General features: G+C 70.0%; 54 protein-coding genes and 4 pseudogenes. 24 read left to right on the top strand and 34 right to left on the bottom strand.

The genetic code is table 11. The annotated features are described in order from the left end of the window. Positions 1–243: 243 nt before the first annotated feature. The 3 genes from AB0H84_RS31230 to AB0H84_RS31220 all read right to left on the bottom strand — a co-directional run bounded on the left by AB0H84_RS31230 (position 244) and on the right by AB0H84_RS31220 (position 3,027). A complete protein-coding gene (locus AB0H84_RS31230) occupies positions 244–942 on the bottom strand; it encodes a hypothetical protein (protein ID WP_357611935.1) in 699 nt (232 codons plus the stop codon). Continuing rightward, positions 939–1,679: an ATP-binding protein gene (locus AB0H84_RS31225; protein ID WP_357611932.1), complete on the bottom strand. Its 741-nt coding sequence runs from the start codon at positions 1,677–1,679 to the stop codon at positions 939–941. The genes AB0H84_RS31230 and AB0H84_RS31225 overlap by 4 nt, the downstream gene beginning before the upstream one ends. Positions 1,680–2,091: 412 nt before the next feature. Then, on the bottom strand, positions 2,092–3,027 hold the full coding sequence (locus tag AB0H84_RS31220) for a LysR family transcriptional regulator (protein ID WP_357611930.1): 936 nt from the start codon (positions 3,025–3,027) through the stop codon (positions 2,092–2,094). 132 nt (positions 3,028–3,159) lie between these two features. Between AB0H84_RS31220 and AB0H84_RS31215 the strand changes: the two genes are divergently transcribed. Beyond that, the gene (locus tag AB0H84_RS31215; RefSeq protein WP_357611927.1) at positions 3,160–4,416 is read left to right on the top strand and encodes an MFS transporter; all 1,257 of its coding nucleotides are present in this window, start codon (positions 3,160–3,162) and stop codon (positions 4,414–4,416) included. Beyond that, positions 4,413–5,009: a cysteine hydrolase gene (locus AB0H84_RS31210; protein WP_357611924.1), complete on the top strand. Its 597-nt coding sequence runs from the start codon at positions 4,413–4,415 to the stop codon at positions 5,007–5,009. Before AB0H84_RS31215 ends, AB0H84_RS31210 begins: the two co-directional genes overlap by 4 nt. Here AB0H84_RS31210 and AB0H84_RS31205 read toward each other — a convergent pair. Further along, positions 4,953–6,185, bottom strand: coding sequence for an MFS transporter (locus AB0H84_RS31205; protein WP_357611921.1), 1,233 nt, complete (start codon positions 6,183–6,185; stop codon positions 4,953–4,955). The two genes, AB0H84_RS31210 and AB0H84_RS31205, sit on opposite strands and share 57 nt — an antisense overlap. An 84-nt stretch (positions 6,186–6,269) precedes the next feature. Here AB0H84_RS31205 and AB0H84_RS31200 point away from each other — a divergent pair, with 84 nt between their 5' ends. Together AB0H84_RS31200 and AB0H84_RS31195 are read left to right on the top strand one after the other, a co-directional pair. Next, positions 6,270–6,728, top strand: coding sequence for a helix-turn-helix domain-containing protein (locus tag AB0H84_RS31200; RefSeq protein ID WP_357611918.1), 459 nt, complete (start codon positions 6,270–6,272; stop codon positions 6,726–6,728). Positions 6,729–6,783: 55 nt separating this feature from the next. Further along, positions 6,784–7,530 (top strand): class I SAM-dependent methyltransferase, encoded by a 747-nt coding sequence (locus AB0H84_RS31195; RefSeq protein ID WP_357611915.1) that lies wholly within the window; start codon positions 6,784–6,786, stop codon positions 7,528–7,530. A gap of 60 nt (positions 7,531–7,590) precedes the next feature. Here the strand turns inward: AB0H84_RS31195 and AB0H84_RS31190 are convergent, their stop codons facing one another. The 7 genes from AB0H84_RS31190 to AB0H84_RS31160 form a co-directional block, all read right to left on the bottom strand. Further along, a complete protein-coding gene (locus tag AB0H84_RS31190) occupies positions 7,591–8,220 on the bottom strand; it encodes a DinB family protein (RefSeq protein ID WP_357611913.1) in 630 nt (209 codons plus the stop codon). A 233-nt stretch (positions 8,221–8,453) separates the two neighbouring features. After that, the gene (locus AB0H84_RS31185) at positions 8,454–9,197 is read right to left on the bottom strand and encodes a VOC family protein (protein WP_357612392.1); all 744 of its coding nucleotides are present in this window, start codon (positions 9,195–9,197) and stop codon (positions 8,454–8,456) included. 285 nt (positions 9,198–9,482) lie between these two features. Beyond that, on the bottom strand, positions 9,483–11,048 hold the full coding sequence (locus AB0H84_RS31180) for a hypothetical protein (protein ID WP_357611910.1): 1,566 nt from the start codon (positions 11,046–11,048) through the stop codon (positions 9,483–9,485). Next, the gene (locus tag AB0H84_RS31175) at positions 11,045–12,865 is read right to left on the bottom strand and encodes an NAD(P)/FAD-dependent oxidoreductase (protein ID WP_357611907.1); all 1,821 of its coding nucleotides are present in this window, start codon (positions 12,863–12,865) and stop codon (positions 11,045–11,047) included. Before AB0H84_RS31175 ends, AB0H84_RS31180 begins: the two co-directional genes overlap by 4 nt. Positions 12,866–13,448: 583 nt before the next feature. Continuing rightward, entirely contained in the window at positions 13,449–13,997 is a 549-nt protein-coding gene (locus AB0H84_RS31170) for an RICIN domain-containing protein (RefSeq protein WP_357611904.1), read from the bottom strand. A 116-nt stretch (positions 13,998–14,113) separates the two neighbouring features. After that, entirely contained in the window at positions 14,114–14,293 is a 180-nt protein-coding gene (locus tag AB0H84_RS31165) for a hypothetical protein (RefSeq protein ID WP_357611901.1), read from the bottom strand. 165 nt (positions 14,294–14,458) lie between these two features. Next, positions 14,459–15,238 carry an enoyl-CoA hydratase/isomerase family protein gene (locus AB0H84_RS31160; RefSeq protein ID WP_357611898.1) on the bottom strand — a complete coding sequence of 260 codons (780 nt, stop codon included), beginning with the start codon at positions 15,236–15,238 and terminating at the stop codon, positions 14,459–14,461. A gap of 259 nt (positions 15,239–15,497) precedes the next feature. Between AB0H84_RS31160 and AB0H84_RS31155 the strand changes: the two genes are divergently transcribed. Next, on the top strand, positions 15,498–16,274 hold the full coding sequence (locus AB0H84_RS31155) for a maleylpyruvate isomerase family mycothiol-dependent enzyme (protein WP_357611895.1): 777 nt from the start codon (positions 15,498–15,500) through the stop codon (positions 16,272–16,274). A gap of 158 nt (positions 16,275–16,432) precedes the next feature. Here the strand turns inward: AB0H84_RS31155 and AB0H84_RS31150 are convergent, their stop codons facing one another. Continuing rightward, positions 16,433–17,056 carry a LysE family translocator gene (locus AB0H84_RS31150; RefSeq protein WP_357611893.1) on the bottom strand — a complete coding sequence of 208 codons (624 nt, stop codon included), beginning with the start codon at positions 17,054–17,056 and terminating at the stop codon, positions 16,433–16,435. A 116-nt stretch (positions 17,057–17,172) separates the two neighbouring features. Between AB0H84_RS31150 and AB0H84_RS31145 the strand changes: the two genes are divergently transcribed. Further along, on the top strand, positions 17,173–18,147 hold the full coding sequence (locus AB0H84_RS31145; protein WP_357611890.1) for a LysR family transcriptional regulator: 975 nt from the start codon (positions 17,173–17,175) through the stop codon (positions 18,145–18,147). 194 nt (positions 18,148–18,341) lie between these two features. On the opposite strand, the gene AB0H84_RS31140 is transcribed toward AB0H84_RS31145, so the two are convergent. From AB0H84_RS31140 to AB0H84_RS31130, 3 genes are all read right to left on the bottom strand, one after another. After that, positions 18,342–19,652, bottom strand: coding sequence for an FAD-binding protein (locus AB0H84_RS31140; protein ID WP_357611887.1), 1,311 nt, complete (start codon positions 19,650–19,652; stop codon positions 18,342–18,344). A 194-nt stretch (positions 19,653–19,846) separates the two neighbouring features. After that, a complete protein-coding gene (locus AB0H84_RS31135) occupies positions 19,847–20,521 on the bottom strand; it encodes an SDR family NAD(P)-dependent oxidoreductase (RefSeq protein WP_357611884.1) in 675 nt (224 codons plus the stop codon). Between the two features lie 62 nt (positions 20,522–20,583). Beyond that, complete coding sequence (locus AB0H84_RS31130; RefSeq protein ID WP_357611881.1) at positions 20,584–21,057, bottom strand: cupin domain-containing protein; 474 nt, start codon at positions 21,055–21,057, stop codon at positions 20,584–20,586. Positions 21,058–21,123: 66 nt separating this feature from the next. Between AB0H84_RS31130 and AB0H84_RS31125 the strand changes: the two genes are divergently transcribed. After that, the gene (locus AB0H84_RS31125; protein ID WP_357611878.1) at positions 21,124–22,086 is read left to right on the top strand and encodes a DUF5937 family protein; all 963 of its coding nucleotides are present in this window, start codon (positions 21,124–21,126) and stop codon (positions 22,084–22,086) included. A 158-nt stretch (positions 22,087–22,244) separates the two neighbouring features. Here AB0H84_RS31125 and AB0H84_RS31120 read toward each other — a convergent pair whose 3' ends face one another. Beyond that, complete coding sequence (locus tag AB0H84_RS31120) at positions 22,245–23,783, bottom strand: amidase (protein ID WP_357611875.1); 1,539 nt, start codon at positions 23,781–23,783, stop codon at positions 22,245–22,247. Then, positions 23,780–23,920, bottom strand: a complete 141-nt coding sequence (locus tag AB0H84_RS31115; protein ID WP_357611872.1) for a hypothetical protein — start codon at positions 23,918–23,920, stop codon at positions 23,780–23,782. Before AB0H84_RS31115 ends, AB0H84_RS31120 begins: the two co-directional genes overlap by 4 nt. Before the next feature lie 131 nt (positions 23,921–24,051). Here AB0H84_RS31115 and AB0H84_RS31110 point away from each other — a divergent pair, with 131 nt between their 5' ends. Together AB0H84_RS31110 and AB0H84_RS31105 are read left to right on the top strand one after the other, a co-directional pair. Then, positions 24,052–24,384, top strand: a complete 333-nt coding sequence (locus AB0H84_RS31110) for a hypothetical protein (protein ID WP_357611869.1) — start codon at positions 24,052–24,054, stop codon at positions 24,382–24,384. Between the two features lie 7 nt (positions 24,385–24,391). Further along, positions 24,392–24,559 (top strand): hypothetical protein, encoded by a 168-nt coding sequence (locus AB0H84_RS31105; RefSeq protein WP_357611866.1) that lies wholly within the window; start codon positions 24,392–24,394, stop codon positions 24,557–24,559. A 124-nt stretch (positions 24,560–24,683) separates the two neighbouring features. On the opposite strand, the gene AB0H84_RS31100 is transcribed toward AB0H84_RS31105, so the two are convergent. From AB0H84_RS31100 to AB0H84_RS31090, 3 genes are all read right to left on the bottom strand, one after another. Further along, positions 24,684–25,238 (bottom strand): DinB family protein, encoded by a 555-nt coding sequence (locus AB0H84_RS31100; protein ID WP_357611863.1) that lies wholly within the window; start codon positions 25,236–25,238, stop codon positions 24,684–24,686. A 356-nt stretch (positions 25,239–25,594) separates the two neighbouring features. Beyond that, a complete protein-coding gene (locus tag AB0H84_RS31095) occupies positions 25,595–26,071 on the bottom strand; it encodes a hypothetical protein (protein ID WP_357611861.1) in 477 nt (158 codons plus the stop codon). Between the two features lie 545 nt (positions 26,072–26,616). After that, positions 26,617–26,760 (bottom strand): hypothetical protein, encoded by a 144-nt coding sequence (locus AB0H84_RS31090; protein ID WP_357611858.1) that lies wholly within the window; start codon positions 26,758–26,760, stop codon positions 26,617–26,619. Between the two features lie 36 nt (positions 26,761–26,796). On the opposite strand from AB0H84_RS31090, the gene AB0H84_RS31085 reads away from it, so the two are divergent. The 3 genes from AB0H84_RS31085 (at position 26,797) to AB0H84_RS31075 (ending at position 33,217) form a co-directional block, all read left to right on the top strand. Beyond that, positions 26,797–27,030: a hypothetical protein gene (locus tag AB0H84_RS31085; protein WP_357611856.1), complete on the top strand. Its 234-nt coding sequence runs from the start codon at positions 26,797–26,799 to the stop codon at positions 27,028–27,030. Positions 27,031–27,410: 380 nt separating this feature from the next. Further along, positions 27,411–29,855 carry a pentapeptide repeat-containing protein gene (locus AB0H84_RS31080; protein WP_357611853.1) on the top strand — a complete coding sequence of 815 codons (2,445 nt, stop codon included), beginning with the start codon at positions 27,411–27,413 and terminating at the stop codon, positions 29,853–29,855. 212 nt (positions 29,856–30,067) lie between these two features. After that, positions 30,068–33,217 (top strand): BTAD domain-containing putative transcriptional regulator, encoded by a 3,150-nt coding sequence (locus AB0H84_RS31075; RefSeq protein WP_357611850.1) that lies wholly within the window; start codon positions 30,068–30,070, stop codon positions 33,215–33,217. Positions 33,218–33,548: 331 nt separating this feature from the next. On the opposite strand, the gene AB0H84_RS31070 is transcribed toward AB0H84_RS31075, so the two are convergent. After that, positions 33,549–33,839 carry a hypothetical protein gene (locus AB0H84_RS31070; RefSeq protein WP_357612404.1) on the bottom strand — a complete coding sequence of 97 codons (291 nt, stop codon included), beginning with the start codon at positions 33,837–33,839 and terminating at the stop codon, positions 33,549–33,551. On the opposite strand from AB0H84_RS31070, the pseudogene AB0H84_RS31065 reads away from it, so the two are divergent. Then, a pseudogene (locus AB0H84_RS31065) lies at positions 33,808–33,936 on the top strand (IS3 family transposase); the annotation flags it as partial. The gene AB0H84_RS31070 and the pseudogene AB0H84_RS31065 sit on opposite strands and share 32 nt — an antisense overlap. On the opposite strand, the gene AB0H84_RS31060 reads toward AB0H84_RS31065, so the two are convergent. After that, positions 33,881–34,153 (bottom strand): hypothetical protein, encoded by a 273-nt coding sequence (locus AB0H84_RS31060; protein WP_357612401.1) that lies wholly within the window; start codon positions 34,151–34,153, stop codon positions 33,881–33,883. The pseudogene AB0H84_RS31065 and the gene AB0H84_RS31060 overlap by 56 nt on opposite strands. 236 nt (positions 34,154–34,389) lie before the next feature. Between AB0H84_RS31060 and AB0H84_RS31055 the strand changes: the two genes are divergently transcribed. The 3 genes from AB0H84_RS31055 (at position 34,390) to AB0H84_RS31045 (ending at position 36,655) form a co-directional block, all read left to right on the top strand. Beyond that, on the top strand, positions 34,390–34,584 hold the full coding sequence (locus AB0H84_RS31055) for a hypothetical protein (RefSeq protein ID WP_357611847.1): 195 nt from the start codon (positions 34,390–34,392) through the stop codon (positions 34,582–34,584). Continuing rightward, positions 34,584–34,931 (top strand): metalloregulator ArsR/SmtB family transcription factor, encoded by a 348-nt coding sequence (locus AB0H84_RS31050; RefSeq protein WP_357612389.1) that lies wholly within the window; start codon positions 34,584–34,586, stop codon positions 34,929–34,931. The genes AB0H84_RS31055 and AB0H84_RS31050 overlap by 1 nt, the downstream gene beginning before the upstream one ends. 68 nt (positions 34,932–34,999) lie before the next feature. Then, positions 35,000–36,655, top strand: a complete 1,656-nt coding sequence (locus AB0H84_RS31045; protein WP_357612386.1) for a SulP family inorganic anion transporter — start codon at positions 35,000–35,002, stop codon at positions 36,653–36,655. A 451-nt stretch (positions 36,656–37,106) separates the two neighbouring features. On the opposite strand, the gene AB0H84_RS31040 is transcribed toward AB0H84_RS31045, so the two are convergent. Both AB0H84_RS31040 and AB0H84_RS31035 read right to left on the bottom strand, forming a co-directional pair. Continuing rightward, entirely contained in the window at positions 37,107–37,745 is a 639-nt protein-coding gene (locus AB0H84_RS31040; protein WP_357611845.1) for a hypothetical protein, read from the bottom strand. Beyond that, positions 37,730–37,900: a hypothetical protein gene (locus tag AB0H84_RS31035; RefSeq protein WP_357611842.1), complete on the bottom strand. Its 171-nt coding sequence runs from the start codon at positions 37,898–37,900 to the stop codon at positions 37,730–37,732. The genes AB0H84_RS31040 and AB0H84_RS31035 overlap by 16 nt, the downstream gene beginning before the upstream one ends. A gap of 416 nt (positions 37,901–38,316) precedes the next feature. On the opposite strand from AB0H84_RS31035, the gene AB0H84_RS31030 reads away from it, so the two are divergent. Both AB0H84_RS31030 and AB0H84_RS31025 read left to right on the top strand, forming a co-directional pair. Then, positions 38,317–38,538 (top strand): hypothetical protein, encoded by a 222-nt coding sequence (locus tag AB0H84_RS31030; RefSeq protein WP_357611839.1) that lies wholly within the window; start codon positions 38,317–38,319, stop codon positions 38,536–38,538. Between the two features lie 123 nt (positions 38,539–38,661). Next, on the top strand, positions 38,662–39,576 hold the full coding sequence (locus tag AB0H84_RS31025) for an amidase family protein (RefSeq protein WP_357611836.1): 915 nt from the start codon (positions 38,662–38,664) through the stop codon (positions 39,574–39,576). Positions 39,577–39,753: 177 nt separating this feature from the next. On the opposite strand, the gene AB0H84_RS31020 is transcribed toward AB0H84_RS31025, so the two are convergent. Continuing rightward, positions 39,754–41,583, bottom strand: coding sequence for an AbfB domain-containing protein (locus AB0H84_RS31020; RefSeq protein ID WP_357611833.1), 1,830 nt, complete (start codon positions 41,581–41,583; stop codon positions 39,754–39,756). A 115-nt stretch (positions 41,584–41,698) separates the two neighbouring features. After that, the gene (locus tag AB0H84_RS31015; protein WP_357611830.1) at positions 41,699–42,703 is read right to left on the bottom strand and encodes a site-specific integrase; all 1,005 of its coding nucleotides are present in this window, start codon (positions 42,701–42,703) and stop codon (positions 41,699–41,701) included. Positions 42,704–42,741: 38 nt separating this feature from the next. Between AB0H84_RS31015 and AB0H84_RS31010 the strand changes: the two genes are divergently transcribed. Further along, positions 42,742–42,936, top strand: a complete 195-nt coding sequence (locus AB0H84_RS31010; protein WP_357611827.1) for a LysR substrate-binding domain-containing protein — start codon at positions 42,742–42,744, stop codon at positions 42,934–42,936. Here the strand turns inward: AB0H84_RS31010 and AB0H84_RS31005 are convergent. After that, positions 42,933–43,376 (bottom strand): cupin domain-containing protein, encoded by a 444-nt coding sequence (locus AB0H84_RS31005; RefSeq protein ID WP_357611825.1) that lies wholly within the window; start codon positions 43,374–43,376, stop codon positions 42,933–42,935. The genes AB0H84_RS31010 and AB0H84_RS31005 overlap by 4 nt on opposite strands. A 226-nt stretch (positions 43,377–43,602) precedes the next feature. Between AB0H84_RS31005 and AB0H84_RS31000 the strand changes: the two genes are divergently transcribed. Beyond that, entirely contained in the window at positions 43,603–43,746 is a 144-nt protein-coding gene (locus AB0H84_RS31000) for a hypothetical protein (RefSeq protein ID WP_357611822.1), read from the top strand. A gap of 369 nt (positions 43,747–44,115) precedes the next feature. Here AB0H84_RS31000 and AB0H84_RS30995 read toward each other — a convergent pair. From AB0H84_RS30995 to AB0H84_RS30980, 4 genes and pseudogenes are all read right to left on the bottom strand, one after another. Further along, positions 44,116–44,481 (bottom strand): annotated as a pseudogene (locus AB0H84_RS30995) (response regulator transcription factor); the annotation flags it as partial. Further along, positions 44,441–44,866 (bottom strand): ATP-binding protein, encoded by a 426-nt coding sequence (locus tag AB0H84_RS30990; RefSeq protein WP_357611819.1) that lies wholly within the window; start codon positions 44,864–44,866, stop codon positions 44,441–44,443. The pseudogene AB0H84_RS30995 and the gene AB0H84_RS30990, both read right to left, overlap by 41 nt. 440 nt (positions 44,867–45,306) lie before the next feature. Beyond that, positions 45,307–46,116 carry a PHP domain-containing protein gene (locus tag AB0H84_RS30985; RefSeq protein ID WP_357612383.1) on the bottom strand — a complete coding sequence of 270 codons (810 nt, stop codon included), beginning with the start codon at positions 46,114–46,116 and terminating at the stop codon, positions 45,307–45,309. Positions 46,117–46,225: 109 nt separating this feature from the next. After that, positions 46,226–46,707, bottom strand: a pseudogene (locus AB0H84_RS30980) (transposase); the annotation flags it as partial. On the opposite strand from AB0H84_RS30980, the pseudogene AB0H84_RS30975 reads away from it, so the two are divergent. Further along, positions 46,703–46,819: pseudogene (locus tag AB0H84_RS30975) on the top strand (DNA-binding response regulator); the annotation flags it as partial. The pseudogenes AB0H84_RS30980 and AB0H84_RS30975 sit on opposite strands and share 5 nt — an antisense overlap. On the opposite strand, the gene AB0H84_RS30970 reads toward AB0H84_RS30975, so the two are convergent. Both AB0H84_RS30970 and AB0H84_RS30965 read right to left on the bottom strand, forming a co-directional pair. Further along, the gene (locus AB0H84_RS30970) at positions 46,804–47,196 is read right to left on the bottom strand and encodes a DUF4158 domain-containing protein (RefSeq protein WP_357612380.1); all 393 of its coding nucleotides are present in this window, start codon (positions 47,194–47,196) and stop codon (positions 46,804–46,806) included. The pseudogene AB0H84_RS30975 and the gene AB0H84_RS30970 overlap by 16 nt on opposite strands. A 229-nt stretch (positions 47,197–47,425) precedes the next feature. Then, complete coding sequence (locus tag AB0H84_RS30965; protein WP_357611816.1) at positions 47,426–50,128, bottom strand: AAA family ATPase; 2,703 nt, start codon at positions 50,126–50,128, stop codon at positions 47,426–47,428. 134 nt (positions 50,129–50,262) lie between these two features. Between AB0H84_RS30965 and AB0H84_RS30960 the strand changes: the two genes are divergently transcribed. Together AB0H84_RS30960 and AB0H84_RS30955 are read left to right on the top strand one after the other, a co-directional pair. Beyond that, positions 50,263–51,348, top strand: a complete 1,086-nt coding sequence (locus tag AB0H84_RS30960; RefSeq protein ID WP_357611813.1) for an alkene reductase — start codon at positions 50,263–50,265, stop codon at positions 51,346–51,348. Between the two features lie 125 nt (positions 51,349–51,473). Further along, positions 51,474–52,742: an MFS transporter gene (locus tag AB0H84_RS30955; protein WP_357611810.1), complete on the top strand. Its 1,269-nt coding sequence runs from the start codon at positions 51,474–51,476 to the stop codon at positions 52,740–52,742. Positions 52,743–53,058: 316 nt separating this feature from the next. On the opposite strand, the gene AB0H84_RS30950 is transcribed toward AB0H84_RS30955, so the two are convergent. Then, positions 53,059–53,841 carry a helix-turn-helix domain-containing protein gene (locus AB0H84_RS30950; RefSeq protein ID WP_357612377.1) on the bottom strand — a complete coding sequence of 261 codons (783 nt, stop codon included), beginning with the start codon at positions 53,839–53,841 and terminating at the stop codon, positions 53,059–53,061. A gap of 225 nt (positions 53,842–54,066) precedes the next feature. Between AB0H84_RS30950 and AB0H84_RS30945 the strand changes: the two genes are divergently transcribed. Further along, complete coding sequence (locus AB0H84_RS30945; RefSeq protein ID WP_357611807.1) at positions 54,067–55,266, top strand: Gfo/Idh/MocA family oxidoreductase; 1,200 nt, start codon at positions 54,067–54,069, stop codon at positions 55,264–55,266. Positions 55,267–55,414 lie beyond the last annotated feature (148 nt).

Raw genomic sequence — 55,414 nt, 5'->3', positions numbered from 1 at the left:
TTAGCCGCCAATTAGCTCTGCAGTAGATCGCGATTGCGGCTCTTGACCGTCACGCGGGAGGCGTACCGACAGGCAGCGATGGCTCAGAGGAGGTGCGATGCTTCCTGATCTCGGGAGCCGCTCGAATGGGTAAGCGCGCTGACGCGTCGCAAGTGGCAACCGGGAGATCTGATCTTGCGTGGACGCTCTTGAACGATGACTTGGAGCAGGTGTTTGGACAAGGCCAGCGCAACCCGGCTCAATTCAGCTGGCGTCACTTCGGAGGCTTAGGTCACGGCCGGCGGCGATCTCATCTGCGCTGAAAACACCGGTGGCGGGATCGAGCGCGGCCTGGCCATAGCGACGAATCGCAGTGATTTCACGGGCCATCTGGAGGTATGTCTCCCGGTAAGTCCGCCCCTCGGCCTGGCCGCGAGCGGATGAGGATGCCATAGTGCGGCTTGAGGTTGCTGCCCGGCGGAAACGCGCGGCCATTAATTGCAGCCAGGCGTCCTCGGTCAGGTTGGGTGGAGGGGCGCCTTCCAACATCTTGGCGGTGCCCCGGTAGATCATGGCACGCCCGGCGAGTTCATCGTCGATCAGTGAGCTTGGGTCGGGAAATGCGGGCTGCTGCGGCGATGTGCCCCAGAGTTGCGCAGCGCGAGCGCGCAGGATGAAGGCATATTCGTTGGCTGGCGGGAACGGGTCCGCGACCAGGACGGCGTCACGGTCGCCTTGCCGATAGGCGCGGCGCGCTGTGGGCGACAGGATGCGGTCGATGGTGGAGCGAGACATCCCGGTGATCGCATGTACTTCGGAGGGGTCAACCCCGGAGGCCAAAGCGCCCCGCACCAAGGGGTCGCGGCGATCATCGAGGTCGCGCTGAGCTTCGGCAAAGGCGTGGAGAATGATCTTGGCTTGATGTGGATCATCGAAGGCAAGGGCTGGTTCAATATCACTCATGTATCGCATGATACGTCAGACATGTATCGCGCGATAAACATTTCGCGGAACGAGACGAGCGTGACGTTGGCCTGGTAGGGGTGTGTGATTGTGATCAGCCATGTTGTTCGGTACGGGCCCGGGTCCGGGCGAGGCGGTAGGAGGGTGAGGACCTGAAAGAGGAGCTCAGGGCTGTGCCGGTCGAGCTCCATGTAGCCGAGTTCGTCGATGCAGAGCAGGTCAACGCGTCCGTAACGGGCAACGGTCTTGGCCAAGACCTTCTCGTCGGCGGCCTCGACCAGTTCGTTCACGAGTTTCGTTGCAAGGGTGTACCGGACTCGGTAGCCCTTCATCGCGGCTTCGGTGCCGAGGGCGATGAGGAGGTGGGACTTGCCGGTGCCGGAGTCGCCGATGAGGCAGAGCGGCTGGCCCTTCTTCACCCACTCGCAATTGGCGAGGGTATGAATGGTGGCGGAGTCGATGTTGGGATTGGCATCGAAGTCGAAGGCGCGCAGGGATTTGTCGCGGGGGAATTGGGCGGCCTTGATACGCCGTTCGGAGCGGCGGCGGGCGCGGTCATCGCACTCGGCCATCAGGAGTTCGGCCAGGAAGCCCAGGTAGGACATCTGATCGCGGGCAGCAGTTTCGGCCATATCGGGGAACTGAGCCCGGATGCTGGGCAGGCGCAGCATCCGGCAGGCCTGGTCGATGGACGCTTGGGCGGCTTGCTCAGTCATGCCGCGGTGGGGCGTGGTCATGGTGGTCCTCCTGGGGAGGACGCTCGCTGGTCGGCTGAGCGCGTTTGAGCAACTGGTCATAAACCGCCACCGAGGGCAGCGGCCTGGTGTCGCGGGGAAGCTGGGCCAGGCGCCGTTCGGTCAAGAACGCCATCGTCACGCTCCACGCCGACGCCAGGACGGCCGCCGAGACCGACTGAGTGCAGATCGTCGGCCGAAGCGCAGACCACTCCTCGATGCGGCGGTGGCGGTTGTCACTGTGGTGCCCGTACTCGAAATAAATCTACAATGTAAAGGCGCCTGGCTGGAAGGTTACAAAACTTCACACACAACGGAACGGGCTTCGCCCGTCCACTCCGACAAAGAGCGCGCCATTCCTGCCTGTAGCCGCCGTGCGTCGATGTTGCCGCGATGGTCGCGGACGCGGCGGTGTTCAGTGCGGAAGCACCCAGCTCGGTGTCCAGGTGCCGGCGGCGTCGTGGCCGGTCGTTGTGGCGGCGAGGTGGGCGCGGAGGGTGGCGAGCGCTGGGTGGGGGTTGTCGCGGTGCCATAGGAGCGAGTGCGGGTAGACGGGCGTCGGGTCGGTCACCGGGATGCGGCGCAGACCGTGGTCGGCGGGCCAGACCAGGCGGGTCTGTTCGCCCATGAAGGTGGCCAAGGCGGGGGTGTCGGCGACGGTGTCGAGGAGTGCGTCGGAGCCGAAGTTGGGGCCGGTCGCCTCGATGGTGAGGCCGAATTCGGCGACGAGGTCGTCGTAGTAGGCGGCCCACTCGGTGCCGGGGACGATGCCGGGCATCCAGATCCGGTGTCCGGTGAGCTGGGCGATGGTCACCGACCGGGCGCCGGCCAGCGCGTGGGCGGGGCCGGTGAGGAGTTGGAGCGCTTCGTCGAGTACCCGGACGGATGCGATGTCGTCGGGAAGGGGTCGGCCGGGCACGGCGACGGCGCGGAAGGAGACGTCGATCGCGCCGGACCGGATGGCGGCGATGGCTGTCTCGACGTCGAACAGCATCACCACGTCGAGTTCGATCTCGGGGTGTGCGCGGTGGAAGGCGCGCATGAGGCCTGAGGTCGCGCTGCGTGAGGCGATCACGTCGACGCGTAGGGGGCGGCTGCCGGGGAGGACGGACGCGATCGCGCGCTCGGCGACGCGCAGGAGCTCGCGCGCGTGGGGCAGGAAGGCTTGGCCGTCGATGGTGAGGCGGGCTCCGCGGGCGGTGCGGGTGAACAGTCGTACGGCGAGGTCTTTCTCCAGTCCGGCGATGCGCTTGGAGACGGCTTGTTGGGTGATCGACAGTTCTGCGGCGGCGTCCTGGAATTGGCCGGTGTCCACGACGGCGACGAAGGTGCGTACAGCATCGAGATCCACGCCAGCTGACCTTAGTGCACAACGGGGAGTTGTGTGGCTTTGGTGGGGTGGTTGTTTGACCGGCCTGCCGGGTGCGCGTTTTGATCTCTCGGGTCAACGGATGGTTGTTTCTCGGAGATGGTGGGGTGTGCGTTGGGGAGGTCGCTGGGGCGGCGGTTCGGGTGGTTCTGGGCCGCGTACGCGGTGAGTGCTTTCGGTACGTGGCTGGCGTTCGACGCGTTCGCTCTGGTCGCGATTCTGGCTCTGGATGCGGGGCCGGGTGAGGTGTCGGTGCTGGCTGCTGCGGGGCTTGCGGTTGGGGCGGTGGTGGCGGTGCCGTTGGGGCCGTGGGTGGAGTTTCGTCGCAAACGGCCGGTGATGATCGCGATGGATCTGATCCGGTTTGCGGCGTTGATGAGCGTTCCTGCGGCGTATGTGCTTGGTTGGCTGAGTTTCGTGCAGCTGCTGGTCGTGGCGGTGGTTGTCGGCGCGGCGGACATCGCTTTCACCGCTGCGAGCGGGGCGTGTCTGAAGGCGCTCGTACGGTCGGAGGATCTGCTCGTTGCGAACGGGCGGTTCGAGGCCACGGCGTGGACTGCCACCGCGCTCGGGCCGCCGCTCGGTACGGCCGCGATCGGGTTGGTGGGTCCGGTGGCGAGCGTGGCGGTCAATGCGGTCAGTTTTCTGCTTTCGGCTGTGGGGATCGGGGCCATCGGCGGGCGGGAATTGCGTCCGGTGCGGACCGTCACGTCGTCTCGGCCTGGGGTCGGTGACCTGCTGGAGGGGTGGCGGTACATTCTCGCCAGTCCGGTGCTGCGCCCGTTGTTCTTCAACACTGTCCTGGTCAGTGGTCTGATCATGGCGGTCTCGCCGTTGCTTGCCGTGCTGATGTTGGGGGACCTCGGGTTCGCGCCTTGGCAGTACGGTCTCGCTTTCGGGGTGCCCTGCGTCGGGGGCCTCATCGGGTCGCGGCTGGCTCGTCCGTTTATGGCGCGGTTCGGACGGCACAGGGTCATGTTCACCGCTGGGGTGCTGCGGGCGTGCTGGTCTCTCGGATTGGCCTTTGTCAGTCCTGGCCTCGCCGGGCTCTTGCTGGTCATCGTCGTGGAACTCGGGCTGATCACGTGTATGGGCGTGTTCAACCCGCTGTTCGCCACGTACCGGCTGGAACAGCTCCCGTCGGACCGGGTGGCCCGTACGTTGTCTGCCTGGTCGATCAGCAGTAAGGCCACCGTCGCGGCCATGACCGGGGTGTGGGGTCTGCTGGCCGATCTCATCGGTCCTCGCGCCGCGATCGCGATCGCGGGTCTTCTCCTGGTGGCGACCTCGCTTCTTCTTCCTCGACATGACCGTACGTCCCAGCTCAGGAACGCCGATGAGGCGCCGTCGGAAAGGCAATCACTCGCATGAGCACCGCTCCCGCGCTCGACCCCGCATGCACCGCCCTGCTCGTCATGGACTTTCAGCCTGCGCTGCTGGCGCTGCTTCCTGAAAGTGACAGTGAAGTCCTGCTGGGGCGTATGGAAAGGGTGATCGCCGACGTTCGTGCCAGCGGTGGCACGGTCGCCTATGTCCGGGTCGGCTTCACTGAGGCCGATTGGGCTGCGATCCCGCCTACCAACAGGTCTTTCGCGCCGATCGCTCAGTACCGTCTGATGCACCACGCGGGCCTTGACACCGCTGTTCATGAGCGTCTTGCTCCCAGGGACGGGGACATCGTGGTGCGGAAGATCCGTGTCGGGGGCCTGTCCACCACGGATCTGGATCGGCGGCTGCGCGAGCACGGCATCACCACTTTGGTCATTGCGGGTATCAGTACGAGTGGTGTCGTCCTGTCCACTGTCCTTGACGCGGCCGACCGGGACTATCAGCTCTACGTTCTGGCCGACGGTGTCGCCGATCCTGACCGTGAAGCGCATGAGGTCGTGCTGCATCGGGTTCTTCCTTCACGGGCTCACATTCTTGAGAGCGGCGAGTTGCGCGTCCTCCTGCGGGCCGGCTGACGCCGGCCGCGCCGGCCGGGCGGTGTGCTCCGCCGTTCGGGCGCTGAACGCCCAGGTGGCGAGGGCGCAGAGTGTGAGCGTGGCGCCGAGGGTGGTGGGGCCGATCCAGCCGGTGGCGTCGAACAGGGCCGTGGTCGCGGCTGCTCCGAGGGCGGAGCCGAGGGAGTAGAAGACCATGTAGGCGCCGATGGTGGTGCTGGTGCGGTCGGGGTAGGCGGTGGTGAGAGTGTGCTGGTTGCTCACGTGCACGGCTTGGACGGCGAAGTCGAGCAGGATCACGCCGAGGGTCAGCAGTGGTAGCGACCACGGGAGCTGGCCGATCGCGGCCCAGGAGGCGAGCAAGAGTGCGAGTGCGATGCCGGTGACCCGGCGCGCGTGTCCGCTGTCGCCCCAGCGTCCGGATCGGGCGGCGCCGAGGGCTCCGGCGAGCCCGGCGATGCCGAAGAGTCCGATCTGTGTTTCGCTGAGGTGCCAGGGTGTGCCGGCCAGCGGCAGGGCCATGCCGCTCCACAGGGTGCCGAACGAGGCGAACAGGAAGAATGCGAGGAGTCCGCGGCTGAGGAAGACCGGCTGGGCGAACAGGCCGGCGAAGGACCGGAGGATTTGGCCGTACCGTGCCGTGCCGGGGCGGACGTCTGCGGGCAGCAGGGTGAGGGTGAACAGTGCGAGGAGGGCGGCGAGGACGGTCAGGGTCAGGTAGATGCTGCGCCATCCCCACAGGTCTGCGAGGGCTCCCGCGATGACGCGGGCGCCGAGGATGCCGATCACGACGCCCGAGGTCACGATGCCGAGGTTGCGTCCGCGCTGGGCTGAGGGGGAGATCGATGCCGTGTACGCGACGGTGCTCTGCACGACGACCGCGAACGCGCCCGCCGTGGCCAGTCCGGAGAATGCCGCCCAGGCGGCCGGGGCGGCCGCGGTGATCGCCGTGCCTGTGGCGACCAGGGCGAGGTGTGCGGCGATCAGGCGCCTGCGGTCGAGCATGTCGCCCAGCGGCACCAGCAGTACCAGTCCTGCCAGATAGCCGAGCTGGCCGGCGGCCACGAACCAGCCGAGTGAGTCGTCCGGGACGCCCAGGTCGTGCCCCATGGGGGCCAGCACCGGCTGCCCGGCGTAGACGCCGGCCACGGCGACTCCGCATACCGCCGCCAGCAGCAGTCTCGTCCTCCAGTTCACGGACACTCCTCCGTTTGGTTTTGATTTGCAACTGTTTGGAGATTAGGCGAGAATGGTTTCATTACGCAACTCATTGGAGGGGTGATGGCCCGCGACGACACCGACAGACAGAGCCCCGCGTGGACGGACCCGAGTTGCCCGGTCGCCCGTACGGTCGATCTGGTCGGCGACCGGTGGAGCCTGCTGATCATTCGCGACGCGATGGACGGCGCCCGCTCGTTCACCGACTTCCAGCAGCGCACCGGCATCGCCCGCAACATCCTCACCGAACGGCTTCGCAAGCTCACCGCCCACGGCCTGCTCGTCCAGGTCGACGCCCCTTCGGGCAGACGCAGGCTGTACGCGCTCACCGAGGCGGGCAAAGACCTCTTCCCTGTGATCGTCACGCTGCGGCAGTGGGGCGAACGTCATGCCTTCGAGGCGGGGGAGACGCATTCGGTCCTGGTCGACGGCGATGGTGCCCGCGTACCGGACCTCCTGCCCGTGGCGGCGGACGGATCGCCGCTGACGAGCGACACGACGTCGGTGCGACGGCACACCTGATCCCCTCAATATGGTGAAATAGCGCTTGATGGTGGCAGCCAGGAAGGCAGTGTCGATGTCCAGCGTGCCGTTGTACGACACCATCGGAGCCACCTACACCGTGACCCGGCGCACCGAGCCGCGCATAGCCGCGCGGATCTGGGCTGCGCTCGGCGACGCCCGGACCGTGCTGAACGTCGGGGCGGGCACCGGGTCCTACGAGCCCCCCGACCGTTACGTGCTCGCGGTGGAACCGTCGGCGCTCATGCGCTCGCAGCGCCGTGCTGACGCGGCGCCGTGCCTGGTGGGATCCGCCGAGAACCTGCCGTTCGATGACCGGTCCTTCGACGCGGCGATGGCTGTCGCCTCCCTTCATCACTGGCAGGATCCGATCGCCGGTCTGCGCGAGATGCGGCGCGTTGCTCGCCGCGTGGTGGTGTTCACCCATGACACCAGTGACATCGGATGGCATCAGCGGTTCTGGCTTACTCGCGACTACCTGCCTGAGGTCGCCGGCTTCCTTGCCGGCCGGCCGTCGCTGACCGAGGCGGCCGGCGCGATAGGTGCCCGGATCGAACCGGTGCTCATCCCGTGGGACTGCGCTGACGGCTTCTTCGAGGCCTACTGGCGCCGGCCCGAGGCGTACCTGGACGAGAATGTGCGTCGCGGTATGTCGGTCTGGGCGAGAGTCGGGCCGGACGCCGAGCGGCGCGCGGTGCACAGCCTCCGTGATGACCTCGCATCCGGCCGGTGGGCCGAACGCAACCGCGACCTCGTCGATCTGGACGCGGCGGAGCTTGGCCTTCGCCTGCTGATCGCCTGAACCCGCCGCTGCTCAGCCGTGCCGGTCGCCCGGCAGGTGAACGGACGTCATCAGCTGTCGTCAGCGCGCTTCGAGGACCGCGAGGTCGCGCACCATGTAGCGGCGATGCTCGCACTCCTCCTCCATCACCACGCGCAGGCAGCTGCCCACCGAGCGCGGTTCCTCGGGATACCCGGGCGCCGGTGCGCGCGTGCACATCCGTGCGAGCTCGGTGTCGGTGAGGCCGTGGACGATGCCGCGCACCAGCGCCATCCGGCCGGCGCGCGCCTCCATCACTGCTGCGTACGACGGGCGCGCGTCGAGGTCGATGCCGAGAGCCGCCGCGTCCTTGGGCGGATAGCCGGTGTGTGTGAGACCGAGCCGGTGGAACGGCATCGGCTCCTCGAGGATGGTCCGGCTCGCCCAGGCGTCGGTGGCGAAGATCAGGTGGCGGAGCGTCTCGGCGAAGGACCACTCGCCGTCGACCCGTTCCTGGCGAGCCGATTCCGGCAGCCTCTCCGCGCGGGTGACCGTCTGCGACCAGAGCCGGTCGATGGTGTCCCACATCGCGCGGAAGTCATCGGCTGTCCGCATCGCTCGCAGCTGTACGCGCTCGGGATGGCGCCGGTCGAGCTCGGCCTCGACGAAGGGGGTGACGTCCACGTCGTTGACGAGGAAGTTGCGTACGTCTCCGGACACGCTGACGTCCACGAGCAAAAAGAGTCGACGATCTTGATCTGGCGCATGTCGCAGTCGCGGAACTTCGCGGCCGCGAAGGTGGTGCTCGTGAAGCTCGCTCCGCGGAACGTGCCGGTGTTGTCGTACTGCGTGGTCATCGCGCCATTGTGCCCGTACCTGCGGTTACAGTACAGCGTCGATGATCGGCGAGGTCGTCCGCGAGAAGCGGGTTACGTCGTACGGCCCGCAGGCGGGGAGGCTTCGCGTCAGCGCGGGGCGGCGAGGACGCAGAACTCGTTGCCCTCCGGGTCGGCGAGGACGATCCACGGGACGTCGCCCTGGCCCGCCTCGGCGGGCGTCGCGCCGAGGGCCTGCAGCCGGGCCACCTCCGTTGCTTGAACGTCACCGCGGTGCGGCAGCAGGTCGAGGTGGACGCGGTTCCATACGGTCTTCGGGCCGGGCGTCGTGCGGAGAAACTCGAGATACGGCCCGACACCCTGGGCGGAGCGGAGCCTCGCATGATCGTCGCTCACCTCGTGCACGGTCCAGCCCGTCGCCTCGCCCCAGAACCGGGCCATGGCCCGCGGATCCGCGCAGTCGACCACCACGGCGGCGATCGGCCCGGTATCGCGGTAGATCTCCCGAGGCTCCAGCACGCAGAACACATTGCCCTCGGGGTCGGCCAGAACCGTCCACGGGACGTCGCCCTGGCCCACATCGGCGGGTGTGGCACCGAGCTCTGTCAGGCGCGCGACCAGCTCTGCGTGACGAGCCGCAGAGGTGGTGGCGAGATCGAGGTGCACGCGGTACTTCACCGTTTCGGGGTCCGGAACGGTGACGACATCGACGCAGACGGCGACGGGGTCCGGCCAGACGAAGCCCAGGGGTTCAACGTTGGTCACACCAGGTCCCTCGCTGGAAACACCCCAGCCGAGCGCTTCCGCCCAGAACCGGCCGAGCGCCGAGTCGTCCCGAGCTTTGACATTCACCTGAACAAGTCGCAGCGCCATACCGGCCACCCTATGCCCCAACGGATCAACCGGCCTGTGCCCGTCGCGGGGGCGGCCTCAGTCGGTGGCTTATGCGCGTCCACGTTGGTGCGGAGAGTGATCGGCTTGAGCAGCGGCGCGGCGATCGTGGCGGGGATGCCGACGAGGAAGCACCAGCGCCGGCCCGGCCGCGAGGTGTCGACGACGGGGAGACCACGGTGCCGGCCGGTGTCGAGACGAGCAGGGGGAGGAGTGGTCCGCTGAGCGCTTCGAGGATCTGCCGGTGGGTTCTGCCGGGGGTGGAGGTCATGGTGCGGGTTCTTCGGGACGCAGGAGCAGGACGCTGCCGTCGCCGTTCGCGGCCATGATCAGGGAGCCGTCGGCGGTGGCCGCGATTCCGGCGAACGGCCGCGGTAGTCCGGGCAGGCCGGGCAGGGTGAACAGGCCGGGTTCCGGGCGGGCCGGGTCGAGCGCGGACGCGACCGGAAGCGAGTCGGCCTCGATCTCGACGTCGCCGGTGGCGAGATCGATGGCGAGCAGCCGGCGGTGGGTGGTCTCGACGACGTACGCGGTGCCGTCGTGGACGGTGATGCCCTGCGGGGTGCCGAGCCCGCCGGCGAGCAGTGCGGGTGCGCCGTGCTCGACGCGGTACACCGCTGACAGGTGCTCGTCGCTGACGTAGCAGCGCTGGTCGGCGTCGACGGCTACGCCGACCGGGCGGCCGAGGCCCTCGGCCAGCACGCTGACCTGGTCGTCGTGGTCGATGGCGACGACGCGGCCGGCGCCGGCTTCGGCGACCACCAGGGTGCCGTCGGCGCGCACGGCGATGCCCAGCGGACGCTTCAGGCCGTCGGCGCGGGTACGCACCGTGCCGGAGCGGCGGTCGTAGGTGCGTACGTGCCCGTACTGGGAGGTGACGTGGAGCAGGTCGCCGTCGGCGGCGACGCCGTGCACGAAGTTCAGCAGCTGGGTGGTGGTGACGTCTTCGTCCGGTTGGTCGGCGGGCTGGGTGAGGCGGTAGTGGTCGGCCACGTGGATGCCGCCGCCGAGGTCGATGGTCACTCCGAAGGGGCCGCCGAGGCCGCGGGGCACGATCTGGCGGGTACGTCCGTCGGCCGCGAGCTCGGCGACGCCGCCATGTGCGTAGCTGGAGACGTACATCCGGTTGTCGGCGTCGAAGGCGGCGTTGTCCAGGGCGTTGAGTTCGCTGACGATGGCGGACCGGTTGCCGGTGCCGGCCAGGTCGACGCGCGTGACGATCCCGGATTCGCCGCGGGACAGGACCAGCAGGGCGCCGGCGCGGTCGAAGCGCACGGCGACCGGATCAGGGACGTCGGCGGCCACCAGTTCCGGCTCGCCGCCGTCGAGCGGGATGCGGAACACCTCGCCGGTGAGCATGTGCGGGTAGTAGAGGTGCCCGTCAGGGCCGAGTTGCATGGCGTTGCCCATGGCGAGGCCCGCCGTGAGCACCGTGGGTTCGTCGCCGGCCGGGGAGAGCTCCAGCAGGCGTCCCCCCGGGATCATCTCGTTGGCGAACACGCGGGTGCCGACGCAGGCGATGCCGTTGGGTGCGGTGATCCGGTCGGTCACGAGCGCGAAGGTTCCGGCTGGGTCGCGTCGCCACACCCGGCCCGGGACCAGGTCGGTCACGTACATCGCGCCGCCGGTGTCGAAGGCGAGGTCGTCGGGGGCCTGCAGGGGACCGTCCGGTGGCACGATCACCTCGACGTCGCCGGTGGCCAGGTCGACGGCGCTGATCTGCCCGGCGAGGAACTGGGCCACGTACAGGCGTCCGTCGGGTCCGAAGGCCATGCCGTTCGATCCCCACAGCGGACGCGCCCGGATCAGCGGCTCGATTGTCCGGCGGTTCATCGGTTGCCCGCCAGCACCTCGTCCATGCCGCCCTCAGCCCGCCAGCGGCGCAGCAGGTCGTGGAAGGCGACCGGGCCGGGTCCGTACGTCATGCTGACCGGGCGGGGCTTGCCCTCGTTGTTGTAGTAGCCGGGCGTGCATTCGGCCTGGAAGCGGGTGTTGTCCGGCGCCAGCTCCCGGATGGTGGCGACCCACGCGTCCTCGGCGGCTCCGGTCGGCTCGACCGACGCGATGCCACGCCGGCGGGCCTCGGCGACCACGGCGCCGATGTGGGTGGCCTGCTCCTGCAGGATGTGCACGAAGTTGACCGCGGAGGCGTTCTGCAGCGGGCCCAGGTGGAACAGGTTCGGGAAGCCGTGGCTGTAGAAGCCGTGCAGCGTGCGGGGGCCCTGCCGCCAGGTGCCGAGCAGGGGCGCGCCGTCCCGGCCGTACACCGGCAGGGCGCCGGAGACGATGCCGGAGACGCCGACCTCGAAGCCGGTGGCGAAGATGACGCAGTCGACCTCGTACTCCTGCTCGCCGACCACGACCGCCGATTCGGTCATCGCGGTGATGCCGCCGTGGTCGGCGGTGTCGACCAGAGTGACGTTGGGCCGGTTGTACGTCTGCAGGTAGTGGTCGCTGAAGGTGGGCCGCTTGCACATGTAGCGGTACCAGGGCTTGAGGAGTTCCGCGGTGGCCGGGTCGTGGACGATCTCGTCGACGCGGGCGCGGATCTGGTTCATCTTCTGGAAGTCGGCGATCTCGTCGAGGTACTCGCGCTGCTCGGGCGACAGGGCGGTGTCGACGGTGCCGGCCAGCAGGTGGCGTTGCAGCCGTGCGGTGCTGGTCCAGCCGTCGTCGATCAGGTCCTGTTCGGCGCTTCCACCGGTAACGACGGTGAGGAAGTTCTCCATCCGTTCGCGCTGCCAGCCGGGCTTGAGCGAGGCGGCCCAGGCCGGGTCGGTGGGGCGGTTGTCGCGCACGTCGACCGACGAGGGGGTGCGCTGGAAGACGTACAGGTGCTGGGAGTCGCGTCCCAGGTGCGGGATGACCTGGATCCCGGTGGCGCCGGTGCCCACGACCGCGACCCGCTTGTCGGCGAGCTTGTGCAGGCCACCGTTCTGGTCGCCGCCGGTGTAGCCGTAGTCCCAGCGGCTGGTGTGGAAGGTGTGCCCGCGGAACGTCTCGATGCCCGGGATGCCGGGCAGCTTCGGCTGGGTCAGGGTGCCGGCGGACATGACGACGTAGCGGGCCCGGAAGTCGTCGCCGCGGTCGGTGCGTACCTGCCATTCGGCCGCGGCGTCGTCCCAGCGCAGCTCGGTGACGCGGGTGTGGAAGAGCGTGTCGCGGTACAGGTCGTAGAGTTTGGCGATTGCGACGGCGTGCTGGCGGATCTCCTCGCCGGGCGCGTACCGCATGGTGGGCAGGTAGCCGACCTCTTCGAGGAGCGGCAGGTAGACCGATGATTCGATGTCGCAGTGGATGCCCGGGTAGCGGTTCCAGTACCAGGTGCCGCCGAAGTCGCCGGCCTCGTCGAGCATGCGGATGTCGTCCACGCCGGCCTGGCGGAGCTTGGCGCCGGTGAGCAGCCCGCCGAAGCCGCCGCCCACCACCAGCGCCTCGACCCGGTCGCGGACCGGTTCCCGCTCGGCGCGTTCGGTGTACGGGTCGGCGGCGTAGTAGCCGAACTCGCCGCGGGCACCCTGGTACTGGGCGTTGCCGTCGGGCCGCAGGCGGCGGTCGCGTTCGTGGCGATATTTGGCGCGTAGCGCGTCCGGGTCGAAGCCCAGTTCCGCGACGGTGAGGTGGGCAGGCGGCGTCGGAGAGTGGTGCATGGATGGCCTTCCGCTTTGGGAGATCACGTGGGTGGGGGCTGATCAGGGTGTCGGACCGGTGCGCGGACGTGTCAGCGGGTCAGCGGCAGCGCTCCGTCACGGCTGGCCGGCCTGATCGGCGCGAGCGGGCAGCGTTCGCGGGGCTCGGTCGAAAGCGGTCAAACGTCCTCTCCTGTCTGGAACGCGCCTCATAACCGGACAACGTTGTCCGGTAGCAATATAGCCAGCTTTTCTGATCATTGTCGAATCCTGGACATTTCGGTGTCGAGGTTCTGGACACTGTTGTCCGGTTGGTGGCGTGAGAGTCGTGTCCGTGGCGCGTCCGCCGAACAAGAGTCGCCGCGTCGGCGTTCGCACGCGCACGACAGTGTTCGCGAACGTCGGCTACGGCGCGCCGCTCGGCCTGATGGCTCCCACCGCGGGGGAGACGGCCCTGACCTGCGAGGCCAGGGCCGGGATGCCATGCGGGTGCACGCCACGAGCTGACCCGACGTCGACCAGCCGCTACGCCCCCCCGAACCGGTCAGTGTGACCGGCGATCATCGCTGTAGCCGCACCGCGGCATAGGTCCGGAAGTGGGGGCTCAGCCGTAGTAGTCGCGGATTTCCCAGAAGCGGGAGGGGTGGCCGTCGCAGGTGTACTGGACGGCCTCGAGGTTGTTCTCGCTGCTGACTCCACCGGCGATGGTCAGGCACTTGCCGGTCTGGACGTTCCGGAATTCGATGTACTGGCCGACCCGATTGCCCAGCGCCCAGTAGCGCGAGGGGTGGGTGTCGCAGGTGTACTGGAGGGCGACGACGTTGTTCTCGGTGCTGACGCCACCGGCGATGGTGAGGCATTTGCCGGTCTGGCGGTTCTTGACCTGCAGGTACGTGCTGGAGTAGCCCCAGACGTCCCAGCGGCGGGAGGGGTGGCTGTCGCAGGTGTACTGGACGGCGTGGACGTTGTTCTCGGTGCTGACGCCGCCGGCGATGGTCAGGCATTTGCCGGTCTGCCAGTTCACGAGCTGGACGTTCGACGCGGCCCAGACGGCCGTGGACGAGGGCGCGGCGGATGCCGGGGTGGCGGTGGTCGCGCCGAGGGCGAGGAGGGCAGCGATGGCGGCTGCCGAGCGAAGGATGTGTGACTTCATGTGACCCAGCGTGCGCGCGTGGGGGCGGCATGGCTTGAGTACCTCGTACTCAAGGACGGAACGTCCCCCCGTCCTGCCGGGCAGGGGAACGCAGGGGGACAGTGGGCCGCCACGCCTCACACCGGGCGCTTGGCACCCGACTCGCCGTCGGCCAGCACCATGGTCGCCGGCGGTGATGGGTTCTGCGGCTTGCGGATCACGGTGTCCGCATGCGCAGGAGTGATGCCCAGCGCCAGCACGGCGGCCATGCCGACGGCCGAAGCGGCGGCACGGCGCGTCCAGGTACGGGTCTTCATACGGCTCTCCCAGTTCGGCCGATGATCACGACGCTACTGTCCATCAGCATCAGTGCTGCATCCCCTCCCGTCCACCCCGGAATGGCCGAGTGGCCACAAACGGACAGGCCCTCGCACCCGCAGACGTTCCACGGGGTGCGGGACAGCCCGCACCCCCAAGCGTGGTCACTCCCCGCGGAACACCGGGCAACGCCGCTCAAGGTTCGCCGCGATGCCCTCGGCGCAGTCCGCGGTCTCCCACAGCCGCGCCTGCTCGGCCAGTTCGTGCTCCAGAGCCTCGGCGACGCGGCCCGCCAGGCCGGCGCGCAGCGTCGAGCGGATCGACCGCACCGCCAGCGGCGCCGCCGACGCCAGCTCGCGGGCCCAGGCCAGAGCGTGCTCGCGCTGCCGGCCGGGCTCGGCCAGCCGGTCGGCCAGACCGATGCGATGTGCCTCCTGGCCACGTACCGGACGGGCGCTCAGCAGCATGTCGGCCGCCGCCTGCCGGCCGACGATCTCCGGCAGCGTCACGCTCAGCCCGAACCCCTGGTGAAAGCCCAGCATCGCGAAGTTCGCGACGAAGCGGGTGTTCTCATCGGCGACCCGGAAATCGGCCGCGCAGGCCAGCCCCAGCCCTCCACCCACGGCCGCGCCCTGGACCGCGGCGATGATCGGCGTCCGGATCTCGAACAGCTGCGCCGCCCGCCGGTACAAACGCTCCACCACGGCCACCCGGTCACCGGCGAAACCACCGCCCGCCCCGAAGTCGGCGCCGGCGCAGAAGTGCTTACCCTCCGAGGCCAGGACGAGGACCCGGCAGCCGGGGTCGTCGTCCAACGCGCGGGCGGCGTCCACGATCCCGCCGATGAGGTGCTCGTCGAAGTAGTTGGCGGGCGGCCGGCGCATCTCCAGGAGCCCGACCCCGTTCTCCACCGTGACCGACAGATCTTCGCTGTCTGCTTGCACGAACGGCCTCCACAACGTCGGGGATGAGTTCGCCTTCCACCCTGCCCCACGCCGGTCATTGTCCCCCGCCGAGGTCTCCGCTCAGTGGACGTCCGCCGACTTCCTCACCTCGCCATCGCATGGTCCACTGACGCAAGGAGGGGGCCGCTCGTTTCTGGCGCATTCCGTCCGGACCCACGGCAGCCCTGTTTTCCGGCATAGTGCCACACATCAGTCCCGCGAACTTCGGGAAGACCGCAAAGCACTTGGAGGCCCGGCGATGGACACATCCGCGTATTTGAAGGCCGTTGTCGAGCAGACGAGCACGTTTGCCGATTGGGTGCACGGCAGGGATGCGGCGGCCCCGGTGCCGACATGTCCGAAGTGGACGCTGGCCGATCTCGTCGACCATGTCGGCGGGACACAGCGCATGGTGGCGATGCTCGTGGGCGAGCAGATGACCGAGCCAGGCAGGGCGTTCGCCGGCTACGTCCCCGGTCCGACCGATTCGGGCCAGTGGCGCGCCTGGCTGAACGACGGCGCGGCCGAGGCGAGACGGGCGTTCGCATCCGTCGCCGAGGACACGCCGGTGTGGGAGCCGGCGGGCGGCGCCGCAGGTGTGCCGTTCTGGTCACGTCGGCTGTTCAGCGAGGCTTGCGTGCATCGCGCGGACGCGGCTGCGGCGCTCGGCATGCGGTACGAGCTGGCGCCGCAGCTTGCCGTCCCGGCCATCGAGGACTGGCTGACCACGCTGACTTCCCGCGGCTATTGGAAGAACCGGCCGGACTTCGCCGATGCGATGCGCGGGGACGGTCAGGCTCTGCACTTCCACGCAACCGACGCGCCGGGGGAGTGGGTGGCACGCCGGGAACCGGACATGGTCGTGCTGGAGCGCACGCACACCAAGGCGGACGTCGTGGTACGCGGCCCAGCCGTCGAGCTCCTGCTCGTGATCAGCAGGCGTCGCCCACTGGATGCGGCTCCCGCGCTGGAGGTGCAGGGGGATCGGGCGCTGCTCGACCACTGGATCGAACACATGGACTGGGTCGCCGGCTGACCCCTGCCTGCAAGCAACCTCGCGCCCTGAGCGGGCGGCGAAGCCGGGCGATCGTTTCGCTGCGCTTCGTCGCCACCAGTCCTACAAGGCCACCTCATGGCTGCCGGTACACATGGCGGCAGATGCCTCGGGCGGTGGAACAGAAGCCGGCCCGCCCCTCAGACGCCTGCCGCCACCGCGGCGCCCAGCCCCAGCAGGACGACGCCGGTGGTCACGCTGAGTCCCCGCAGGACGGCCGGCCGCGATATCAGGGCCCGCCCTCGGCTGACGGCCCAGGTGAGCAACATGTACCAGGAGGCGCTGACGAGCGCCCACAGGGCTCCCAGCGCGACGGTTGACAGGAACACCGGGCCTTCCGCGGTCACGAACTGGGGCAGCACCGAGACGGCGAACACACCCGCCTTGGGGTTGCCGAGGTTGGTGATCAGTCCGGTGAGATATCCGCCCGCGAAGCCGGTGCGGCGCCCGCCCTCGTGGGCCGTGCGGGTGGAGACGGTGGTGAGCGCGGTCCGCAGCGTGTTCACCCCGAGGATCATCAGCACGATGCCGCCTGCGATCCGGAGCACCGCGTACGCGGTGGGGCTGGCCAGCAGGACGGCGGACAGCCCGGCCGCGGCGGCCGTGGACCACAGCAGGAAGCCGGTGGCGTTGCCCGCGAGCGTGCCTCGGAGCGTGCGTTGCCCGCCTTCCAGGACCTGCCGGATCATCAGGGCTTGACTCGCGCCGGGCAGCATCGCCAGCAGCAAGGTGGTGGCGATGAAAACGGGCACATGCGTGGGCATGGGGAAAGAACCCCTTCCGGGGATTGCGGCCGATGGGTGTCGTGTCCCGCCAGTCTTCCTCTCCCCGTACAAGTAAGAGAAGTTAAAAGAGAAGGGTGCAGCGTTAGGATTAGTGAATGGTGGTGGATCCGGGACAGCTGCGGCTTCTCGCGCTGATCGAGCGGCACGGCTCACTGACGGCGGCGGCTCACGCACTCCACCTCACGCCCGCGGCGGTCACCCAGCAGGTGGCCAAGGCCGAGCGCGACTGGCAGGTGCCCCTGGTCATCCGTGGTCCCCGCGGAGCAACGCTCACCGCGGCCGGTGCGCTGCTCGCCTCCCACGGCCGGACCGTGGAGGAGGCATCGGACAAGGCCGCGGCGCAACTGGCCGCACTGCTCGGCCACCTCTCGCTCCGTCTGCGGATCGGCACGTTCCAGGCGGCCGCCCTGCACCTGCTGCCACCCGCCCTGACAGCCCTGCGGCACCGCCATCCGGACGCCGACGTCTCGGTCGTGGACGTGGTGTCCGGACGCGGAGCGGACGAGATCAGCGCGGGGCGCCTGGACCTCGCCATCGTCGCGTCCTGGGGCACACCGCTCGCGCCGCCCCCACACCTGCGGGCCCACCCGCTCCTGCTGGACCCGATGGTCGTGGTGCTCCCCGATGACCACCCACTGGCCACCGGCCGGCCCCCGGACACCGAACTTCACCTGGAACAACTGCGCGACGAATCGTGGGTCTCCATCCTGGCCGGCCATGCCGCCCGCGAACAGTTCCACGACGCTGCCCGCGAGGCCGGCTTCACTCCCACCGTGCGGTTCGAGACGGAGTCCTACGACGTCGCCCAGGCCCTCGTCGGCACGGGCATCGCGGTGGCCCTGGTCTCGCGCCTGGCCCTGACGCATGCGCCTGGCACCACCCATCGCGAACTGGCCCACCCCAGGCCCTACCGCCAGCTCTACGCCGTGACCAGAACCGACTCCGGCCTCACACCACTCGCAGACCTGCTCATCGACCTCCTCCGTGATGTCGCCCGCGACATCACCGCCACCTGGGAAGCTTCCCTGCAAGAAGAAGAACGCTCGTCGAACTCACCGCACGGAGCCTGAAAGCCCCGGTTCTGAATCGACACCGCCTGGTCCGGAGCGGCCGGCCCCGGCGGTCCGCGTCGGTCGGTGAGCTTGTCCGCCCGCTTCGGGTCCACCAGGACCTGCCGCATCCGCAAGGTGTTGGCTGGAGCAGGTGCAGCGCGAGCATGCCGACCTCCCGGTGGGGCGGCGGGCCGTGTCCTGCCGGCACCGTTCTATCCGAGCACCGGGTAGTTCGCGCGGAACACGTTGTGCGGGTCACGGGCCCGCTTGATCTCGCGCAGCCGCGCGAGCGCGCTGCCGGAGAAGGACTTCGCCGCCGTGTCGCCGGGGGACAGCACGGTGTAAGGCTTGCGGCCGCTGATGTAGGCCTCGAGGTCGGCCACGACCTCGGCCTGCTTGGCGCGCGTCGCATCGGCCGCGTGCGGCAGGCCGAGACCCAGCAGGCCGAGCAGGTACGGCTCAGCCACCGCGCCGCTCGCGCCGGCCCCGCCGCCCGGTTCGGCGAGCGCTCCGCCCAGGTGCCTGATCTGCACGTTGATGAGCGGTTCGACCGGCTTGGCCAGCAGGAGCTCCACCGCGTCCGCGTCCAGGCCGGTGAGCAGCTCCGCACGGGCGATGGATGGGGCCGGGTCAGTGGGCTCGGCGGCGATGTCACCCAGGTCGGCAACCGGGACGACGCCGCGGCTGTCGGAGATCGCGCCATCGATCTTGTCGATGCGCGCCAGCAGATCCTCTCCCTGAGCCGCCTCGCCCAGGTAGGCCAGATCCAGCGTCACCATCGGTGACGCGCCGGGCGGTTGGAGCCGGTTGATCCAGACACTGAGTTCACGCGGCGCCTCGGCGGTGATCTCCAGGAACGCGTCGTACACCTCCCTGGTCCGGTGCTCCGGCCAGATCACGCGCCCGCCGTACAGGACCGGCACGGGATACAGCTCGAGTTCGAGGGCGGTCACCATCGCGAAGTCCCCGCCACCGCCGCGCAGCGCCCAGAACAGCTCGGGATCGGACTCGGCGGTCACCCGGCCCGGCTCGCCATCGGCGTCCACGATGTCGATGGCCCGCACGCTGTCGGAGGCGAAGCCGTACTTGCGGCTGAACCAGCCGACCCCACCGCCCAGGGTGTAGCCGGTCACGCTGACCCCCGGCGCGCTGCCGGCCAGGCCGGTCAGACCCAGCGGACCGGCCGCCGCGAGCAGCTGCCCCCACTTCACGCCTGCGCCCACCCGGGCCACGCGCTCTGCCGCGCGTACCTCCACCTCGTTCAGCAGGCCGGTACGCAGCAGGATCAGGCCTTCCACATCACCGGAGGCGCCATGGCCGCTCGGCTGCGCGGTCACCGTCATACCCGCCCGCCGCGCGTAACGTACGAGCGCCGCCACGTCATCGGCGTCCGCGGCCTCCGCCACGGCCGCCACGGGCTGCCTGACGGTCAGGTTCCACGGGGTGGCCGCCTGTGCAAAGCCGTCGTCATCGGGCAGGAGCACGCGCCCCTTGAGGGCACCGCGCAGATCGTTGATCGTCATCATCGTCTCCCTGTTTCCAGTCCTCAGAAATGCGGAGGAACGCCGGGCTGCACCACGGCAAGGACGGCGCACCTGACCGGCCGGACAAGGGTCACGCCGCAACCTCGGCCCTGCACCGGCTTCGGCCCGCGCCGGCGCACGTCAACACGCTGCTGTTTCCGCAGGTTCACGCCGAGCCGAGGACCGGCGCGGCGTCAGGCGGTGAAGACGCGCTCGACTTCGTCGCGCTGCGTGTGCAGGTCCCAGTAGAGGGGGGCGATCTCCTCGGCCGAGGCCGTCGGCGTTCCAGGCGGGCCGTCGGTGCCGATCCAGACGCCGATGGCGACGTGTGCCGCCTGGATGCCGGTGCCGGCCAGTTCCTTGTGCAGGTTGAGCACCCAGTTGCGCAGCGCGGCCTGGGCGGCGTTGAGGTTGCCGAACATCGGGATGGGGTCGACGGAGCCGCCGCCGTTGGTGTAGAGCAGGGTGCCCGCGCCGGCCTCGCGCATCGCGGGCAGCACGGCCCGGGTGGCGGCGATGGCCCCGTAGAGCAGGAAGTCCATCCCCCACTGCACATCGGACGGGTCGGTCCCGGACGGGGCGGTGAGTGTCAGGGACTCGATGCTCCCGGCTGGGGAGTACTCCAGGACGTCGATGCCGCCGAAGTGCGTGGCGGCGTCCTTGAGCGCCTGGGTGAGAGCGTCATGGTCGAGCACGTCCGCGGGGAACGCGGCGGCGGTGATGCCGTCGGTGGCGAGCCGGCCGACCAGGTCGTCGAGCTTGTCCCGGTTGCGGGCGATGAGCGCGACGTCGAAGCCTTGGGAGCCGAAGGTACGGGCGATGGCCAGGCCCATACCGGGGCCGGCTCCGACGATGGCGATGCTGGGCACAGTGAATCCTTTTCTGGGAAAGCCGTTGGGGAAGGGGCGGGGCGCATGCCGTTGCCGGTGCATCACCGCTCGTGGTCGTCGACGAAGTGGTTGTCGTGGGCTTCGTGAAGCCGGCTCAGGTCCCGCTCGTTCACGGTGGCGAGCTGCGCGAAGTACTCCTCCCGCGGTACGCCTGGCGAGAGTGCCATGAGGAGGGTGGCGGGTTCGGCGCGCTCTTTCCGGAGCGCGTGGACGTCACCCATCGCGGCATGCGCGGTGTCGCCGGGCCGCAGTGTCCGCCAGGTCCGCCCGTCGAAGTAGTCGACTTCACCTTCCTCAACGATGAAGGTCTCGCTGAAGGTCGTGTGAAAGTGCGGGGCAGGTCCCCGGCTGGAGGGCGACATGCGCCACCGGTAGATGCTCACGACCCCGCTGGTCTCCGCCGGGCCGGCGAGGACTTCGATGGTCGATCCGCCGGCGCCCAGCTGGATCGTTCGCGCCTGTCGGGCTCGCTCGGGTTTCTCGGAGAGCCAGCCCATCGGCTCCGTGTCAGTCATGATCCGAGTCTCGGGGCTTCGCCGCTCCGTTCGCGCTCACTTCGGCGGTGGCCTAACAATAGGGGAGTGATCCGCTACCGATTGGGCGCTGGTGCTGCGAGCGTGCGGTGGGCGATGTCGCCGATCCACGAAGTGGTCAGCCTTGCCCAGCTCCTGACCGAACCGCAGCGCCACCCGATGTTCCACCCGTGGCTTCGCCGTCGCCAGCACCGTCTCTCGGACCTGGACCTGAGGGCGCTCACGGTCTTCATGGCCGATGGCGCGTATCGGCCCGACTTCCTTGACCCGTCGCCGATGTCCAGTGAGCCGACGTTCGAGGAAGGCATGGAGGCCCTCCTCGCCGCGCCGGCGGACCAGACGTACGCCGAGCTGGTCGACGCTTCGACGGGACGCGGGGCACAGATCGGCCGCCGACTGCTCGATGACCCCGACCGAGCCAGGTCCGAGGCCGCCGACGCGCTACGCCGCCTCTGGAAGGCGGTCGTAGAACCGGAATGGCCGTCCATGCGGCAGGCGCTGCGTGCCGAGATGCTGGATCGGGCCATCCAGGTCAACCGCGAGGGGTTGCGCGCCATCCTTCCGCGCCTGCACCCCTCCGCTGCGTGCGAAGGCGACACCATCACCGTCGAGAAGATGGTCGACATCGACGTCGACTGCCCCGAGGGACTCATTCTCGTTCCGTCGCTGTTCATCACCGACCGGGTGCAGTGCACCACCTCAGACCACTGGGCTCCGGCGATCTATTACCCGGCATCCGGGCGGTACCTCTGGGCGGCACCTCCCACTCCGAGATCCCTCGACCGGCTTCTGGGCGCGACTCGATCGAGGATCCTGGCCGCGCTCACCACTCCGCTGCAGACGACCGTTGTGGCCAGGCTGGTGTGCGTCACCGTCCCGACGGCCAGCGAACACCTGACAATCCTGCGAGACGCCGGGTTGATCGACAGCAGCCGGGCCGGTCGCACGGCCACGCACGAGCTCACCCAGGCGGGACGCGCTCTCCTGGAGGCGGCCTCGCCGCGCCCATGACTTCACCTGCCCCGTCCGCTGCCGATGGCCGACGCGGGGCGCGATGGCGGCATCATCGAGGGGGTGCCGGTGCCGGATGGCCGGCACCGTGCACCGCTTCCTGTGCCGGGAGGAGACTGATCCGTACCTCGTCCGCGACGGATACCCGGCAACATGCTCTATTTCGGTGCGTGGAAGCCGCCGATCTTCTGCTCGAGCAGTTCGGCCAGCCGCAGCGGGGTGCGGTCCTCGAACATCGGACCGATGAGCTGCACTCCCACCGGCAGGCCCTCGGGGGACCGGCCCGCTGGTATGGCGGTGGCGGGCAGGCCGGGCATGGTGGCCAGGCCGGCCCAGACGAGCTGGTCGAAGTACGGGTACTCGACGCCGTCGATGTCGATGCGCCGGGCCAGCGGATTGGGGTTGTGGTCGTGCGGGAACGCGGGAGTCGGCGTGACGGGGCACAGCACGGCGTCGAACTCGGCGAAGAACTGCCGCCAGCCGTGGCGGTGGAGCTCGCGGCGGTTGTTCGCCTCCATCCAGTCGCGGTGGCTGAACACCATGGCGCGCAGCCGCACGGCGTCAAGACTCTGGTCGTCCGCGCTCAGTCCGGCGACGCGGGTCCGCAGCTGCTCGTACGATTCGATGGGAAAACGCGCAACAGAGCCCGACATCAGCAACTGCATGTAGAGCATCGCGGCTTCGGTCAGATCGGGCAGCAGCGGACTGTGCCGTTCGACGCGGGCGCCGCCGTCGGCGAGCGCGGCGGCCACCCGGTTCACGCCCGCCCGTACGGCGGACCCGGTCGGAATGAACGGATGCTCGTCGAGGACCAGGACCCGGAAGTCGCCGAGCCGCTCGTGGCGGGCGGGCGGCAGTGCCAAACGGTGCGCCACGCCGAGCGTCAGCGGGTCCGGTCCGGCCATGACGTCGAGCAGGAGCGTGAGGTCGCGGGCGGTGCGCGCCATCGGACCGACGACGGCGAGGTCGAGGTCGACCGGCAACGGCGGTGCCGCCGGCGCGACCATGCCGCGGGTTGCCGCCAGTCCGAGTGTCGGCTTGTGCGCGTAGATGCCGCAGAAATGCGCGGGGGTGCGCAGCGAGCCGGCGAGGTCGGAGCCGATGGACAGCGCGCCGAACCCGGACGCCAGGGCCGCCGCTGATCCGCCGGAGGATCCGCCCGACGTGCGACCGTGATCCCACGGGTTGTTGGTGGTGCCGTAGATCTCGTTGAAGCTCTGGATGTCTTGCAGCCCCAACGGCACATTGGTCTTGCCGAGCACCACCGCGCCCGCGGCCTTGAGCCGCGACACCTGTACCGCGTCCTCGGCCGGCATGTAGTTTCGGTGCGGCGGCATGCCCCAGGTCGTGGGCAGCCCGGCGATGTTGTACGACTCCTTGACCGTCACCGGAATGCCGAGCAGCGGCCGGTCCTCACCACGCGCGCGTGCCTGGTCAGCACCGCGCGCGGCGGCCCGCGCGCGGTCGAAGTCCGGCATGCAAACAGCGTTGATCACCTTGTCGTCCCGCTCGATGCGGGCGATCGCCTCGTCGGTCAGTTCGACCGAGCTCACTTCACCGGCACGCAATGCAGCTGCGAGGTCTTCGGCCGCCTGAAAGTTCCATTCCATGGAGTTGACTTTAACGGCCTGCCGTAAATGGTTGTCCCCACGCGCGTCGCCCGCATTCGCCGGAAAAGCCGAAACGGCTACCTTCACTGGCTGACGTCACGCACTCGTTCTGCCGCCAAAGACGCTCCACCCCAGGTCAGCATGGTCGTCAACAGGTCGGCTCCGCCGGCAAGGGCATGAAATGCCGCTTCGCGCAACGAGATAGACATCTCAATTTTCATCATGCATCTCTCCGGCCACTTACTATTCGCTCGACCGCTGGCCATAGCGTGCGGGATTTGTCCAGTAGACGGGTGACTCATTTTAAATTGGTTCATCGAGATGGCTTCCTCCACACGCGGCCGGCATGAGCGCCATGCCGAAGATCGCGCCGCGCCCTCGGTCGCCGCCGACGCCGAACGCCGAACGCCGCAAGGAGAGCGCCGACGAGACCCGCGCGGTCGCCAAGACCACCATCCACCAGCTGCTGTCACGCCGTGACATCCCCCTGCGCGAGAAGACCTGGTGGCGGATGCTGTACGAGACCGCCGCCCGGGCCGCCGAGATTCTGGCGCTGAACGCTGTCGGCCGGGCCTCCTGGACATGCGTGGACCCCGGCGGCCGACCGCCGGGGTCCACGGCTTGGGTGCGCGTCAGTCGAGGTCGACGAGCGGCGGCAGCTGGCGGAGGGCTTCGGGCAGCTCGCTGATGCCGCGGTGAACCAGCCGCGCACGGACGGCTTCGACGTCCGTGACGAGGACGTGGCCCGTCTCTCGCCGTTCGTGCGGCACCACATCAACATGCTGGGCCGCCACTCCTTCCGGCTGCCCGACCTGCCCGGCGGTATGAGGCCCCTACGTGGCCGAGACGCGGCCGATGAGTAGACCGGGAGGCAGGAGACGGTTGCCGACCCCGGCCGTTGTCCGGCGGCACACGGCCGCCGGACAAGGTCACCCGCCGCCGAAATCAGCGCACGCGGCCGCCGGACAAGGTCGCCCGCCGCCGAAATCAGACGCCTTCGCGCAGGTACAGGTCGCGCAGCAGGCCGATCTCGCCGCCGTGATGGGTGACCTCTTTCAGAGCGTGCAGCGCGAGCTTCAGATAGGTCTCATCGGCCCAACCGCCGGGGCCCATGCCTATCGGCGCCAACAGGCGCTTGTCGCCGAGGGCTGCGATACGGGAGATGAAGTGCTCCCAGTCCTCGGCGAGCGCCTGGACGCCCTCTTTCGCGGTGCCCGGCCACTCGTGGCGGTCGCCGAACTCGGGGACGTCCTCGAAGAGGTGGATCACATAGCCGCGCAGGCAGAGGCTGCCGATGTGCCAGATGCGCCAGGCGATCGTCGTGACGGGGTCCGGCACGCCCGGGACCGACTGCGGAATCAGCTCGTCGACACGGAAGACGCCGTCGTCGCCGGGCCGGATGCTGATGCAGTCGCTCACCGGCTCCCAGTGGTACTCGGCGTCGGTCAGGCCCTCCAGGCGCTCGAACAGCCGGGATCGCACGTTTTCGAAACTCGCGAGAATTTCCCGCGTGACGGGGTCGGTCACGATCATGTCAGCCATGTCCACTCCAGGGCTCGATGGTTTCGGGTCGGTCGGGATGATCAGGATCGACGGGTCGGCCGGCTCTGTCACGTGCCGCCGCCTCGGCGTGTGTCGCCGGATGCGAGCAGGCCAGGGCCGCTTCACGTAGCGGCCGGAGAACGTCACCGCAGGTGACGGCTCAAGCTACCGCAGATATTAGGGCGTTATGTGTGGGATGACGTCAAGATCGCCGCGCCCGACGTCCCGTCAGGCGCCCACCAGGGCCGACAGATGCTCGGCGCCGGTCTTCGTTCCGATGTTCCCCAACCCCCGATCCGTCGTCGTCCTCGTCATCCATGCTGAGGGCGAAAGGACGCTCCCGCGGCCGGCGCTGCTCAGCTCACCTCGCTGACCGCGCCCGAGCCAGAGACGGCGATCGCCGCCTGCGGGCCGCCCTCACCGCAGGCCGGCCCGTTGGGGAACAGGCCCTCGGGCGTGACGGTGAGTTCGCTCTCCACCACGGCCTCGCCCGACCGCCCTTTCAGCCGCAGCTTCACTTTCACCGGCGCCTTGGGCAGCCCCGTCACGTCCGCGAAACCCTGCTTGCCACCCGTGGGCTTGAGTTCCGCACCGCACGCTTCGCCATCGCACGTCTGGCTCGCGACGGTGGTGTCCTGGTGCAGTTCCGGCTTCGCCGTACGGCAAGAACCGTCCCAGCAGGCGGTCAGCTCAGCGGCCGTCACCATGTCCGCCAGCGGGGCATCGACGCGCACCGAGATCCCGACCGGAGCGCCGATGGCCGTGCAGCCGTGCTGGGAAGCGCAGCCCGAGAGTACGACCAGGGCAGCGGTGATCGCGACCAGAACCTTCATGACCCGTCAACGGGCGATGGGCCCTCATGGTTCATCTCGGACGCACAAGAGTGACACCGCACTTCGAGGAGTTCTCTCAGGGAGCTTGTGGCAGCACAGGTCGTCCGGTGTCCCATGGCGGCCGATCCATACGAGAACGCGATCCGTCGTGGGCGCGGGGGCAGCTCGGCGGCCCGCACGAGGGCGTGGCGGAGGTGGCGGCGGGCATCACGGTCCTCGCCTCGCACCGGCGGCGCGGCATCGCGGGCGCGGTCACGGCGCTGCTGACCCGCGCGGGAGCGGACGCCGGGGTGACGACGCCGTTCCTGACCCCGGCCGACGACCGCGCAACCCGGTGGTACCAGCGGGTCGGGTACCGGCGCGTGGGTGAGGCTCTGCACATCTCAATGCGCCAGCCGTCCGCCGCGTTCCGCCGCTCGCGGCACGAGGACACCTGGTCGTCTGGCTCGCGGCACCAGACACCCGGTCGTCTGGCTCGCCACCGCGGACAACCCGCCGCGCCGCCGGCGGGCGACGCGGCGGGGGCTGACCGCGGGGCCGGGTGGCTACAGGGCCCTCCCGGTGGCGTATCGGTAGGAGGCCGCGACGATGCTCCTGGCCGTCTCCAGTTCTTGTGCGCTGCGGGGACCGTAGAGCATCACCACGTTGATCGTGGGGGAGGGGCCGTAGGCGGCGGCGAGAGCTTTCATGATCAGCGGCTCCTGACGTGGCGGGGAATCGGACGGGTGCCAGCCTGCTCGCCGCCCGCCCTCCCGCTCACCGTCCGTCCGGGCGGCATCCGCTACCCGAACGGGCAGCGACCTCCCTTGCCCGCCCTCGCCTGGCATCGGCACATGGACCTGCCCGACCCGCGTACCGTGCTGGCGGCCGCCGCGTCTGTCCTGCGGGCGCCGATCGGCGCCATGCTGGAACCGCTGTCACACGCGATGGCGGAACGCGGCGTCGCCGGCGGTCAGTGAGGCGGTCAGGGTCTTGGCGCCGTCGGGCGAGCTGTACATCAGCGCCGCGTAGCCGCCGGGGGCTGCCGTTGTGGTTGAGGACGGTGCCGCAGTCCTGGCCCAGGTCCTTCACGAACATTCCCAGGCCGTAGTGACCGTAGAGGGGGTCGCTCTTCGGGTGCGGCTCGCGCATCTCGGCCAGCAGCTTGGCCGTCGTCGGCGTCTCGGACATCGCGGAGCCGTTCTTCCGTTTTTCTTCCGTTCCGATTCCGCGCTCGAAAAGCTCCCTATTTGTCCGGACGCACAAAGGTAAGGTCAACCGGACCGCGGATCGCGGTGAAGCAGGTCCCTCTGATTCGGAGGGCTCAACCGATCACATTCGTTTACACAGAGGGACGAACGTGCACGAGGAGACGCATTTAAGCCCGGAAGTACGGCGGCTCGGATCGCCCCGCCTGGCGCGGGAGTGTGACGTACGGGCCGCGCTGGCCATGCTGGACGCAGGTCCGGCCGGGCTCCTGATCACCGGGGCGGCGGGAATGGGCAAGAGCGCCCTGGCCCGCCGGATGCTGGAGCGACTGCGCTCCGACGGCCGGCAAGTGGCCGCCATGGTGGGCAGATGGTCTCCGCGAACGCTATTCCGCGGTGTCTCCGAGGCCTTCCTCTGCTGGGGCGAGGAGCTTCCGCGGGAACACGTGCACATGATGGGGGCTCTCGGCCTGGCACCGTCGGACGACGCCATGCTGGACATGACCTGCCGGCTGCTGAAGAGTTTCCCGCTCGTCCTGCTCTTCGACGACCTGGACCAGAACTACGACGGCACCGGTTTCCTGGACCCCGGCTTCGGCGAGGTGTTCGACCGGCTGTGCCAGGCCGCCGACCGCGGCCGGGTGCTGGTCACCACCCGGACACCGCTACCGGCGCGGGCCGCGGGCAACCGGCTCGGTGCCCTGCGGCTCGGCCCCTTGGACCTCACGGCGGGGGTCGAACTGGCGACTGGGCTGCCCTTCCTGTCCACCGTGGACCCGGCCACCCAGGAGCGGGTGGTCCGCACGGCCCAGGCGCATCCACGCTCGCTGCATCTGCTCGACGCCTGGCTGTCCGCGAACCCGGAGGGCGCCGGAACGCGGCTGGCGGCCGTGACACCGGGAGCCGTACCATTCGGCCTGGTCATGGCCGAGCTGACCGGGCGACAGCGGGAGACCCTGCTCCAAGCCGCGATCTGCACCGTCCCGGTCACCGTACGGGACCTGGCCGTCGCCTGCGACACCAGCAGGCCGGCCCGGCGGCAGCGCCCGGAGCCCAAGCGGTCGGCGCTCCAGAGCATGCAGGCCGACGCGGCCCGGCTGGCCGAGCTCGGCCTGCTCAGCTCGTGGGAGGGGTGGGACGGGGAGACCGTCTACTTCGCCGACCGCTGGATCGCGGAGCTGCTGGCGCCGCACCAGGGCCCGGCGCTCGCCGATCGTCACGAACGCGCCCTGAACATGCACTACAGCCGAACCCACGGCAACGGTACGTTCGACGACTACGTCGCGGTCTGCCGGCACCTGGTGGCGCTTCAGGGCATCAGCGACCTGTCCACGTTCGCCCTCGAAGTCGTCGACAGTCTGGAGACGGACTCCGAGTACGCCGGGATGGCGCTCCTGGGCGAGATCACGTCGTCCATACCGGCGGGCTTCGAGCGTCTCATCCGTGACCGCCTGGTCGCCATGTTGATCCGGCACGGCTTCACGGGGGCCGCGCGAGAGGTGGCCGAACGATCGTTGTCCGCCGTCGAGGAGTGGGCCGCCACCCACCCGCAGCGCGACGAGGCCAGGTTCTGCCTCGGTGCCGCGCGCGACACGTGTGGTCAGGCCCGGCTCGCCGACGGCCACCCGGTCGCCGCGGAGGCCGTGCTCACGCAGGCCGTGGACATTTACCACGAGCTCGCGGCCGAGCATCCGACCTTCATGGAGGCGGACCAGCGGCTCGCCGGCTCGTTGCAGCATCTCGGCGAGGTGTACGGCGCGCTCGACCTGCCGGAGCACAAGGACAAGGAGTACGAGACGTGGGCCGAGTGCTCGCAGATCCGTACCCGGCTCTTCCAGGCGGATCCGAGCCCGGAAACGGCCCTGGACGCCGGGCTGGCCTTCCACCGCCTCGCCGATCTGGCCAGGAGGTCCGGCGATCGGGACAACGCGCGGAGGCTGCTGGGCACGCGCCTCGTGATGATGGAGGCGATGGCGCAGATGTATCCGTACGACGAGGAACTCGCCGCGGCACTCGCCACAGCGGAGGAGGATGTCGCCGCTCTCGACGCACACGCCACCCGCACCGCCGACGGTCCTGAGGGGGCGGAACCTCCCGGCGCGTCAGGGGGAACGGCGGAGGTCATCGCGATCCTGAGGCAGGGGCCGTTCGCGTTCAACCAGTGGCGCGCCGACCACGCGGAGGAGGAGCTCGATCTGTCCGGCGCCGATCTGCGCGGGCTGGACCTCGACAAGATGGTGCTCGCCGGTGCCGACCTCACCGGCGCGGATCTGTCGCGGGCCTCCGCACGCGGCGCCATCTTCTCCGGGGCCGATCTGACCGGCGCCAACCTGGCCGGCGCCGACCTGACCGGGGCGGGCTTCGGCTACAGCGAGGTCGTCAACGGCGCCATCGCCTTCACCCGGCTGGGCAGTGCGATGATCCAGCCAGCGACCTTGACCGGTGCGGTGCTCACCGGCGCGGTCCTCGAGCACACCTCGTTCCGCGAGTGTGACCTGACCGGCGTCGACCTGCGCGGATGTGACCTGAGCACGTTGGACCTCAAGCGCTGCGGCCTGCACGGCGCGATCATCGACACCGCCCCGGGCACCGCCTGATGGCGGCGGCACGGCTCACCGCTTCTGGGGCACGTGACGTGGACAACGCGATGAGATCCGGCCCGGGCGGCCTCTGAGCCGCGCACCCATCGGTCCGGGCCGTCGCCGACCGGCCCCGTATGCTGCTCACGGACCAGTGCTCGTGATCAGCGTGCGACACGATCGCCACGCGGTGGCATCACTTCACACAGACCCCGACGCGAAGGAAACGCATGGATTCGGAGGCGCGATTCGCGCTTCTGGGGCCGGTCGCCGTGAACGGGCCCGGCGGGCCGATCGCGCTGGGTTCGCCCAAGCAGCGGACCGTGCTGGCCGCCCTGCTGCTCCATGCGAACCGTGCGGTGCCGGACGACCGGCTCATCGACCTGGTGTGGGGCGAGCGGGCGCCGCGCACGGCCCTGGCGCGCCTGCACGTGTACGTCCACGAACTGCGCACCCTGATCGGCAGGGAGCGCATCAGTCGCGCCGGCGCCGGATACCGCGCCCACGTGGCCGCGGACGAGCTGGACCTGTCCCTGTTCGAGCGGCACAGGCTCGCCGCGCGCGCCGACGCCGCCGAAGGACGCCACGCCGGCGCCGCGGCCCGGTTGCGTACCGCGACGGCGCTGTGGCGCGGCGCCGCGCTGGCGGGCACCAGCCCCGAGCTGATCCGCCAGGAGCGCCCCGGGCTCGAGGACCGGCGGACCTGCGCCCTGGAGGAGCTGTACGACGCGGAGCTGGCGTGCGGGCGGCACACCGGCGTGCTTGGCGAGCTGCGTACGGCGGTGGCCGAACACCCGCTGCGCGAGCGGCTGGTGGGACAGCTCATGCTGGCCCTGCACCGGTGCGAGCGCCGCTCCGAGGCCCTGACCGTGTACCGGGACACCAGGCAGCGGCTGGTCACCGAGCTGGGTATCGAGCCCGGCGGCCCTCTGCGCCAGTTGCACCAGCGGCTCCTGCGCGAGGACGAACCAGACTCCCCCGGCCAGGCCGGCTCCTTCGATCAGAACATGGCTGCCGCGCGGCCGGCCGAGCTGCCCAGGGAGGTGCGGGGTTTCGCCGGCCGCGACGCGGAGCTGGCTTGGCTGCAGGAGTGCCTGGGCGGCGGCGACGGCGTGTGCGTCGTGAGCGGTACGGCGGGCATGGGGAAGACCGCGCTCGCGGTGCACTGGGCGCACCAGGTCAAGGACCGCTTCCCCGACGGTCAGCTCTACATCGACCTGCGCGGCTATGACCAGGAGCACGAGCCGCTGACCACGGCGGCGGCTCTGAGCCGCCTGCTGATCTCGCTCGGCTGCGGTCCCGGGAGCATGCCGGGCGGCTTCGGCCACGACCAGGCGCCGGGCGGCCTGGAGGCCCGGCTCGGCCTCTACCGCTCGCTCCTGGCCGGCCGCTCGTACCTGCTGGTCCTGGACAACGCCCGCACCGCGGCCCAGGTCGAGCAGTTGCTGCCCCCGACCGGCGCGGCGATCGTGACCAGCCGGCACCGGCTGGGCGAACTGGTCGTGCGCGCCGGTGCCAGGCAGCGCTCGCTCGGCCCGCTCTCCGAAGGGGACGGCCGGGCACTGCTGGACGGTGTCCTGGGCCCGGCGCGTGAACCGGTCGAATCGGACGCGCGCGGCACACTGGTGCGGGTGTGCGGCGGCCTGCCGCTCGCCCTGCGCATCGCCGCCGCGAACGCCGCCGCCCGGCCCGCCGATGGCACCACGGCGGTCGCGGCGGAACTCGCCGCCGGCGACACGCTGGCGGGACTCACCCTGGACGGTGCCGGGGACAACGCCGTCACCGTCGCCTTCTCCGCCTCCTACCGCGCGCTCGCCCCGGCGGAACAGCGGGTCTTCCGCCTGCTCGGGCTCGTTCCCGGCCCCGATGTGACCGTGGCGGCCGCGGCGGCGGTCACCGGCCTGCCGCCGGCCGCGGCCCGCGCCTCGCTCGGGGCCCTGGCCGCGGCCCACCTGCTCGAACACCACGTCACCGACCGGTACCGCTTCCACGACCTGGTCCGGCTCTACGCCGTGGCCGAGGCCGAGCGCGACCCCGAGCGCGCCGCGGCCTGGGACCGCTTGTTAGGCCACTACCTTGACCTGGGGGCCGCCATCGCCGCCCGGTGCGCACCCGGCGAGTACCTGCTTCCCGGCTCACGGCCGCCCGCGGGAACACTTCCCGGCTCACGGCCGCCCGCGGGAACGTCCGGCGTCATCGACCTGGACGTCCTCAATCTGCTGGCCGCACTGGTGCGCGCGATCGAACGCGACCCCGGCCCGCAGGCTTGGCGCCTGGCCGACCTGGTTCGCGCCATCTGCGCCCGTACCGGGCACATCGGTGAGTGGGTGGAGGTGGCGCCGGCTCTGCTGGCGGTCACCTCCGCCCACGAGGTGCCCGCCGTGGCTGCCATGTTGCACATCGGCATGGGGGACGGCCTCTTCCGCACCGGCCGCCGTACCGAGGCCATTGGACATCTCGAAGAGGCCGTGCGCATCGCCCATGACAGCGGCGAGCGGGAGGGGGAGGCGGCGGCCACGATGGGGCTGAGTTTCGCGCGTGCGTGGACGGGCGACCTCACCGGCGCGATCGCCGACAACGTCCAGGCGGCGCGGCTCTTCGAGGAGCTCGGCTCGGTGCCCGGGCGGGTCAGGGCGCTCAACGCGCTCGGCTACCAGCACCACCACCTGGGCAGGCTCGATCTGGCCGAGCGTTACTGCAGGCAGGCCCTCACGCTGAGCCGCCGCCATGACCTGCCCTACGCCGAGGGCGCCGACCTGCGGCAGCTCGGCGCTGTACTCCTCGACCAGGGCCGGTACGACGAGGCCGAGGAGTGCCTGCGGCGGTCGGCCGCCCTGATCACCTCGATCGGTGGCCACGGCGCGGCGACGACGCGCATCTGGATCAGCCGGCTGCACTGGGAGAACGGCAGGTGGGAGCAGGCGCGCGAGGAGGCCCTCGGTGCACTCGGCGTGTGCCGCGGCCAGGGTGACCGGCTGGTCGAGGCCGCGGGGCTGGTCGCCCTGGCCGATGCCGTCATCCCCCTCGGTCTGACGGCGGAGGCCGCGGACAGCCTGGACCTGGCCGACGAAGTCATCGGCGCGGCCGGGCTGCCCTGGCATCGGTCCTACGCCCTGCTCGCCCGGGCCCGGCTGCACGACGCCCGGGACGATCCGGAGGGCGCCCTCCGTCACGCGCTGCGGGGGTACGCGGTGGCGGCGGAGAACACGTACCGGCTGCCGGAGCTGGCCGCGCTGACCGAACTGGCCCGGCTGGAACGGCGCCGCGGCGACCACGAGGCCGCGGCACGCCACGCAGACCGGGCCCTGCGGCTGTGCGGCCGGATCGGGCACGCACCGTGCGCGGAGAAGCTCGCCCCGCTGCTCAAGACCGGCACGTAGCCGATCGGCTTGTGGTCACTCGTCCGGGTCTGGACCAGGCTCTCCCCGCCGGCAGGACCCCTCGCCCGAGGCAGGCCCAGAGCGGGCAGGCCGGGCAGGGCCGGACACCACATCACCTGTTCCCGTGCGGGGGCACGCGTTCGTACGGGGACAGGCGCCTGGTGCGGAACGACCAGTGGGCGGTCAGCCGGAACCGGGCGTCATCGCGCATCCGCACGCCGTTGCCGTAACTCGTCCGGCCCTCCACCACCCAGATGCGCGAAAGACGCCCGGCGGCCCGATGCAATTGCCCGGGCGACAACTCGCCGAAGAACCCGTCGCCGTTCAGGCTTCAGGTGTCGAGCCGGGCGACCCAATCGGGATAGGGCAGCGTGCACATCCAGTTCCCGGCGGGGACGTACAGCACGGCGTCACCCGGCCGTGCGTGGTCCCGCAGAGTGAAGGCCAGCTCCCGGAGATTGTCCGGCCTGCTGTGCGGTTGCCGGATGGCCACCTGGGCCGGGCCGGTGAAGGCGGCGAGCACGATCAGCGCCGCCGCCGAGATCGCCGGACGGGCGCTGCAGGGCGCCAAGCGCTGGTCCTCGGCGTATGAGGCCCGCCTGGCCGTCTTCAAGTGGATCATCCGCTACAACATCCGTAGGAGACACTCAACCCTCGGCTACCTCAGCCCGATCGATTACGAGCAGCAAACCACCGGTAAGGTGCTGCTCGCCGCATAACCACCCGTGTCCACACTTCAGGGCGAGCCCCCTCGGGCGCGCCCCATTGGCTGGGCGAGGCTGTGTAGCAGACCGGCTCGTCCAGCTCGGGAACGGCGTCGGCTACAAGTCTGTTGACCGTGCCCATGCCGGAGATGACCTCCACGGTGATGAGGTGGGCGTCTTGCCCGTCGGGCAACAGCGGCGGCAGCTCTTCCTGCGGCGTCGGAACACTCATCGTTGGCCGACTGTAGAGCACTCACCGCTCGACACCACCAGGCCTGTCCCCGCTCCGGCATGTGAGCACCTTCACCGACCATTCGATGGGTGTGGTGGTGAAACTCGCCGCACAAGCGCGTGCTCTTCGTCATCGCCACGCGCGCCCCAGCCACTGCCGTACAATGTTGAAATTGCGAAGATGCGTAATTGATGGAACTGCGTCCCTCGGGACGGGTCGCGACCCGAAGGGGTGACGTGAGTACGGCTTTCGCTGCTGCGGTCCGGGAGCGAGTCCGCTTGGCCTGGCAGGCGCTGCAGGCCGCCCGACATGACGACGACGTCGTGTATGCGGGCCTGGTGCCCGAAGACGAGTGGGAGGACGCCCGGCGGCTGACCCGCGCGCACGGAGTGCACATCGTGCAGGACCCGCAAGGGAGGCAGGGCGCATGATGTCCGTGCCGCTGTATGAGGCCAAGGCCGAGCTGTTTCGGCTACTAGGCCATCCGGTGCGCATCCGGGTCCTGGAACTGCTGCAGGACGGTCCGAAACCGGTGCGGGAGCTGCTGGCCGAGATCGAGGTGGAACCGACCGGGCTGTCGCAGCACCTGGCGGTGCTGCGACGCTCGGGCATGGTGACCGCGCAGCGTGAGGGCGCCACCGTGGTGTACGCGCTGGCCGGCGGACGCGTGGCCGGCCTGCTGCGAGCCGCCCGCGAGCTGCTGACCGAGAAGCTGGCCGGACAGAGCGAGCTGCTCAACGAGCTGCTTGCCGACAAGGCCGGGACCCCCTCCTCGTGAGCACACCTGTCTCAGCGGGCTGGACCCGCCTGCGCGCGCTGCTGCCCGGCCGCGCCGACCTCGCCGCGATGGGCGGCCACCCGCGTCGTGACCTGCTGGCCGGGCTGACCGTGGCGATCGTGGCGCTGCCGCTGGCGCTCGGCTTCGGCATCTCCTCCGGGCTCGGAGCGGCGGCAGGGCTGGCCACCGCGGTGGTCGCGGGCGCGATCGCGGCGTTCTTCGGCGGGTCGGCCCTGCAGGTGTCGGGCCCGACCGGGGCGATGACGGTGGTGCTGGTGCCGATCATGCACGAGCACGGCGCCTCAGGCGTCCTGACCGTCGGCGTGCTGGCCGGGCTGCTGCTGATCGCGCTGGCGCTGGCTCGCGCGGGCCGGTACATGGCGCTGGTGCCGGCCCCGGTGGTGGAGGGGTTCACCCTCGGCATCGCGTGCGTGATCGCGCTGCAACAGGTCCCGGCAGCGCTCGGCGTCCCGATCCCGCCCGGCGAGAAGGTCGTCATGGTGGCCTGGCAGGCGGTGCTCGACTTCGCCGCCCACCCGAACGGGTGGGCGTTGCTGATCGCCGCCGCCGTGGCCGGGGTGATGCTGGCCGGGGCGCGCTGGCGGCCCACCGTGCCCTTCTCCCTGCTGGCCGTGGCCGCCGCCACCGTCGCCGCTGAGTTGACCGGCCTGGAGGTGGCCCGCATCGGGCAACTGCCGTCCGGGCTGCCCGCCCCTTCACTGTCCTTCCTCGACCTGGCCACGCTGGGCTCGCTGATCGCGCCCGCTGTGGCGGTCGCCGCGCTGGCCGCCCTGGAATCGCTGCTCTCGGCCGCGGTCGCCGACGGCATGAGCGTCAACCACCAGCACGACCCGGACCGGGAGCTGTTCGGCCAGGGCCTGGCCAACCTGATCGCGCCGCTGCTCGGCGGCGTCCCGGCCACCGGCGCGATCGCCCGCACCGCGGTCAACGTCCGCTCCGGCGCCCACTCGAAACTGGCCGCGCTGACGCACGCCGCCATACTCGGCCTGATCGTGTTCACCGCCGCCGGCCTGGTCGCCAAGATCCCGCTGGCCGCGCTCGCAGGAGTGCTGCTGGCCACCGCGATCCGCATGGTCGAGGTCGGCTCGGTGGCGGCCATGCTCCGCTCCACCCGCGGCGACGCCGTCGTGCTGGTACTCACCGCCCTGGCCACCCTCGCGCTCGACCTGGTCCAGGCCGTCATCCTCGGCCTGCTCGTGGCCGGCGTGCTGGCGCTGCGCGCGATCGCCCGCAATGTCCGTCTGGAGGCCATGCCGCTGCGCCCGGACCTGCCCCGTGATCACACAGATGAAGAGCACGCCCTGCTGGCCGAGCACATTGTCGCCTACCGCCTCGACGGGCCGCTGTTCTTCGCGGCCGCCCACCGCTTCCTGCTGCAGCTGTCCAAGGTCGCGGACGTCTCGTTGATCATCCTGCGCATGTCCCGCGTCACCACCATTGACGCCAGCGGCGCCCTGGTCCTGGCCGACGCGATCGAGCGGCTGCAACGACGCGGCATCACCATCTACATCTCCGGCATCCGCGACGGCCACCACCAGCCCCTGCACGCCCTGGGCGTCATCGCCCGCCTCGATCAAGCCGGGCACGTCTTCGCCACCACTCCGCAGGCCATCGCCGCCGCCCGCACCCACCTCCAGCACACCGGGATCCTGCCTGCCTCCAGCGGCGAGCCGATCTCCGCACACCCGCTCGGCGAGCCATGACCTCCGTCGCCGGCTGAAGATCGAAGGCCGGCTCCGCGTTGACGACGCTCTCCTCGACCGGGTGTTCCACGCGCGGCGGATCGGCGCGCCGCACCGCTGAACGACATCCACCATGTCCGAGGCACCACCGGTGTACCGGCGCCCAGCCAACTCCTTGACTGCCCGCCCGCCGAACCACGCCGATCACTCTCGGCCGGGTGTCCGCGCCCCCTTCGCGACGCCGGTCGACCGCCCGCCCGGCCAGCACACCATAGGACCGCAGGGGCATGAGTCCACTCCTCCTGAACGACGATCACATCCCGCGCCGGTCCGGTTGACGCGGCGTACCCAGGCAGAGGCCAACCGCCAGATCGCGGCATTGAACGCCTATCGTCGAACCAGTCCGGGCGGGTCTTCGATCGCGTATGGCCACCTGAAGTCGCCCTGGCAGGCCCCTGACTCTGTTCTCCCCTCAGTCGGCCAGGTAGGAGATCGAGCGAACCTCGTAGCCGGTGTTCCTGGAGCCGCGTACGTGCATCAGCATCGCACCGCCCTCATAGGAGTAGGCGCACGAGTAGCCCTGCGGCTCCTTGCTGCAGCCCTGGAAGAAGTGGGTGACGCCGCGCGGGTCGTACTTGACCTTGAACAGCTTCTGCACCGTGGCGGAGGAGGCGACCTCGAGGCCACCGTACTCGTCGCCCCGCTTCCAGGCCGCGAAGAGATGCTTGGCCACGACAGGCGGCTCGGTGATGCGCCGCGACAGGTAGACCTTGCTGACCTTCGAGCCGGTGACCACCATCGCGATGCCGTCAAGCCCGCCGGGCACGCGCACACTTGTATGCACGAACCGGCACACGTTGCTGGAGCAGCCGTCGAAGCGATCGGGCGCCCGGTAGACATACGTGAAGATCGTCTTGACCGCAGCGGGAGTGGCCACCTTCGCGGCGCCCGTGCGGTCGGCGGCCAGCCAGGCGCGGAACAGCTTGTTCGCCACCGTGCCGGGCGCGGGCGTCCCGGCCGAGGCGGAAGCGGCGAAGGCGGGGCCGGCGGAGGCGAGCGTCAGTGTCGCAGCCGCAGTGAGAGCGGCGCCGAGAATCAGTCGTTTGAACACGCTACGACGCTAAGGGCGGCGCCTTGCGCAGGGATTGAGCCCGGCTTGCAGCGGTTGCGGTCACCCGGCTGGCACGCGCTGATGATGTGGCTCAGCATGGCGTTGAGCCCGGCGAGATCGCACGTGCAGATCAGCGCCGCCAGCCGGATCTCCACGTCATCGATCGTGGCGCGGCCGACCCTCGACGACCTCGTCCGGCTGCGCCAGGCCCGGGGCTGCCGCTCCTCGTCCGGGTCGCCCCCGACCCGGCGTTTGGGCTGGCAGCGCTGCACCAGCTGCGGTGACCGCCGCCGCCAGCCGCACCGCCTGCGAGCTCCAGCCCAAGTCCCGCTGCCAGCTCTGGCCAGCCTCGGCCACGGGATCCGCCCCGGTGAAGAGGCCTACGCTCGCATCACCGCCGAGCACGGCCTCGCCCGCCGCCGACGCACTCGCTGACTAAGTCAGCCCCCCGCGCCGACATCGGTTCCGCCATCGATGCAACATGCCCTCAATGCCAGCCAACGTGCCTGACGTGCCTAAAAGATCATTTCGCTCTGACCTGCGAGAAGAGGTCAAGAACCCAAGATAACCATTGACGCTCTCCCTCCTGCGGCGCGGTCTGCACGATGCCGCGACGGACGTGTGGGGGTGGGAGTTCAGCGGCCAGTACGGCCTGGCATCGCTGGAGGACGGCCGCTACTACGTCGCCCAGCAGGGCACGGGCGTGGAGGACGGCGTGACCAAGCAGACCGGCCTCGCCCAGCTGCACCGCTGGACGGGCAGAACTCCGGCACCGTTCGAGCGAGTCCAGTAGTCGCGAGCCGGCCAGCCATTGCGCAAGGTTCGGTAGCAGGGTCCGTCTTCACCATGGGCGGCCGCCAGCCGCGCCAGCGGCACCCTGTCGTGCAGGTGCGGCGCCAGCACCTCATAGCGGCTCATGGCCAGGGCGTGCCCGGCCACGTCCCCGCAGCCCCCGCTGTCCGGCCTGGCCTGTGAGCCGATGCTCGGCATGGCGTACGAGTTCGCGCTGACGCGGACGGTCCGCGACGCCGCCCACCTCCTGGACGCCGTCCACGGGCCCGGGATCGGCGACAAGTACACCGCGCCGCCCCCGCGCCGCCGCTATGCCGACGAGCTCGGGACCGAGCCCGGCCCGCTGCGGGTGGCGGTGACCACCAAGGCCTGGTCGGGGACGGCGGTCGACGAGCAGGTGGCCGCGGCGGCGGTCCAGGCCGGCCGCGTGCTGGAGCAGGCCGGGCACGCCGTCTGCGAGGCCGGCCCGCCCGTCGACTGGGACGCGGTCATGCGGACCTGGGTGCTCGAAGCGGTCGCGCTCTTTTCGATGCTGCTGCTGGCTCCTCGGGAACCCGATCCGGCCATGATGGAGGCCGTCTCCAGGCGGTTCCTGCAGGCGACCAAGGAGTACAGCGCGCTGGACCTGCTGGCCGCGCTCAACGCGCAGAACCGGGTGACCCGCTCGGTGAGCGCGTTCTTCACCGGCTACGACCTGCTCATCACCCCGGCACTGGGCCGCCTCCCGGCCCCGCACGGCACCCTGCGCTACAACGACCCCGAGCACACCCTGACCAGCTGGCTGGAGTCACTGGCCGAGTACGGCCCGTTCACGGTGCTGTTCAACATCACCGGCCAGCCCGCGATCAGCCTGCCCCTGGGGACCGGCGACGACGGGCTGCCCATCGGCGTACAGATCATCGCCGGTTACGGCCGCGAGGACCTGCTGTTCCAGGTCGCCGCCCACCTGGAACAGGCCATGCCCTGGAAGGACCGCACTCCCCGCGTTCTCGCGGGAGGCTCCACGGCGCGAGCTCGGAGTGCCGACGGCCGTACGTGAGAGCACCGCCGAGGACGAGCGCCGCCAGTGCGACCCACAGCCGTGCGGCCAGTCCGAGAACCACGACGGTGGTGCCCCACGCAGCCGCGGCCGCCGAGGCGAGCGCCAACGCCAGGAAGAGGAACGTCGACGGGCAGCGCGCCCAGATCATACGCTGCCCGTCGACCCGTCACAGGTTCAGCGGAGAGGCGGGACCGGCTGGAAGGAGCTTGCGGCGCGGAAGGCGGCGGTCGCCTGCCGGGAAAGGAGCCATAGCTGACGGTTGCGCTGGAGGACGACCCGGTTCGGGTAGTTGAACGACTCCAGAGTCACCGATGTGCCGGTCGAGCCGGGACGGGCGTAGAAGGTGGCGTCCTTGTTGAACAAGGAGCTGCCATCCCTGAGGTCGAAACGGAGCCGGAAGTTCTTGTGGCGTAGGTAGCGGCCGTCGGGGCCGACGAATGAGTATCCCTTGGGGTCGGCGAGGCCCGGCACGATGCGCAAACCGGCGCGCTGCCGGGCTGCGGCCGGGTCGTCCTCGCGGATGGCGGCCAGCCGGGCGAAGCCGCCGGACGCCTGGATGAACAGGGGAGGAGTGTCGAGCGATCGGAACGACCGCGTGACGCCTGTGGGCAGTGCGGCAGGCGCCGGTGTTGACGTAGGCGACGGGGATGCCGTGGCCGGCGGATGTGGCGCGGAAGTCTGGGACGGCAGGGGGCCGGCCGACGGGGTGGCGGAAGGTGCCGTTTCCGGATTCCGTTTGACCAGCTTGATCGTGGGATTGCCCGCCGGCACGAAGCTCGCCCAGGCGGAGGTGTCGCCGGTGTAGTAGATGGTCAGCTTCGCCGGGTCGGCTCCTGTGAACGCGGCGGCGTCCTGGGCGGGTGGCTTCTGTCCGAGGTACAGCGCTCGCAGGCGGGGAGTCTGCGCGAAGACGCGCGGACCGAGCTTGCTCAGGCTCGGTGCGTAGACCGATTCGAGGCTCGCGTTGCCGGAGATCGAGTCATGCCAGGCGGTCGTCAGTGCGGGCGCGTACAGCTCCTTGAGGGAGGCGAGGTGGACGATGGCGTTCTTGTCCAGCGTCTGCAGACTTGGCAGCCGCAGCACCTTGACGCCTGTGCCGGCGGCGGCGTCACCGTTGAGATCGAAGCAGTTGATGCCCATGTAGCGGAGCTTGGGCAGGTTGACCGCTTCCAACACGTGGCTGTCGTTCAGTCCGTTCCTGCCGATCGACTCCAGTTCGGGGGCGTTGAAGTAGCGCAGGCGGGAAGCGTCGTCGAACGCGAAGTCGTCGATGGTGCGCACCCGCGGGAGATTGACCTTCGTCAGGTACTGGTTGCGGCGGAACGCGTTCGCGCCGATCTCCGTGACGCTGGGCAGATAGAGCACGCTCAGTTTGGCGTAAGGCCCGTGTCCGAACGCCATCGCCCCGACGGTGCGGGCCGCCTTCAAGCTGACTGAGGCGAAGTTGTGATTGCTGAAGGAGCCGGGCTTGACGTCCTGCAGATCGTCCAGCACCAGGTGCCTGACCCACGACCCCCACCACCCGTTGTACCACAGGTACGGTGAGCGCCCGCCGCGTGCGATCTGCCCGGCGCAGGCCAGTCCGGAGCCCGGTGTGCACTCTGTGCCACCCTGGAGGGATCGCAGGTTGTAGATGTGCAGTCGGTTCAGGTTGGTCAGCCCGAGCCCGCCCGCGCTCTCGGCGTTGCCGACCGTCTGCACCGCCCTCAGGTCGGCGTCGTTGAGCGCGGTTCCGCCGGTGAGGTAGAGCGCGATGCCGGTGCTGCGGGCGAGCTCCGTCCGCGCCTTGACAAGCTGCGCCTTCAAGGGGTGCTGCGAGGCTTGGGACACGTCGTAGGACAGCAGGAACGTGCCGGACGGCAAGGCGTGGTCGCCCGGTTTGGACGGCCGGTAGGTATAGGTCTCCTTCCTGCTCAGCTCCCCATCGGAGGAGAAGACGGGGTCGGTTCCCGGATCGGGCAGGCCCGTGCCGCCGTGCAGCGCCGTTGGGATGGCGGTGCGCACGGCGGCGGATGCCGCCGGCCCCGGGATGCCACAGAGGGCCACGGCCGTCGCCAGCGCGGTAAGAGCCAGATGGCGGGCTGAGGAGTTTGCACAACTCTTGTCGATCATTACTGCCTTACTGCCGTTGCTTCCCGTGTGGAGGCTTTTGTGAGAGTGACGGATGGTGCGGATGGGGATAACAGCAACATACCGGGGCGTTCGCGATTTCATCCGCCGCTGCATCAGGACGGCAGGCTCCTCCTGACGGCGGCGACGGCAGACGCCAAGCTGCCCGGCATCGCCGTGGAGAACGCGGCGCCGTCGCGGCTGTTCCGCGAGGGGATAGCCGATCTTTGCCGTGCTGGCCATGATCCTTCGCCTGGTGCGGGTTTACTCGGCGACGGGTTGCGGGAGCCGAGGACCGGGGAGCGACTTTCGGCGACCTGGCCGTTGTCGTCCACGACGTACAGGTCGATGGCAGGACCTGCCGGATGGAGGCGGGGACGCGTTCAGCGTGTCGGCAGATGGCGAAGGGCACTGTCAACGCGTGGCGGATCTGCGGGCCGCCATGGCTCATGCGGCGTAAGAGTTGGCCGTAGGCGGTGTCCAGGTCGGTGCCTGGATCACCGGTGTGGCCCTTGACCTCGCCGATCAGCTGCTGGGTTTCGCGGGAGGCGACCACGTCGGCACCGCCGCGGCCGGCCGGCTCGACAATCCAGCCCTGGGCTGTGAGCCGGCGCCGGAAAGCGGCCGTTGCCCGAGAGGCGTGGCCGAGGCGGCGGCGGACAGCCCCGATGGAGACACCGGCGTTGATGAGCTCGGCGGCATGGGCGTGGCACAGCTGGTGGATGTCGATCTCCACGCGTGCGGCGGCGCAGTTGCTCTGCCAGCGGTGGTGGGCGGCGTCGTAGGACAAGGACCCGCCGCGGCCGTTGACGGAGGCGCGGAACAGCGGCCCGGCGGTGTAGCCGGCCCCGCGGGCCAGGTAGAGCTTGAGCAGGGCGACGTAGCCGCGGTCGTCCAGCAGCACGATGCGTACGCTGTCGCCCTTGCCGTGGATGCGGACGTGTTCGTCGTCCAGGCGCAGGTCGAGGTCCTCCACGTACAGGCCGCAGACTTCGGAGGCGCGGGCACCGCACACGTAGGCCGTCTCGCCAGAACCTGCAGGATCTGCTGACCGTGCTGGCGCTGGTGGCCGCCGGGGTCGGGGCGGCGTTCGTGCCCGCGGGTGCGGCCCGCGTCGCGCCGCGGCCGGTCGTCGTCACCCCGATCGATCACCCGGGCGCGGAGTGGGAGGTCGCCGTGGTGTGGAACCGCGACCGCCCCCACCCGATGACCGCCCACTTCCTCGGCCTGGTGCGGAAGACCGCCTAGCGGGTGGCCTCGTGGAAGTCGTAGGGCAGTTCGTCGAAGACGTAGTAGACGCAGTCGGCGCCGGGCGCGCAGCGGCCCCAGTGGACGGCCTTGCCCGGGTAGTAGAGGAAGTCGCCCGCGCCGACCTGGTAGGTCTGCTTGTGTCCCTGGACGTGCCAGAGCATCGTGCCCTTCACGCCCACCACGTGCTCGGGGCTGCTGTGCCAGTGGGGTGAGAACGGCGTGCCGGCCTTGAGGGTGAACCTGGCCTCGGACGGCCCCTTCTTCGGGTCGCCCTTGAGCTGGACGTAGGTGCAACCCGCCAGGCCCTCGCACGGGGAGCCCTTCTCGTGGTCGCTGTGGTAGGTAACCGGGTCCTGGGCGGCGGCCGAGACGGCCGATCCCGTCGCGATCGCCGCCAGTATCGCGGCCGACACGGCCACGAAGACCTTCTTCATCATGTGTGCGCTCCTTAAGTGGACTGTGGTCCGATTATACGGACCACAGTCCGGAAAGCAAGATGGGTGAGATGGGTCACTGAGGCGGACACCGTAGGTCGAGGAGGAAGGCGAAACAGGATCCGAAGGGGGAGACGGCTGGCCGAGGCGAAGCGCTGCTGGAGGTCCACCACACCGACGGGACCCCGCTGCCGCATTCGCCCGCGGAGCCCGCGACCACCCTTCCACGATGCCGGCCCTGTGCCGCAACTGCCATGGCCTGGTCACCCACGGCCGCAACCGCGCCGCGCTTAACCTGATCTTCGCCGCAGCGGCGAAGGAAGCACATCAGCGCCTCCTGGCGCATGAAGCGCGCTCGGCAACGCTGGGTTGAGCTCAACGACAACCGAAGGGCCCCGGTCAGGCCCATGGGAGTGCGGGCTGGGGAGCCGATAGGCGATACGGGATCGTGCTGTCTCGACGGCCATGAACGAGGAAGCGGGCACCTGGCAGCGACGACGGCCCCGGGACTGAAACCCAAGGTAGTGCAGTGCCCGTATCTGCCCGTCAGTGGGTCGTCTCACGACTTTCTGCTGGGTCTCCGGCGAAGGGCCGTCATGCCGGGGTGACCGACGCCTCACCCGGCGGCTGCGGTAAAGACGTCCGCGTCGGTGAGATGTTCCTCGGGGGCATTCGGCTGGGGTGACTGCACGGGCGAAGTCCGTTCCCCTTTCATGGTTGCGGGAGCGGGCGGCTTGACTGCCCGCTCCCGCGCCTCCAGGAAGTCGCCGACCTCGACCACCCGGTCCTTGAGCAGATAGCCGACCCCGCGTACGCCACCGTCGACGAGCTGGGCGGCGTAGCGCGTGTCGACGTACTGCGACAACACCAGCACGCCGATCCCAGGGTGCCGGCGCCGCACGGCGAGCGCGGCCCGCAGGCCCTCGCTGGTAAAGGTCGGCGGCATGCGCACATCGGCGATGACCACTTCCGACCGATGCTCATCACACGCGGCCACCAGCCCTTCCCCGTCGCCGACGGCCGCCACAACCTGGTGGCCCTCCTCGCTCAGCAGCCGGGTCAGACCTTCACGCAGCAGCGTGCTGTCTTCGGCCAGGACTATGCGCATGGCAGCTCCACCCGCAGCGTCGTCGGCCCCCGGCTGGGCTGTCGAGGTCGAAGCGGCCGTCGTAGGCGGCCACCCGGCGGGCCAACCCGGACAGGCCGCGCCCGCCGAGGCGGGCGCCGCCGACGCCGTCATCGCTGACACGTACGCGCACCATGCCGGCGGCTTGGCGGACCTCGACCTCAACCCGTTGAGCCCGGCTGTGTTTCAGCGCGTTCGTCACCGCCTCGCAGACCACGAAGTAGGCGACCGTCTCCTGGGCCGGGCCCAGCCGCATCGGAACGTCGTAGTCCAGATCGATCGGCACGCTGGAGCGTTCGACGAGCGACTCCAGCGCCGCCGGCAGCCCGCCGTCGTCCAAGGCCACCGGGTAAATCCGCCAGGCCACCTCCCGCAACTCCTCCAGTGCGCGACGGGATTCCTCCCGCGCCTGCCGGAACAGCGCGGCAGCCGCGCCCCTTTTCCATTTCGGCGTCGGACGGCGCGGCGTCGCTGTCGGCCAGCCGGTAGGTCACCTGATCGCAGCCGGGGCCCTCGCTCAGCCGGTAGTCGATCTGCGCCTGGGCAGGGCCGAGCACGGTCACCCACGCCACTCGACCACCCCCGCCCACGCCCCTGATCTTGGGGCCTGGCCCCTCGTATGGCGGCAGCCATACCTGGGTTCTTCCTTTGATCTTGACCTTGTTGGACATGGTGACACTGCTGGGTCATGAGTGTCGGTTGCCGATGACGTTGTCGGTGTTCGCGTGTTGTTGTCAGTGCTCGTGTCGGTGTTCAGCGTGAGTTGTCGGATTCCGCCCTCGGCTCCGATCTTGGTGGGAGGTTCCGTCAGTCCACACGCGCCCAGAAGTCGTACGGGTCCTGCCCGGGGCGGAATCCGTGCGCCTCTGCCATGTCTGCCGCCTCTCGGAACCTGTGAGCGACAAGGGATGGATCGTGGGCGTCGCTGCCGAAGCTGACCGCCGACCCGCCCTCCTCGTGCCACCACCGCAGGATCACCGGTGACAACGGCAACCTTGTGTTGATCTCCAGGGCCCGCCCTGACGAGGCGGTCGCCCGCAACGCATGCCGGAACTCCTCCTCGAAGGCCAGCGGATCGAAAGGCACAGCCTGCGTAGGCCAGAACCGCACTGGGTAGTCGATGTGGGCAAGCACGGAGAACGCATCGCTCCCCGCCACCAGTCCGGCAACCTCGGCCAGGTACTCCCGGATGACCTCGGCCGCAACCCGGTGGTCGTACAGCGCCCACGGTTCCGCGAACCCGTCGCCGTCGGGCAGGCAGTGCACAGAGCCCAGGATCCGGTCGAACCGCCCGGCCGCGAGTACCTTCGCCACGGCCTCCGCGTGCCAGTGCGGCTCCCCGACCTCCAGCCCACTCAGGATCCGTAGCCCGGGGAAGCGCTCGCGGCACCGCTCGATCGAGTCCAGATACCCGTCCACGTCGAACGCCGGAGGGCTCAACACTCCCTCCGGCGAGCTCAGCGACAGCAGATGGGCATCATCCGCAGAACCGATGTTCAACGACGTGTGGTCAAGGTGCTCGGTGAAGGCGATCGCCGGGAGCCCCAGCTCCACCGCCCGCGCGCAGGCGAGCTCCATCGAGGCTTTCGGCGCATCCCAGGACCACTCGCTGTGCACGTGGCTGTCCGCAGGCAATATCACAGAAGCACCATAGTGGGCGATCACGGGAAGGTGGCTGGGTCTGTCTAGATAACGGCTCTGTCTTCCTGTCGGTGGCAACGGAGCGTTAGGCCAACAGGATGCGGTGACGGAGTAGCGTGACGCCGGCTCGACCGTGCATCTGGCGCATGATGCGTTTGGACTTGGTGTTCACCCCTTCGGTGCCGCCGTTATGGAAAGGCAGGTGATGGCCGCGCGGACGGCGTCGCGATCCTGGTCAAGGCCCCGAATGAAGGCGTGCGCGTGAGGGAGATCGGCGGCGCGGGCGGTGGCGATCCACGCATCGAGACGCTCGGCGTTGCCCTCGCAGGGCCGGAGCAGGTCGGCGAAGGTGCGGACGAGTCCGGCGAGGTCGATCATCTCGGGACAGGCAGCGGTGAGGTCGTCCAGCAGGCTCCGGTGCTCCTCTTTGAGCTTGTCAGGGTGAGCGAGCAGGAGTCGGGCCAAGCGGCGCGGGGAGATGGGTAGCCGGTCGGCCTCGACTCGGCCTTGGGTGATGTAGCGGTAGAGAAGGCTGAAGCTGCCCGGGTAGCCGAGGGCTTTGATGTCGTACGGCTCGGTGGAGAAGCACGTGACGCAGATCTTCACCAAGCTCGGCCTGTCCCCGTCGGACAACGACCACCGCCGGGTACTTGCCGTCCTGCACTACCTGCAGGCCTGACCATCCCCATCCGCGCTCCCGCGCGGATGGGGACCAAAAGCGTCAAAAGGCACCCTACGGCGCCGGGGTCGCGTGAGAACTGGCCACTGTGGCCATGACCTCAGCACGCCATCGAGGCCGGCCAGCGGGGGCTCAGCCAGGTAGTCCACCACAGGCCACGGCACCGCGAGCGGATCGGTCAGGAACAGGCCTTTGTACCGGACTGTCCCGATCTGGACCGCTAGCCCCAACCGGTGCGAGTCCTGGCGTGACTTCGCGATCACGTCCCGATCGAACGCGTCCAGGAACAAGAACTTCTCCAGATCCGACAGCGACGGCAGCTCCTCGAACGCCGAATACGCCCGGACCTGGTCATCAGATCTTGCTTCGTTGGAAATTTCTTCATTGCTACCGGGACCCCACGTAGTCCACCGCAGCCTTGAGCAGCTCACCCACGTGCCACGGGAACCGGCCCTCCTGCTCGAAGAACCTCAGCATCAGGCCGAACCCCGGACGAGTCGCCCCGTCTTGTTTCCCACCAGCTCCCAGTCGCCGTCCAGCAGCGCCTCCATGGCGCCCTGCATCGGCGCTCACGCACGGCCGAGGCGGCCGCCGCATCCTCGGCAGTCATGAGGAGGCCAGGTCGAGGTGGGCCAGCTCGCGGCGGGAGCGGATGCCGAGCTTGCGGAACGCTCGGTAGAGGTGGTGCTCCACGGTGCGCGGGCTGAGGAACAGCTGTGCGGCGATCTCCCGGCTGGTGCCGCCGTCCGCGGCCAGCCGGATGACGAGGAGTTCCTGTGAGGTGAGCCGGTCCAGTGGGTTGGCGGCCGTGGGTTCGGCCGGCACAGGTGACTCTCCGGTCGCCGCCAGCTCGGCGCGCGCACGTTCCACCCAGGGTTGGGCGCGCAGCCGCTCGAAGGTCTTGAGGGCCGAGCGCAACGGGACGCGCGCGTCGCTGCGCCGCCGGGCGCGCCGCAGCCATTCCCCGTACAGCAGCTCGGTCCGCGCCTGCTCGAACGGGCGGTCCACGCCCTCGTGCGCGGCGAGCGCGCGCAGGTAGTCGCCCTCGTCGTTGGTCAGCAGCGCCCGGCCGTGCGCAGCCAGCGCCTGCGCCCACGCCTGATCGCCCGCCCGCGCCCACTCCTCCAGCCGGCGCAGCGGCTCGGCGGCCCGGTCCGGCTCGCCCAGCCGCACCGCGGCCTCCACCTGGTCCACCCCGGCCGCGACGAGGCCACCTGCGTGGCGCAGCGGTCCCCGCGTGGCGGTCTCCAGCCGGTGCAGCGCGGCTTCATACCGGCCGAGACCCAGGTCGAGCAGGCTGAGCGCGGCGATGCCGGCCATGCCGCCGGTGTCGGGCTCAACGGCCGCGAGGCGTACGCAGCGCTCCTCGTCCCCCTGGATGGCGGCCACCTTGGCCAGCACAGCATTCAGCCGCGGCAGCCGCTGCTCCAGCCCGGTGTCGCGGACGATGCGTGCGGCCTCCGCCACGGACGCCTCGGCGTCGCGGTGCCGTCCGGTCAGCACCTGCACCCCGGCCAGGTCCTGCAGCACCTGCGGCAGCGCTCCCACCAGCCCATGTCGGCGGCACCGCGCCACCTGTGCCTCGGCCAGCTCGGCGGCGACCGCGTCCTCGCCGAGGATCATGGCGCAGAAGCAGGCCCACGACATGGTGATGTCGTCGGCGACGGAGTCGTCCGCCTGTTCCGGCCCCGCAGGTCGGGGACCGCTCAGGACGTCCGGCACGGCGCGCGGCGCGCCCGCCACGAAGTCCGCCAGCAGCGGCAGCCCTCGTGCGTAGTCCTCCTCCACCAGATGCGCCAGACCCAGCACCATCGGGTCGTCCCTGCCCAGTGCGCGCAGGCGCGCCGCCGCTTCCCGGATGGACTCCCGGTCACCGCTGAACCATCCGTACCCGGCGGCGGTGCGCAGCATCGTCACGACGGAGTCCGGGTCAGCGTGCGCCGACCGCTCCACCAGCACGCGGGCCGCCAGCCGCCGCTCGCCCAGCTCGAACTCCACCACGGCGCGCACTGGAGCCAGCCGCGCCAGCGACTCGCCGTCGTCCACCAGGCGCTCGGCCTCGTCGGCCAGGGCGGCGGCCTGCGCCGCCTGCCCGGCCGACAGGGCAAGCGACGCCGCCTCTCCCAACCGTGCCGCCCGAATGCGGGAGTCGGGGGTCAGGCCCGCCGCCTGCTCGTACAGGCGCGCCGCGGACGCGTACGTGATGCGGGCGCGGGCACGCTCGGCGGCGCGCGCGATCTGCGCGGCGACGTCCTCGTCGGGGGAGGTGGTGGCGGCGGCCAGATGCCGGGCGCGTGCGCCCTCGTCGATGGCCGCCTCCGCCAGCGCCTTGTGGACGGCGACCCGGCGTGCCAGGGGTGCGCCCTGGTAGGCGGCGGTGGCGATGAGGGGGTGACGGAAGGCGATGACGTTGCCCGTGATGTCGACCAGCCCCGCCTTCTCGGCCTCCGCCAGGTCCTCCACCCCGACGCCGAGCGCAGCCGCGGCGCCCACCAGCGTCGGCAGGTGCCCGCGTCCCTCGGCCGCCGCCGTCAGCATCATCAGGCGGGTCCGCTGCGGCAGCTGCCCGATGCGGGAGCGGAACGACGCGAGGAGCCGGTCGGGCACCGGCATGGGTCCGGTGGCGGACGGGTGGCGGCGTCGCGCGGCGGCGAATTCGATCAGCGCCAGCGGGTTGCCCGCCGAATCGGCGATCACCTCGTCGCGAAAGACCGGCGTGAGCCCGCGCTCCTCCAGAACCAGCGCCGAGTCCTGCGGCGACAGCCGTGACAGCCGCAGCTCCGGCAGCCCGGTCGCGGCAAAGCCCTCCTCACGCGTGGCGAACAGCATCGCGACCCCTTCGGCGGTCAACCGCCGGGCCGCGAACAGCAGCGCGTCGGCGCTCGCCCGGTCCAGCCATTGCGCGTCGTCGACCAGGCAGAGCAGCGGGCCGTCCTCGGCGACCTCCGCCAGCAGGGTGAGCACGGCCAGCCCCGACAGGAACCTGTCGCGACCGACCGTCCCTTCCTCGCCGAGCACCGCGCGCAGCGTGGCGGCCTGCGGGGCGGGCAGCGCCGCGATGCGTTCCTGCACCGGCCACACCAGCTGGACGAGCCCGGCGAACGCCAGGTCGGCCTCAGCCTCCATGCCGGTGACGCGCAGCGTCCGGAGCGGGGCGCCTGCCTCGGCTTCCCGGCAGGCCCACGCCAGCAGCGCCGACTTGCCTACGCCGGGCTCGCCACGCAGGACCAGGCTTCCGCTGCGGCCGGCGCGCACCGCGTCGATCAACTCCCGGATCGCCGCCTGCTCGCTCGCCCTGCCGTACAGCACCGGCGCCTCCGTCCGTATGTACGTACGCCCCAACCTCCGTAGGCAACTACGGAAACCTTACCGATTCGGCCCGTAATCGCCCGCTCATACCGTCGGATCAGCGCAAACACCGAACAAGACGGAGGGAGACCGTCGTGGACGATTTTCTCGAGCCCATGACCATGGGCAAGCTGACCTTGCCCAACCGCCTGGTGATGGCGCCGATGACGCGCAGCCGGGCCCGGGGCGGGCTGGTCACCGAGCTGACCGCGGAGTACTACGGCCAGCGCGCCGCCGCAGGGCTGATCATCACCGAGGGCACCCAGCCGTGCGTGCTCGGGCAGGGCTACATCGACACCCCGGGCCTGCACACGCCGGAACAGGCGGCAGCCTGGCGGCGCGTCACCGAGGAGGTGCATCGGCGTGGCGGCCGCGTCTTCGTCCAGCTGATGCACTCCGGACGCATCGGTCACCCCGTCCTCTATCCCGGTGGGGAGCTGCCGGGGGCTCCATCGGCCATCGCCTCGGGAGAGCGGCTGTACACCCCCGATGGATTGCTCGACCACCCCACGCCCCGCGAGATGACCATGGCCGACATCGCCCGCGCCGTCGACGACTTCGCGACCGCGGCCAGGTACGCGATCGACGCCGGGTTCGACGGAGTGGAGTTGCACGGGGCCAGCGGCTATCTGATCCACCAGTTCCTGTCGGACAACACCAACCGGCGCACCGACGCCTACGGCGGCACGGTGGAGCGGCGCGTCAGGTTCGCCACGGAGGTGGCCATGGCGGTCAGCGACACGATCGGACCGACTCGCACGGGCATCAGGATCTCGCCCGGCATCACCTACAACGGCATGGCCGAGAGCGACACCGAGACGCTCTACACCGAGCTGGCCCGCGCCCTTACGCCGCTGGGGCTGGCGTACCTGCACGTGTCGGAGAACGGCACACGCGGCGTCACCAAGCTGCTGCGCGCCGAGTGGCCCGGCACGCTGATCCTCAACCCGCACCCCACGGACAGCGACGACCCGGCCACCCCGCAGGACGGGATCGAGGCGCTGCGCTCAGGCCTCGCCGACGCCGTCGCCTACGGCAGGCTGTGGCTGGCCAACCCCGACCTGCCGGCCCGGATCGCGGCGGGCGGGCCGTACGCGGACGCCGACCCCGCCACCTTCTACGGCGGCGACCACCACGGCTACACGGACTACCCGACCCTCATCGAAGCGGGCGCCCGATGAGGCGTGACTTCCCGCCCGGTGCCGGCGGTCGAGCAGCGCGTCATGGCGAGGCCTCCGCAGCGGGGGCGCGCGGTCCGCACGCAGCCCGTGCGGAGGTGACACTCACTGCGGGAGGCAATGCAGAGGTGAGCGGCGGCCCTTCAGGGGACGGGCTCACCACCCGCGCCCGTGGCGAGGAGGCGCAGCGGCGCAGGAGTGGGCGCGTGCCCAGCGGGTGGCTGGCACTGCTGGCAGGACCGATGTCCTTCGGCATCGCCGGGCCGGCACTGGTCCTGCCGGACGCCGCCCGCGACCTGAGCCTGACGACCGCCGCGATGACGTGGATCGTCACCGCCTTCGGCTGGGCGATCGCGGTCGGCACCCCTCTGATGGCGGGCCTGCAGAGCCGGCGCGGCACCCGCACCGCCCTGGCGGCCTGCGCCGCGCTGGTACTGCTCGGCACGGTCCTCGTCGTGACAGCGCCGCTGCTGCCGCTGCTGGTGGCGGGGAGCGCGCTTCAGGGCTTCGGCACCGCGGGACTGACCACGATCGCGATGAGCCTCGCCGCCTCGGCCCGGACGATGGGCCTCGTCACCGCGTCGCTGGCAACGGTCGGCTCCACCGCGCCGCTGGCCGGCGACCTGGCCGCGAGCGTGCTGGACTGGCGGGCCGCGCTCGCACTGCCGGTACTCAGCGTGCTCGCCGTGCCGGCCGTGCTACGCCGGCGGCCGGACACGCCGCTGCCTGCCGCCCGGCTCGACCTGCCCGGCGCGATGCTGCTGATGGCGCTGGTCACCGCGCTGGTGTTGGTCCCGTACGCCTGGCAGGCGGCGGGCGCCGTCGCGTTGGCCGCCGGAGTGGCGCTGGCGCTGTGGGTACGGAAGCGGCCGGACGGGTTCGTGCCGACCGTGGTGCTGCGGTCCCCGGTCTTCCCGGTCGCGGCCGGAGCGGCTTTCCTGCTGGCCGTGGCGAACTTCGGGATGATGTACGCCCTGCCGCCTCTGCTCGCGGAGGTGGCCGGCTGGACCGGCCCCCAGGTCGGAGTGGCGATCACTTGGCCGCTGCTGTTCGGCGGGCTCGCCTCCTACGGAGTGATCGCGCTGACCGCGAGAGTGCCGTTCGGCGTCCTGGCCACGCTTTTCCCCGCGCTGGCCGCGGCAGGCGTCGCACTGGCGGGCCTGGTGGCCGCCACGGCGCTGCCAGCCGGCGCCGCCTTGGGTGCGGCTTCTCTCGCCCTGCTCGTCGCTCAAGGACTCACCTCGGTCGCGGCCGCCTCCGGACAGGGAGCGTTCGCCACGCGCGCCGGCGCGGCCGTGCCAGCAGCGGCGCGACCAGCGGCGATGGGCCTGTTCAACCTGGCCTACCTGCTCGGTGCCGCCTTCGGTCCGGCGATCGCCACGCTGCTGGTCGGCTGACGGTGCGGCGTGGTCCTGATGGATGGGAGGGCCGACCATCGTACGCCGGGCTGCGGGCGCTCGACGTGCCCGAGGAGCCGGTGGTCAGGCTCTGGCACGCGGAGACGCTGCTGCGGGAGCGCCGCGGGGACGGCCGGAGTGGCTCAACCACCTTGATAGCCCGGCAAGCAGCATCCGCGCCGCTCTGCGTCCCGCCGTGACATGGACTGCCGGTCTGACCGATGCCACGCCGGGACGGGGAGCCGACGGACAAGCGGGAGGCGTTCTGGATCTGGCCGGTCGTCCTCCTGCTGGTCACGTGGGAGGCCACCTCTCTTCAGGAGAACTCTGCCGTACGGTGGCGGCTGTACTCGCGCCGGAACTTCGCGGGTGATGTGCCACAGGCGGAGGTGAACACGCTGTAGAACCGGCTGACTGAACCGAAGCCGACTGTGGACGCGATGTCATTGATCGGTAAGTCGGTGATGATCAGCAGTCGGCGGGCCTCCGCAAGGCGGTGCTTGGTGAGGTATTCGACCATGGTTGTGCGGACCACCTTGCGGAACTGGGCCATCGCGTAGTTGGGGTGCAGGTGCGCGGCGCCGGCGATGTCGGCGCTCGTCAATGGCTCGCGGAAGTGTTCGGCGATGTGCCGCACCATGGCGATGACGTGCTGTAGCGCCGGTTCGCCTCCGGTGTACTGGGGCACTGGTTCGCCCATGCTCATCAGAGCGAGCCGGCGGACCCTGGCTTCGATCTCCAGCAGTGCGATCCGATGGCGTTCGCGCTGGTCGGTGGCCAGGTCGTCGGCCCACTGGGCAAAGGTCACGGGATCGGTGGGCAAGATGGCCGACGGTGCCGAGACCAGGGGTGCACCGGATAGAAGGCGCCTGACGAGCGTGGCGGGCAGTCGCCAGCTCAGGAAGGTCGTGAACGGCACGTGGAGCCAGTGGACGGACGTCGCCGAGTTCGCCACCAGCTGGTGCGGTACCGCGGCCCAGAACACTGCCAGGCTTCCAGGGCCGATCTCGACGGGCGTGCCACCGAACAAGTAGAGCATGGTGCCGCCCTCGGTCACCAGATTGATCTCCAGGTCGTCGTGCTGGTGGGGGGAGCCCATGACCACCGGTCGGCCACCCCATCCGGTGAGACTCGGCGGTTCAAGGCTGGACATGAGGATCCAAGAAATTTTCACTCTCTTAGATGAAGCGTTCGTGGATTGTAGGCTTCTATCGTCGTGACAGTCCACGCGGGTCGCCTGAAGCCACTGCTGACACCTCACCGACCGCGGGTCCGCGGGGCAGGAAACATGACCATTGCTCTGACGGCATGACAAGGAACTTTCATGACCTTCTCGTTAGGCATCGTTGGCGCCGGGCAGTTCGCCGGCCAGTTCGCCAAGCTATGGCGGCTCCACCCGGGCGTCGGCGACATCTGGGCCACCGACCTGATCCCGGACCGGGCCGCCCGACTGGTCGCCGACTACGACCTTGCCGGGACCATGCCGTCCTTCGAGGCCATGCTCAGCTCAGACGTCGACGCGGTCGCCATCTTCACCCAGCGCTGGACTCATGGGCCGCTGACCGTCCAGGCGCTACGGGCCGGTAAGCACGTGTATGCAGCAGTGCCCATGGCTGTGGCGGAGGAGGAGATCGAAGCCATCATCATGGCCGTCCAAGAGACTGGGCTGATCTACATGATGGGCGAGACCAGCCACTACAACCCGGCGACCGTGTACGCCCGCAATCAGATCGCCGCCAGCAGCTTCGGACGGCTGTTCTACGCAGAAGGCGACTACGTGCACGACATGGACCTCGGCTTCTACGACGCCTACCGGTACAGCGGCGGGGACAACTGGAAGGCGACCGCCAGCTACCCGCCGCTGCTCTATCCCACTCATGCGATCGGCGGCGTGCTCGGCGCCTGGCAGACGCACGCGATCAGCGTGTCGGCGATCGGAGTCGTCGACGATCGCGGGGACGGAGTGTTCGACAAGTCCGTCAGCCAGTTCGGCAACGACTTCTCCAACGCCACCGCGCTGTTCGAAGTCGAGGGCGGAGGATGCTTCCGGACGAACGAGTTCCGGCGAGTCGGCTACCCCTCGCACATCCGCGAGTCGCGGTTCCGGTTCTTCGGCACTGAGGGGAGTCTGGAGCAGCTGGCCACAGTGAGCCTGTGGCAGGACAAGAGCGGTGTCACCGACGTCACCGACTACCTTCAACCCAAACCGACCCTGCCCCCCGATGACCCCTCGCTCCAGCACGTTTCCCCCGCCCTCAGAGACGCCTTCACCTCGGGCTCGGCGCCGGTGCACGACCGCTCCCGGCTGCCTGAAGAGTTCACCCACGTCTCCAACGGCCACGAGGGCAGTCACCATTTCCTCGCTGACGACTTCGTACAGGGGGTCGCCACCGGCACCCTGCCCCCGGTCAATGCCTGGGTCGCGGCACGCTACACCTTGCCCGGCATCATCGCGCACCAGTCCGCCCTCAAAGGTGGCGAGCGGCTGGCGATTCCGGACTTCGGAGACGCCCCCCGGGCGTGAAAGACAGAGGTCCAAGGTGCCCCTCAGGGGGCACGTGGGTGTGTCCAGTCAGTGGCTCTGTCGCACATTCGGTGGTGACCGAAGGTGCCGTAACGTCACGCTAAGTTGTGCTCGGTGTGGACGATCTTGTGCGTACGGTGTTTTCCGG

Source organism: Nonomuraea sp. NPDC050786 (assembly GCF_040654115.1).
Classification (GTDB): domain Bacteria; phylum Actinomycetota; class Actinomycetes; order Streptosporangiales; family Streptosporangiaceae; genus Nonomuraea.
Note: the sequence above shows the minus strand (reverse complement) of the source record. Positions and strands in the feature narration are given on the sequence as shown.

Bases quoted from the DNA above. Each gene is read 5' to 3' on its own strand.
- AB0H84_RS31100 (WP_357611863.1), bottom strand. From the start codon at position 25,238: ATGGCTGACATGATCGTGACCGACCCCGTCACGCGGGAAATTCTCGCG.
- AB0H84_RS31025 (WP_357611836.1), top strand. From the start codon at position 38,662: ATGGCCAGGGCGTGCCCGGCCACGTCCCCGCAGCCCCCGCTGTCCGGC.
- AB0H84_RS31130 (WP_357611881.1), bottom strand. From the start codon at position 21,057: ATGACTGACACGGAGCCGATGGGCTGGCTCTCCGAGAAACCCGAGCGA.
- AB0H84_RS31145 (WP_357611890.1), top strand. From the start codon at position 17,173: ATGGTGGTGGATCCGGGACAGCTGCGGCTTCTCGCGCTGATCGAGCGG.
- AB0H84_RS31140 (WP_357611887.1), bottom strand. From the start codon at position 19,652: ATGACGATCAACGATCTGCGCGGTGCCCTCAAGGGGCGCGTGCTCCTG.
- AB0H84_RS31230 (WP_357611935.1), bottom strand. From the start codon at position 942: ATGAGTGATATTGAACCAGCCCTTGCCTTCGATGATCCACATCAAGCC.
- AB0H84_RS31180 (WP_357611910.1), bottom strand. From the start codon at position 11,048: ATGAACCGCCGGACAATCGAGCCGCTGATCCGGGCGCGTCCGCTGTGG.
- AB0H84_RS31210 (WP_357611924.1), top strand. From the start codon at position 4,413: ATGAGCACCGCTCCCGCGCTCGACCCCGCATGCACCGCCCTGCTCGTC.
- AB0H84_RS31185 (WP_357612392.1), bottom strand. From the start codon at position 9,197: ATGGCGCTGCGACTTGTTCAGGTGAATGTCAAAGCTCGGGACGACTCG.
- AB0H84_RS30950 (WP_357612377.1), bottom strand. From the start codon at position 53,841: ATGGGCTCCCCCCACCAGCACGACGACCTGGAGATCAATCTGGTGACC.
- AB0H84_RS31045 (WP_357612386.1), top strand. From the start codon at position 35,000: ATGGGCGGCCACCCGCGTCGTGACCTGCTGGCCGGGCTGACCGTGGCG.
- AB0H84_RS31195 (WP_357611915.1), top strand. From the start codon at position 6,784: ATGTCCAGCGTGCCGTTGTACGACACCATCGGAGCCACCTACACCGTG.
- AB0H84_RS31200 (WP_357611918.1), top strand. From the start codon at position 6,270: ATGGCCCGCGACGACACCGACAGACAGAGCCCCGCGTGGACGGACCCG.
- AB0H84_RS31090 (WP_357611858.1), bottom strand. From the start codon at position 26,760: ATGAAAGCTCTCGCCGCCGCCTACGGCCCCTCCCCCACGATCAACGTG.
- AB0H84_RS31175 (WP_357611907.1), bottom strand. From the start codon at position 12,865: ATGCACCACTCTCCGACGCCGCCTGCCCACCTCACCGTCGCGGAACTG.
- AB0H84_RS31225 (WP_357611932.1), bottom strand. From the start codon at position 1,679: ATGACCACGCCCCACCGCGGCATGACTGAGCAAGCCGCCCAAGCGTCC.
- AB0H84_RS31060 (WP_357612401.1), bottom strand. From the start codon at position 34,153: ATGAGTGTTCCGACGCCGCAGGAAGAGCTGCCGCCGCTGTTGCCCGAC.
- AB0H84_RS31155 (WP_357611895.1), top strand. From the start codon at position 15,498: ATGGACACATCCGCGTATTTGAAGGCCGTTGTCGAGCAGACGAGCACG.
- AB0H84_RS31115 (WP_357611872.1), bottom strand. From the start codon at position 23,920: ATGATGAAAATTGAGATGTCTATCTCGTTGCGCGAAGCGGCATTTCAT.
- AB0H84_RS31000 (WP_357611822.1), top strand. From the start codon at position 43,603: ATGCCGGCCCTGTGCCGCAACTGCCATGGCCTGGTCACCCACGGCCGC.
- AB0H84_RS31110 (WP_357611869.1), top strand. From the start codon at position 24,052: ATGCCGAAGATCGCGCCGCGCCCTCGGTCGCCGCCGACGCCGAACGCC.
- AB0H84_RS31150 (WP_357611893.1), bottom strand. From the start codon at position 17,056: ATGCCCACGCATGTGCCCGTTTTCATCGCCACCACCTTGCTGCTGGCG.
- AB0H84_RS30945 (WP_357611807.1), top strand. From the start codon at position 54,067: ATGACCTTCTCGTTAGGCATCGTTGGCGCCGGGCAGTTCGCCGGCCAG.
- AB0H84_RS31070 (WP_357612404.1), bottom strand. From the start codon at position 33,839: ATGATCCACTTGAAGACGGCCAGGCGGGCCTCATACGCCGAGGACCAG.
- AB0H84_RS31050 (WP_357612389.1), top strand. From the start codon at position 34,584: ATGTCCGTGCCGCTGTATGAGGCCAAGGCCGAGCTGTTTCGGCTACTA.
- AB0H84_RS31165 (WP_357611901.1), bottom strand. From the start codon at position 14,293: ATGAAGACCCGTACCTGGACGCGCCGTGCCGCCGCTTCGGCCGTCGGC.
- AB0H84_RS31005 (WP_357611825.1), bottom strand. From the start codon at position 43,376: ATGATGAAGAAGGTCTTCGTGGCCGTGTCGGCCGCGATACTGGCGGCG.
- AB0H84_RS31075 (WP_357611850.1), top strand. From the start codon at position 30,068: ATGGATTCGGAGGCGCGATTCGCGCTTCTGGGGCCGGTCGCCGTGAAC.
- AB0H84_RS31170 (WP_357611904.1), bottom strand. From the start codon at position 13,997: ATGAAGTCACACATCCTTCGCTCGGCAGCCGCCATCGCTGCCCTCCTC.
- AB0H84_RS31095 (WP_357611861.1), bottom strand. From the start codon at position 26,071: ATGAAGGTTCTGGTCGCGATCACCGCTGCCCTGGTCGTACTCTCGGGC.